This is a genomic window from Vibrio harveyi NBRC 15634 = ATCC 14126 = KCTC 12724, assembly GCF_001591145.1.
Lineage (GTDB): Bacteria > Pseudomonadota > Gammaproteobacteria > Enterobacterales > Vibrionaceae > Vibrio > Vibrio harveyi.
The window spans coordinates 1-40,839 of record NZ_BCUF01000048.1 but is presented as its reverse complement, the minus strand read 5'-3'; the positions used below and the strand labels follow the sequence as shown (position 1 = coordinate 40,839).

General features: G+C 46.1%; 39 protein-coding genes and 1 other RNA gene. 27 read left to right on the top strand and 13 right to left on the bottom strand.

What is annotated here, in order from left to right; all coding sequences use genetic code 11:
* Nucleotides 1-60: 60 nt before the first annotated feature.
* Nucleotides 61-297, bottom strand: a complete 237-nt coding sequence (locus VHA02S_RS20460) for a hypothetical protein (RefSeq protein ID WP_005449753.1) — start codon at nt 295-297, stop codon at nt 61-63.
* 199 nt (nt 298-496) lie between these two features.
* Between VHA02S_RS20460 and epd the strand changes: the two genes are divergently transcribed.
* The 4 genes from epd (at nt 497) to mscS (ending at nt 5,403) form a co-directional block, all read left to right on the top strand.
* A complete protein-coding gene (epd, locus tag VHA02S_RS20455) occupies nt 497-1,534 on the top strand; it encodes an erythrose-4-phosphate dehydrogenase (RefSeq protein WP_009698787.1) in 1,038 nt (345 codons plus the stop codon).
* A gap of 153 nt (nt 1,535-1,687) precedes the next feature.
* On the top strand, nt 1,688-2,848 hold the full coding sequence (locus tag VHA02S_RS20450; protein WP_005436484.1) for a phosphoglycerate kinase: 1,161 nt from the start codon (nt 1,688-1,690) through the stop codon (nt 2,846-2,848).
* A 155-nt stretch (nt 2,849-3,003) separates the two neighbouring features.
* Nucleotides 3,004-4,080: a class II fructose-bisphosphate aldolase gene (fbaA, locus tag VHA02S_RS20445; RefSeq protein WP_005449757.1), complete on the top strand. Its 1,077-nt coding sequence runs from the start codon at nt 3,004-3,006 to the stop codon at nt 4,078-4,080.
* Nucleotides 4,081-4,536: 456 nt separating this feature from the next.
* Nucleotides 4,537-5,403, top strand: coding sequence for a small-conductance mechanosensitive channel MscS (gene mscS / locus VHA02S_RS20440; RefSeq protein ID WP_005436480.1), 867 nt, complete (start codon nt 4,537-4,539; stop codon nt 5,401-5,403).
* Between the two features lie 62 nt (nt 5,404-5,465).
* On the opposite strand, the gene VHA02S_RS20435 is transcribed toward mscS, so the two are convergent.
* Both VHA02S_RS20435 and VHA02S_RS20430 read right to left on the bottom strand, forming a co-directional pair.
* Nucleotides 5,466-5,948, bottom strand: coding sequence for a YbaK/EbsC family protein (locus tag VHA02S_RS20435; protein ID WP_009698786.1), 483 nt, complete (start codon nt 5,946-5,948; stop codon nt 5,466-5,468).
* Between the two features lie 24 nt (nt 5,949-5,972).
* Entirely contained in the window at nt 5,973-6,602 is a 630-nt protein-coding gene (locus VHA02S_RS20430; RefSeq protein WP_017189102.1) for a LysE/ArgO family amino acid transporter, read from the bottom strand.
* Nucleotides 6,603-6,743: 141 nt separating this feature from the next.
* Here VHA02S_RS20430 and VHA02S_RS20425 point away from each other — a divergent pair, with 141 nt between their 5' ends.
* Both VHA02S_RS20425 and VHA02S_RS20420 read left to right on the top strand, forming a co-directional pair.
* Nucleotides 6,744-7,640 (top strand): LysR family transcriptional regulator ArgP, encoded by an 897-nt coding sequence (locus VHA02S_RS20425; RefSeq protein ID WP_005449760.1) that lies wholly within the window; start codon nt 6,744-6,746, stop codon nt 7,638-7,640.
* A 247-nt stretch (nt 7,641-7,887) separates the two neighbouring features.
* Complete coding sequence (locus VHA02S_RS20420) at nt 7,888-8,583, top strand: oxidative stress defense protein (RefSeq protein WP_009698785.1); 696 nt, start codon at nt 7,888-7,890, stop codon at nt 8,581-8,583.
* 73 nt (nt 8,584-8,656) lie between these two features.
* Here the strand turns inward: VHA02S_RS20420 and serA are convergent, their stop codons facing one another.
* The 5 genes from serA to VHA02S_RS20395 form a co-directional block, all read right to left on the bottom strand.
* Complete coding sequence (serA, locus tag VHA02S_RS20415) at nt 8,657-9,886, bottom strand: phosphoglycerate dehydrogenase (RefSeq protein ID WP_005449764.1); 1,230 nt, start codon at nt 9,884-9,886, stop codon at nt 8,657-8,659.
* A gap of 259 nt (nt 9,887-10,145) precedes the next feature.
* On the bottom strand, nt 10,146-10,802 hold the full coding sequence (gene rpiA, locus VHA02S_RS20410) for a ribose-5-phosphate isomerase RpiA (protein WP_038898667.1): 657 nt from the start codon (nt 10,800-10,802) through the stop codon (nt 10,146-10,148).
* 58 nt (nt 10,803-10,860) lie between these two features.
* Entirely contained in the window at nt 10,861-11,454 is a 594-nt protein-coding gene (locus tag VHA02S_RS20405; protein WP_038898666.1) for a 5-formyltetrahydrofolate cyclo-ligase, read from the bottom strand.
* Between the two features lie 5 nt (nt 11,455-11,459).
* Nucleotides 11,460-11,644: non-coding RNA, 6S RNA (gene ssrS, locus VHA02S_RS20400), on the bottom strand.
* A gap of 14 nt (nt 11,645-11,658) precedes the next feature.
* Nucleotides 11,659-11,961, bottom strand: coding sequence for a cell division protein ZapA (locus VHA02S_RS20395; protein ID WP_005449766.1), 303 nt, complete (start codon nt 11,959-11,961; stop codon nt 11,659-11,661).
* 250 nt (nt 11,962-12,211) lie between these two features.
* On the opposite strand from VHA02S_RS20395, the gene VHA02S_RS20390 reads away from it, so the two are divergent.
* Genes VHA02S_RS20390 through VHA02S_RS20380 form a run of 3 tightly spaced genes read left to right on the top strand, consistent with a single transcriptional unit; the run spans nt 12,212 to nt 15,245 of the window.
* Nucleotides 12,212-12,790 (top strand): YecA/YgfB family protein, encoded by a 579-nt coding sequence (locus tag VHA02S_RS20390; protein ID WP_009699857.1) that lies wholly within the window; start codon nt 12,212-12,214, stop codon nt 12,788-12,790.
* A gap of 40 nt (nt 12,791-12,830) precedes the next feature.
* Entirely contained in the window at nt 12,831-14,009 is a 1,179-nt protein-coding gene (gene ubiH / locus VHA02S_RS20385; protein WP_005449769.1) for a 2-octaprenyl-6-methoxyphenyl hydroxylase, read from the top strand.
* A gap of 27 nt (nt 14,010-14,036) precedes the next feature.
* Nucleotides 14,037-15,245 (top strand): FAD-dependent 2-octaprenylphenol hydroxylase, encoded by a 1,209-nt coding sequence (locus VHA02S_RS20380; protein ID WP_009698780.1) that lies wholly within the window; start codon nt 14,037-14,039, stop codon nt 15,243-15,245.
* Nucleotides 15,246-15,323: 78 nt separating this feature from the next.
* Here VHA02S_RS20380 and VHA02S_RS20375 read toward each other — a convergent pair whose 3' ends face one another.
* From VHA02S_RS20375 to ygfZ, 3 genes are all read right to left on the bottom strand, one after another.
* A complete protein-coding gene (locus VHA02S_RS20375; protein ID WP_005449772.1) occupies nt 15,324-15,530 on the bottom strand; it encodes a DUF1107 domain-containing protein in 207 nt (68 codons plus the stop codon).
* 652 nt (nt 15,531-16,182) lie between these two features.
* The gene (locus VHA02S_RS20370) at nt 16,183-16,656 is read right to left on the bottom strand and encodes an aminoacyl-tRNA deacylase (protein WP_038898665.1); all 474 of its coding nucleotides are present in this window, start codon (nt 16,654-16,656) and stop codon (nt 16,183-16,185) included.
* Nucleotides 16,649-17,617 carry a tRNA-modifying protein YgfZ gene (gene ygfZ / locus VHA02S_RS20365; protein ID WP_038898664.1) on the bottom strand — a complete coding sequence of 323 codons (969 nt, stop codon included), beginning with the start codon at nt 17,615-17,617 and terminating at the stop codon, nt 16,649-16,651. The genes VHA02S_RS20370 and ygfZ overlap by 8 nt, the downstream gene beginning before the upstream one ends.
* Before the next feature lie 236 nt (nt 17,618-17,853).
* Between ygfZ and VHA02S_RS20360 the strand changes: the two genes are divergently transcribed.
* Both VHA02S_RS20360 and VHA02S_RS26535 read left to right on the top strand, forming a co-directional pair.
* The gene (locus VHA02S_RS20360) at nt 17,854-18,114 is read left to right on the top strand and encodes an FAD assembly factor SdhE (RefSeq protein WP_009698777.1); all 261 of its coding nucleotides are present in this window, start codon (nt 17,854-17,856) and stop codon (nt 18,112-18,114) included.
* Nucleotides 18,062-18,502, top strand: coding sequence for a protein YgfX (locus tag VHA02S_RS26535; RefSeq protein ID WP_307718074.1), 441 nt, complete (start codon nt 18,062-18,064; stop codon nt 18,500-18,502). The genes VHA02S_RS20360 and VHA02S_RS26535 overlap by 53 nt, the downstream gene beginning before the upstream one ends.
* Before the next feature lie 34 nt (nt 18,503-18,536).
* Here the strand turns inward: VHA02S_RS26535 and nadB are convergent, their stop codons facing one another.
* Nucleotides 18,537-20,144, bottom strand: coding sequence for an L-aspartate oxidase (gene nadB, locus VHA02S_RS20350; protein ID WP_005449783.1), 1,608 nt, complete (start codon nt 20,142-20,144; stop codon nt 18,537-18,539).
* 558 nt (nt 20,145-20,702) lie between these two features.
* Between nadB and rpoE the strand changes: the two genes are divergently transcribed.
* From rpoE to acpS, 11 genes are all read left to right on the top strand, one after another.
* Nucleotides 20,703-21,281, top strand: coding sequence for an RNA polymerase sigma factor RpoE (rpoE, locus tag VHA02S_RS20345; protein WP_005449784.1), 579 nt, complete (start codon nt 20,703-20,705; stop codon nt 21,279-21,281).
* Nucleotides 21,282-21,307: 26 nt separating this feature from the next.
* Complete coding sequence (locus VHA02S_RS20340) at nt 21,308-21,934, top strand: sigma-E factor negative regulatory protein (RefSeq protein ID WP_005449785.1); 627 nt, start codon at nt 21,308-21,310, stop codon at nt 21,932-21,934.
* Nucleotides 21,931-22,896: a sigma-E factor regulatory protein RseB gene (gene rseB / locus VHA02S_RS20335; protein WP_005449786.1), complete on the top strand. Its 966-nt coding sequence runs from the start codon at nt 21,931-21,933 to the stop codon at nt 22,894-22,896. Before VHA02S_RS20340 ends, rseB begins: the two co-directional genes overlap by 4 nt.
* Complete coding sequence (locus VHA02S_RS20330) at nt 22,893-23,363, top strand: SoxR reducing system RseC family protein (protein ID WP_038898663.1); 471 nt, start codon at nt 22,893-22,895, stop codon at nt 23,361-23,363. Before rseB ends, VHA02S_RS20330 begins: the two co-directional genes overlap by 4 nt.
* A 127-nt stretch (nt 23,364-23,490) precedes the next feature.
* Nucleotides 23,491-25,284 carry a translation elongation factor 4 gene (gene lepA / locus VHA02S_RS20325; protein WP_005449790.1) on the top strand — a complete coding sequence of 598 codons (1,794 nt, stop codon included), beginning with the start codon at nt 23,491-23,493 and terminating at the stop codon, nt 25,282-25,284.
* A 104-nt stretch (nt 25,285-25,388) separates the two neighbouring features.
* Complete coding sequence (gene lepB / locus VHA02S_RS20320; RefSeq protein ID WP_005449792.1) at nt 25,389-26,288, top strand: signal peptidase I; 900 nt, start codon at nt 25,389-25,391, stop codon at nt 26,286-26,288.
* A 20-nt stretch (nt 26,289-26,308) separates the two neighbouring features.
* Nucleotides 26,309-26,986, top strand: a complete 678-nt coding sequence (gene rnc, locus VHA02S_RS20315) for a ribonuclease III (RefSeq protein ID WP_005449793.1) — start codon at nt 26,309-26,311, stop codon at nt 26,984-26,986.
* Nucleotides 26,979-27,941: a GTPase Era gene (gene era / locus VHA02S_RS20310; RefSeq protein WP_009698775.1), complete on the top strand. Its 963-nt coding sequence runs from the start codon at nt 26,979-26,981 to the stop codon at nt 27,939-27,941. The genes rnc and era overlap by 8 nt, the downstream gene beginning before the upstream one ends.
* A gap of 128 nt (nt 27,942-28,069) precedes the next feature.
* Nucleotides 28,070-28,801 (top strand): DNA repair protein RecO, encoded by a 732-nt coding sequence (recO, locus tag VHA02S_RS20305; RefSeq protein WP_005426504.1) that lies wholly within the window; start codon nt 28,070-28,072, stop codon nt 28,799-28,801.
* Nucleotides 28,798-29,529 carry a pyridoxine 5'-phosphate synthase gene (gene pdxJ / locus VHA02S_RS20300; protein ID WP_038898662.1) on the top strand — a complete coding sequence of 244 codons (732 nt, stop codon included), beginning with the start codon at nt 28,798-28,800 and terminating at the stop codon, nt 29,527-29,529. The genes recO and pdxJ overlap by 4 nt, the downstream gene beginning before the upstream one ends.
* Nucleotides 29,530-29,541: 12 nt before the next feature.
* Nucleotides 29,542-29,922, top strand: coding sequence for a holo-ACP synthase (gene acpS, locus VHA02S_RS20295; protein WP_017817665.1), 381 nt, complete (start codon nt 29,542-29,544; stop codon nt 29,920-29,922).
* Nucleotides 29,923-30,012: 90 nt separating this feature from the next.
* Here the strand turns inward: acpS and barA are convergent, their stop codons facing one another.
* Nucleotides 30,013-32,811 (bottom strand): two-component sensor histidine kinase BarA, encoded by a 2,799-nt coding sequence (barA, locus tag VHA02S_RS20290; RefSeq protein ID WP_038898661.1) that lies wholly within the window; start codon nt 32,809-32,811, stop codon nt 30,013-30,015.
* A 192-nt stretch (nt 32,812-33,003) separates the two neighbouring features.
* On the opposite strand from barA, the gene rlmD reads away from it, so the two are divergent.
* The 5 genes from rlmD to eno all read left to right on the top strand — a co-directional run.
* Nucleotides 33,004-34,323: a 23S rRNA (uracil(1939)-C(5))-methyltransferase RlmD gene (rlmD, locus tag VHA02S_RS20285; RefSeq protein ID WP_038898660.1), complete on the top strand. Its 1,320-nt coding sequence runs from the start codon at nt 33,004-33,006 to the stop codon at nt 34,321-34,323.
* 127 nt (nt 34,324-34,450) lie between these two features.
* Nucleotides 34,451-36,670, top strand: coding sequence for a GTP diphosphokinase (relA, locus tag VHA02S_RS20280; protein ID WP_038898659.1), 2,220 nt, complete (start codon nt 34,451-34,453; stop codon nt 36,668-36,670).
* Nucleotides 36,671-36,876: 206 nt separating this feature from the next.
* Nucleotides 36,877-37,674 carry a nucleoside triphosphate pyrophosphohydrolase gene (gene mazG, locus VHA02S_RS20275; RefSeq protein WP_005449806.1) on the top strand — a complete coding sequence of 266 codons (798 nt, stop codon included), beginning with the start codon at nt 36,877-36,879 and terminating at the stop codon, nt 37,672-37,674.
* Between the two features lie 151 nt (nt 37,675-37,825).
* On the top strand, nt 37,826-39,466 hold the full coding sequence (pyrG, locus tag VHA02S_RS20270; protein ID WP_005449808.1) for a CTP synthase: 1,641 nt from the start codon (nt 37,826-37,828) through the stop codon (nt 39,464-39,466).
* A gap of 77 nt (nt 39,467-39,543) precedes the next feature.
* Nucleotides 39,544-40,839, top strand: a 1,296-nt coding sequence (gene eno / locus VHA02S_RS20265; protein ID WP_061788476.1) for a phosphopyruvate hydratase, incomplete at its 3' end; no start/stop codon positions are given.

Genomic DNA, 40,839 nt, shown 5'->3' with positions numbered 1-40,839 from the left:
ATTAGCGTAATTTAGCGCTAGAAATGAAAAACCGAGCATTAGTGCTCGGTTTTTTTGTGCCTATTCAAATTCGTTTCCCCAGTTATCCTTCTCTTTGTGTCCACATTCCTTACAAGTGACATAACGATCCATATCGTAATAGTGACCGCCGTTTATCAGGGTATGAGCCCAAAGTTTTAAGGTTCCAAGAATCGATTTATCCGTATCGTAACTGCTTGGTTTACGGACCAGCACCTCTGAGTGTGGTGTTTCTCTATTGCATCGCTTGCAAAAGTGAGCAGTGGGAAAACCTGACATACGCATTTCCTTTTGGTGGTCAAACAAGGAGTTAAAATGCCAAGCGAAACATGCGATGTCAGAAATCAATATATTAGTGAAATGAATATTTCGGGAAGTGAAAAGATAGTTTACCGCGAGGGAGATCACTTACTTAATGCGTTCAGTCTTCGTATCAGGTACTATCTGTGACACGAATTTTTGGTGAGGCGAAGGATAAATGCTAAAAGTTGCGATCAATGGATTTGGACGTATCGGTCGTAATGTACTGCGAGCAGTATACGAGAGCGGTAAGCACCAGCAGATCAAGGTTGTTGCAGTTAATGAACTGGCTCAACCAGAAGCGATGGCACATCTTCTTCAGTATGATACTAGTCATGGTCGCTTCGGAAAGAAAATCTCGCATGACCAAGAACACCTCTACGTTCACCACGACAGTGGCGAATACGATCCAATTAGAATCCTCCACCTTGCTGAAATCGAACTTTTGCCATGGCGTGACTTAGAAGTCGATATCGTACTGGATTGTACTGGCGTCTTCGGCTCACAAGCTGACGGACAAGCCCATATTGAAGCGGGGGCTCATAAAGTTCTGTTCTCACACCCTGGCGCAAGCGATCTCGATAACACCATTATCTATGGTGTGAACCACGAAACTCTCAAAGACGAACACCGCGTGGTGTCGAACGGCTCATGCACCACCAACTGTATTGTCCCTATCATCAAAGTTTTGGATGAGGCGTTCGGCATAGAGTCGGGTACTATCACAACGATTCACTCTTCAATGAACGATCAGCAGGTTATCGACGCTTATCACAATGATTTACGTCGCACTCGTGCTGCCAGCCAATCGATTATTCCGGTGGACACTAAGTTGCATAAAGGAATTGAAAGAATCTTCCCGAAATTTTCTAACAAATTTGAAGCAATTTCGGTTCGAGTTCCAACAGTTAACGTCACTGCGATGGATTTAAGTGTCACAATTAGTACAAATGTGAAAGTTAATGACGTAAATCAAACCATTGTTAACGCATCTCAGTGTACATTACGTGACATTGTTGACTATACTGAATCGCCACTCGTTTCCATCGACTTTAATCACGATCCCCATAGTGCAATTGTGGATGGAACTCAGACAAGAGTGAGTAACGGGCAACTCGTAAAAATGCTCGTTTGGTGCGATAACGAATGGGGCTTTGCTAACCGGATGCTGGATACCGCTTTAGCAATGCAAGCTTCTTCACAGGTGGAGCAATAAGAGTGAATAAGCGATGGAGAAAATTTTTATTTCAAGCCTTGAAATAAATCTGACGTATCTCCATATCAATAACCAGTTTGAAGAATTAACGGGCTTGGCAGGATTGCCGAGTTTTTAAAAACTTTAATTATTTAATATTTGAGAGGACACATCATGTCTGTAATCAAGATGACTGACCTGGATCTTGCAGGTAAACGTGTATTTATCCGTGCTGACCTAAACGTGCCAGTAAAAGACGGTAAAGTAACTTCAGATGCACGTATCATCGCATCTCTTCCAACTATCAAGCACTGTCTAGAAGCTGGTGCTAAAGTTATGGTTACTTCTCACCTAGGTCGCCCAACTGAAGGTGAATACGCAGAAGAGTTCTCTCTACAACCAGTAGTTAACTACCTAAACGACGCACTAGACTGCGAAGTTAAACTAGCGAAAGACTACCTAAACGGTCTAGAACTAAACGCTGGTGAACTAGTCGTTCTTGAAAACGTTCGCTTTAACAAAGGCGAGAAGAAAAACGAAGAAGAACTATCTAAGCAGTACGCTTCTCTATGTGACATCTTCGTAATGGACGCATTCGGTACAGCTCACCGTGCACAAGCATCTACTCACGGTGTTGGTATGCACGCAGACGTAGCATGTGCTGGTCCTCTACTAGCAAATGAACTAGAAGCACTAGGTAAAGCAATGGACAAGCCTGCTCGTCCAATGGTTGCTATCGTAGGTGGTTCAAAAGTTTCTACTAAGCTAACTGTTCTTGAGTCTCTATCTAAAATCGCTGACCAACTAGTTGTTGGCGGTGGTATTGCTAACACATTCATCGCAGCTGCTGGTCACAACGTTGGTAAGTCGCTATACGAAGCAGACCTAGTTGAAACAGCGAAGAAGCTAATGGACGAGTGTGCAATTCCAGTAGCAACTGACGTTGCATGTGCGAAAGCATTCGATGAGAACGCAGAAGCTGAAATCAAGCACGTTTCTGAAGTACAAGACGACGACATGATCTTCGACCTTGGTCCAGATTCAACTGCTGAACTAGCAGAAATCCTTAAGAACGCTAAGACTATCCTTTGGAACGGTCCAGTAGGCGTATTCGAATTCAAGAACTTCGAAGCAGGTACTAAAGGTATCTCTGAAGCTATCGCAGCTTCTGAAGGTTTCTCTGTTGCAGGTGGTGGTGACACGCTAGCAGCTATCGACAAGTTCGGTATCAAAGCTGACGTATCTTACATCTCTACTGGCGGCGGCGCTTTCCTTGAGTTTGTAGAAGGTAAAGTACTTCCAGCAGTTGAAATGCTAGAAGCACGCGCTAAGTAATAATCGCAAAGCGGGGGAGTCATCTCCCGCTTTCTTGTTTGCTGCAACGAGAGTGGAACTCTGCTAGAATAGCCTCAGTTGTGAGCAAACGTTTGCAAGATTTTTCAATTTAACAAGTTTTGTTTAAAAAACGACAGATAAATAGGATTACATCCATGTCTAAGATCTTCGACTTCGTAAAACCAGGTGTTATCTCTGGCGATGACGTTCAGAAAGTATTTGAAGTAGCAAAAGAAAACAAATTTGCTCTTCCTGCAGTAAACGTTGTTGGTACTGATTCTGTAAACGCAGTACTAGAAGCAGCTGCAAAAGTTAAAGCTCCAGTTGTTGTTCAGTTCTCTAACGGCGGTGCTGGTTTCTTCGCTGGTAAAGGCGTGAAACTTGAAGGTCAAGGTGCTCAAATCCTTGGTGCTGTAGCTGGTGCTAAATACGTTCACACTGTAGCTGAAGCTTACGGTGTGCCAGTAATCCTACACACTGACCACGCTGCTAAGAAACTTCTTCCATGGATCGACGGTCTACTAGACGCTGGTGAAGAGTTCTTCGCTCAAACTGGTAAACCTCTATTCTCTTCTCACATGCTAGACCTTTCTGAAGAGTCTCTAGAAGAAAACATCGAAACATGTGCTAAGTACCTAGAGCGCATGGCTAAGATGAACATGACAATCGAGATCGAACTTGGTTGTACTGGTGGTGAAGAAGATGGCGTTGATAACTCTCACATGGACGCATCTGAGCTATACACTTCTCCAGAAGACGTTGCTTACGCATACGAGAAACTAAGCGCTGTTTCACACCGCTTCACTATCGCAGCTTCTTTCGGTAACGTACACGGCGTTTACAAGCCAGGTAACGTTGTTCTAACTCCAACTATCCTACGTGACTCTCAAGCATACTGTGCAGAGAAGTTCGGTATCGCACCAAACGCTCTAAACTTCGTATTCCACGGTGGTTCTGGTTCTACTGAAGCAGAAATCCAAGAGTCTATCGGCTACGGTGTTATCAAAATGAACATCGATACTGATACACAGTGGGCAACTTGGGATGGTATCCGTCAGTACGAAGCTGACAACCACGATTACCTACAAGGTCAAATCGGTAACCCAACTGGCGAAGACGCTCCAAACAAGAAGTACTACGATCCACGCGTATGGCTACGTGCTGGTCAAGCTTCAATGGTAGCTCGCCTAGAGAAAGCATTTGCTGACCTAAACGCAGTAGACGTACTATAATTCGTCTCAACTGAGTTTCTAAAAACCCGCTCTTAGAGCGGGTTTTTTTATGTCTAAACAATGAGACAAATCCTATTCTTCCTCTGCGTGCAATTGATAACTTAGTCAGCTGCTATATGATCGCCTCACTTCATATCCCTTCATGTTGGTACAAATTTCGAAACTCAGCGCATTTCCGCATCAAGTGGCAGAAAACCAAGTAAAAAGTGTGGCGGAATGTAAATCCATTGCGTACTCTGTAACATGCCGGTATCAGAAAATTCTGATAAAGCTTTGTTTTGTAGGTCTTTGCTAAACTCTGACTTTGCAAAATTTCAGTTTTGAGATATTGTGCCAAAAATCTGACACTGTTCAGGAAAACAATAGGGATGTTGTTGTGAATAAGAACCTATAAAAAACAAGGTTCATAAATTAACGGCAATTAGATTTAATATCTTTATTTTGAGGATACGAATTATGGCAGGTGAATCGATGGGTATCGATACCTCTTTAACAGATGGTTTGAGCAAAGCTGAAACATGGCTAAATAACAACTCAGATCTTCTTATTCAATACGGTGTGAACATCATTTCTGCATTGCTGATCCTATTTATCGGTAACATTATCGTTAAAGCGGTAGCAAACAGCGTTTCAAAAGTGCTTGAAAAGAAAAAGATGGACAAAGCTGTTGTTGAATTCGTCAATGGTTTAGTTCGTTACCTTCTATTCGTTATCGTACTTATCGCGGCACTAGGTCGTGTCGGTGTTCAAACTGCATCTGTAGTTGCGGTAATCGGTGCGGCAGGTCTTGCTGTTGGCCTTGCTCTACAAGGTTCACTATCTAACTTCGCTGCGGGCGTACTGATTGTTGCATTCCGTCCATTCAAGTCTGGTGACTACGTAGAAATTGGCGGTGTAGCGGGTAGTGTTGAAGCAATTCAAATCTTCCAAACTGTACTAAAAACACCTGACAACAAAATGGTTGTTGTACCGAACTCATCAGTTATCGGTGGTGCAATCACTAACTACTCTCGCCACGCTACGCGTCGTGTAGACCTAGTTATCGGTGTTTCTTACAGCGCTGACCTTAAACAAACTAAGCAAGTTATCCGTGATGTGCTAGAAAAAGATGAGCGTATCCTTAAAGATCCAGCAATCCAAATTGGTGTGCTGGCTCTAGCTGACTCTTCAGTAAACTTTGTGGTTCGCCCATGGTGTAAAACAGCGGATTACTGGGACGTTTACTTCGATTCTACTCAAGCAATCAAAGAAGCGTTAGACGAAGCAGGCATCGAAATTCCATTCCCACAAATGGATGTTCACTTGAATAAAGTAGAAGCTTAATCACTTCGATTGAGAACATAAAAAGCGAGGCGTTTGCCTCGCTTTTTTTATCTCTAGCGCTTTTATATTTCTAATAAAGTATTACTGCCGGCTAGGAGTAGTCGCTTGAGTTCTTTGCCTGCAAAACCGAAAGTCGATTCGGGTAAACCCGGGGTATAGAGCAATTCTTCATGTTGATAAAGTGCAGTATCCACAATGATAGTGACATGCTCTGGTAACCCTATCGGACAAACCGCACCGGGTACGCAGCCTAGTTGTTCGATCATTTCATCATCACTACAAATTGAAGGTCGTTTGCCGGTAATGGTTTTGATTTGTTTAGAGTCTAAACGCGAGTCTTTGTCGGTCAAGTATATGGCGTAACCTAACCCTTTCAGTTTGAGAAAAAGGCTCTTGGTGTGAGTGCCTGTCCAGCCGAGTTCAGCGGCAACTTTGATATCGGTTTCAAAGTCGAGAATGGCTTCATGCTGCCATTCTCGAAAGGGGATGGAGAGCGCACTAAACCGCTCTCGATTGAGTTGGTAGATTTTCTGCAGTGACTCCATGTCGTATTTCTTTCCTATTTTTCTTTACCAGTATTGGGTGATTAGTTCATTTGCGAGAGCAAAAGCGATAGTAAACATCATAACGGCAACCGCAATATCGATGCCTTTTTTCACTTTTGGTTTTGAGAGCGTCGGGCCTAATTTCGCCGCACCTAATGACAGCGTGTAGAACCACGCAAATGATGCCATGATGGTTCCCATTGCAAATGCGATGCGATCGTTGCCTTCGAACTGACCACCGATGGATCCCAAGATCACTACAGTATCCAAGTATAGGTGTGGGTTCAAAACGGTGACGGCAAGTGCGCCAAGAATTACAGTGCGACGACCGCGTGCGACCACTTCACTTTTTGACTCCGATGCATCAGATGGTTTGAATGCGCTCTTTAGTGACAGTAAACCGTAAACGCTCAAGAAAGCGATACCACCTAATGTCACCGATGTCAGTAGGATTTCATTTTGCGACAGGATCGCACCGCCACCGAAAATACCGAGCGAAATGAAGATCATATCTAGGATGCTACAGATAGTCGCAGTCGTCAGGTGATGTTGACGCTTAATACCTTGGTTAAGGACGTACGCATTCTGCGCACCGATTGGAATGATCATCGTCGCACCTAAACCGAATCCTTGTAATAACACCCAAAAGCTCACAACACACCTCAAAAATTAGCAATAGAACAACAGAGAAATGGAAGATAAAGCTTTTATTGAAATAAGTATAATTAATGATTTTAATATATTATTAGTGTTACTTATCTTGTGTGTTTGGCGTTTGTTAGGGAGGAAAAACACGTGCGAGGATTGGATTATAAATGGATAGAAGCTTTAGATGCCGTCGTGCATCAAGGCAGTTTTGACAGAGCAGCAGAACACTTATTTGTTTCACAATCAGCCATTTCCCAGCGAATTAAACAGCTCGAAAAGTATCTTGCTCAACCTGTGCTTATCCGTGAGCAACCACCAAAGCCGACACCGATTGGTAAGAAGTTACTTGGACTATATCGCCGCGTTAGACTTCTAGAGCATGAAATCCTCCCTGAACTGAAGAACGACACTACCACTCGCCCTGTACAACTCTCCTTGGCGACTAATGCAGATAGCCTCGCAACATGGTTGTTACCTGCGCTGCAGGATGTAATGAAGCATCGCCAAGTGGAGCTTAAGTTAACCATCTACGGTGAATCGCGCTCAATTGAAAAGCTAAGAAGTGGTGAGGTTGCAGGGGCTATCAGTTTGGAATCTCAAGCCATCCCGGGCTGTCGTGCCGACTATCTCGGTCGCATCGATTATGTCTGTGTCGCCAACCCAGAATTTTATCAACGCTATTTCTCTGAAGGGGTTAACAATCAAACACTCGCGAAAGCGCCGGCGGTGTCTTACGACCAATATGATGATCTGCATAAGAAGTTTTTGACTGAACATTTCAACGTAAGACCTGACAGTGTCATTCATCACAACATTAGTAGCTCAGAAGCTTTCCTCAAGATGGCGTTAGCAGGTGTGGCTTATTGTTTGATTCCTCGATTACAGATCACCGATGAATTAGAAAATGGTAAGTTGATTGATATTACGCCGGGTTTTCTGATGTCCTATCGAATTTACTGGCACCACTGGCAGTTAGAAACGGGGGTTCTTCAAGAAATCTCACAAGCGATTATTGGTTACGCTCAACAACATTTACCGCAATAAGTTCCCAGTTGGCTCGCGTTTTAAGTTGAAATCACTGCGAAGTAACACAGTCAAAGTTGTGTTAGAAGTCGCTTAGGGCGCTTGGATAATTGGCAGAAGTTTCTATGATGAGTCTATATACACTCCAGTTCACTCTCCTCGTTGAAGCTAGGATACCAACTCAGTTGCTACAGTGTTCACCGAGTCTCTTGAGATGAGATCTGGCACTGGAGTGACCTTAATCTTTCAAAACGGATGGATTTGTCGAATGAAACTGTCTTCATGTTTATTGGCGTCTGCATTAAGCCTTACCAGTATTTCTGTGTTTGCGAGCGATGTACCAAGTTTTGCCCATGTATCAACCACTGGTTACGGTGAGGTAGTTGCAACACCAGATATGGCTACTTTTTCTGTGAAGGTAGTTGATACGACAATGACAGCAGAGCAAGCGAAGCAATCGGTCGACAATACAGTTGATGCGTTTCTTAAGAGCCTTGCAGATGCAGGTTTATCAAAAGATAACATTACTAGCTCAAACTTATACTTGGCTCCACAATATCACTACCCAAAATCGGGCAAGGCGGAACTTGTGGGTTACCGTGCATCACGTAGCATTGACGTGACGGTCAATGATCTTGCGAACTTGAATGAGTACTTGGACATGGCGCTGAAAGCCGGCATCAACCAAGTCGACAATATTCAGTTAAAAGTGAGCAACCAGTCTGAATATCAGCAAAAGGCACGCATGGCAGCGATTAAAGACGCGCAGAGTAAAGCTGCCTCATTAGCGACCGGATTTGATAAGAAGTTAGGAGACGTTTGGCAGATCAACTATAACCAAATGCATGCTCGCCCGGTATTGATGCGTTCAATGGCAATGGATGCAAGAGAAAGTACAAACAGTTACCAAGACTCTACACTCGTGATTCGTGACCAAGTGGATGTGGTTTACAGGCTGAAATAATGCTTAAGTAAATACGGACGAATAAAACGAAAAAAGGCAGGGAATCCCTGCCTTTTGTGTTTGTTCAAATAGATTAGTGAAGGATACGAGCACGGATTGTGCCTTCGATGCCTTTTAGTTTCACTAGTGCTTCTTCTGCGCGAGAAGTCTCAACGTCGATAACTACGTAACCGATCTCAGCGGCAGTTTGTAGGTACTGACCTGCGATGTTGATGCCGTCTTCAGCAAAGATGGTGTTGATTTGCGTCAGGATACCAGGGCGGTTTTTGTGGATGTGTAATAGACGTGAACATTCACGATGCTCAGGCAATGATACCTCTGGGAAGTTCACACTTGATAAGGTTGAACCGTTGTCAGAGTATTTCGCTAGTTTACCAGCAACTTCAACACCAATGTTTTCTTGCGCTTCTTGCGTTGAACCACCGACGTGCGGAGTTAAGATTACGTTGTCGAACTTCTGCAGTGGAGACTCAAACGCATCGGCGTTAGTTTTCGGCTCTACAGGGAACACGTCAATCGCTGCTCCTGAGATATGACCAGATTCTAAGCTATGACATAGAGCAGGGATGTCTACCACGGTACCGCGCGCGGCGTTGATAAAGATAGCGCCCGGCTTCATGCGAGCAAACTCTTCTTCGCCCATCATGTTCTTGGTTTCTGGTGTTTCTGGTACATGTAGAGAAATCACGTCACACTTGTTCAAAAGCTCACTCATAGTGAACACTTGCGTAGCGTTACCTAGCGACAATTTGTTTTCAATGTCGTAGTAGTAAACGCGCATCCCCAAGTTTTCTGCAATGATACCCAACTGAGTACCGATGTGACCGTAACCGATGATGCCCAGACGCTTACCACGTGCTTCGTAAGAACTGTCTGCACTCTTCTTCCAAATACCACGGTGCGCTAGCGCGTTCTTTTCCGGAATACCACGAAGAAGGAGTAGGATCTGACCTAATACTAGTTCAGCAACACTGCGCGTGTTTGAGAATGGTGCATTAAAAACAGGAATACCACGGCTTGCTGCCGCGCCTAAATCAACTTGGTTGGTACCAATACAAAAACAGCCAATTGCAACTAGCTTGTTCGCTGCATTGATCACTTCTTCCGATAAGTTCGTTCGAGAACGGATACCGATGAAGTGCACGTCTTTTACTGCTTCAATCAGTTCTTCTTCCGGAAGGGAACCTTTGTGATATTCAATGTTGCTGTAGCCAGCTGCTTGAAGAACTTCAACTGAAGAAGGGTGGAGTCCCTCTAGCAAGAGGATCTTAATCTTTTCTTTTTCCAGTGAAACTTTGGCCATTTTTCTCGTCCTTAAAATGGAAAGGTGGGCTAATGTGGCGCACATAAAGCAAAACTATTAAAAAGGGGATAATTAACAGTTTTGTCGGAAGACAAACGTTTCCTTGTGCGTCTTCTGTTCAATAAAGTAACAAAAAATTTTTGCTTTGGGTAAGAAAATTACGGAATAAGGCATGCTTTTCTTAGAAAAAGGAAGAAAAAACGGCGCCCTAGGGCGCCGTCTGTAATGAAATAACAGAAAATTTAAATCATCTAATGATTTATTCTTCTATTTTCGCACCTTCTGGTGTGCCAGTGATAACCACGTCTGCACCGCGGTGAGCGAATAGACCCACAGTTACTACGCCTGCAATGGCGTTGATCTTGTCTTCAAGTTCTTTCGGGTTAGTGATTTGCATGTTGTGTACGTCTAGGATCACGTTGCCGTTGTCCGTTGTTACACCTTCACGGTATGCAGGGTCACCACCTAGTTTTACCAATTCACGAGCCACGTAAGAGCGTGCCATTGGGATAACTTCTACAGGAAGTGGGAACTGGCCAAGTACGTCAACGGCTTTTGTGCCGTCAACGATACATACGAATTTTTCTGAAATAGCCGCAACGATCTTTTCACGAGTCAGTGCAGCACCGCCACCTTTGATCATTTCACGCGCTGCGTTGATTTCATCTGCACCATCAACGTAGATATCTAGCATTGCTACGTCGTTACACTCGTAAACCTCGATACCAAGCTCTTTTAGACGCTCAGTAGAAGCAACAGAGCTAGACACTGCGCCTTTGATATCATCTTTGATACTGCCTAGGGCATCGATGAAGTGATTCACGGTAGAGCCAGTACCAACACCGACAATGCTGCCTTTCTCAACATATTTAAGTGCTGCCCAACCAGCCGCTTTCTTCATTTCATCTTGAGTCATGCCAATCTCCTGAATAGATGTTCGTTAACGTTTGCGGCGTGATTATAGCGGTTAAGCGTTACTTTTCCCATTGCCAGGTTTGGCTTGGAGTCACGATCTTAGGTAATGGAATATCCCAACTTTCGACGGGAAGATGCTCGACATGCTGACAATCATGGGCGATGCCGATAGGTTTTGCGCCTTCTCCAGTACTAAACCAACGTGAAAGCGTCCGGTCGTAGTAGCCTCCGCCCATTCCCAGGCGATGCCCAACACTGTCAAATCCGACTAGTGGCGTGCAAATGACATCAAGCTCACGAACTGGTTTGAGGAAGCGGATATCAAGCGCAGGTTCTAAGATTCCGTATTTGTTGTATATCAACTGTTCATCATCGATGTATTGCAAGAAGAGTAATTGACCTTTAGAGAAAGGATGAATGACGGGCAGGTAAATCGACTTACCTTGCTGCCATAGTGATTCAATCAGAGGTTTGGTGTCTAACTCGCCATCGGCAGACAAATAGATAGCAATGTGCTGTGCGCTTTTGATTTCCGGTAACTGCGAAAACTGGTGAACGAGATCGCGTCCAGCTTGAAACTGAGTATCGCTGCAAAGTGCGTTGCGTTTTTCGCGGATAAGTTTGCGGAATTCTTGTCGAGATAGGTCAGACATAGAGAGGATACCCCAGGGTGCCGTTGAGGATTGTGGCCCTTGAACCAGCTGGTTCAAGGCGGATCAGCAATGATAACCGTAGGCTTCTCGGTGCATGCCAAGCTTGCTCAATAGCTATCAAGTACTAACCCTTTGGTATTGCTTATCGGCTCAGGGACTTAAATCCAACTGACGCACACCCCAGGGTAAATTTGGTATCTACTGCTATCCTTGCTTCACTTTACTAAGCGCGCTTTCTAAAGACGCGGTGAGCTTTTCCATTCGCTCAGTAATTTCTTGTTGCTGACCGTTAGATTCGTATGATTTGGTATGCAATTCATAGCAAATGTTCAATGCAGCAAAGGTCAGTAGCTGAATTTCATTGGTTACCTTAGTACGCTCGCTCATCTCTTTCAATCGACGATCAAGATCTTTAGCCGCTGTAATTAGTGACTCTTCTTGCCCCGCAGGACAATTCACTCGTGTCATTTTGCCAAGGATTTCAACGTCGATCGCTTGATTGCTCATGATGAATAAACTCTATATTCGCGCTATCTAAGGCGTTGCGTTATACAACTACCGAGGAGGAAACTATAGGAAAACCGCTATTAAGATTCAAGCATTTCCCTTCACAGAAAGAAAAATGGTGAAGTGATCACACAGGAATTGGGCAAATTGCTCAAATGGTGTCCAAAATTGAATTTGATAGCCGTTTCAGCCGACTAGGCTTGATGGTAGGATATGTCGATACATTATTACGCAAGAATGAGCCAAGATTATGAGTGAAATCACCCTTCCTGAATACCAATCTATTGCTGCCGAATTGAAATCTGCAAGCCTTGCTGTGACACCAGCAGAGTTGCATGGTCTACTTGTTGGCATGCTCAGTGGTGGATTGGCGATTAACGACCAAACCTGGCAACCAATTCTGTTTGATTACACCAACGAAGGTATGGGCTGGCCATCAAGCGCATTAGCACTGGCACAAAGCGTGTTCCAAGTAACCGTTAACGAGCTAACTGGCACTTCTATGGAGTTGTCTTTGCTGCTTCCTGATGAAGCGGGTGAAGAAGGTTTGTTCGCACTAGCAGATGGTGTGTCTGATTTTGTGAACCACTTTATCTCAGGAATGGGTTTAGCGGGTATTGCGATTGATAAAGCGTCAGACGATGCAAAAGAAGCCTTAGCGGATCTAGAAGAAATTGCCAAACTGGGCATTGATGAAGATGATGATCTAGGCGAGCAAGCACTATTGTTAGAGCAAGTAATCGAACACGTTAAAGCCTGCGTATTAACTATTCATGCAGAGTTTGGTGCTCGTCCTGAAAGCAACGAAAACAAACCAACGATTCATTAATCACTTGTTTCCCATTATCGAATAGCTTCTAGAGGTTAGCATGAGGCAATATGACGTTGTAATTGCTGGTGGAGCCATGGCAGGTGCCACACTTGCGTTGGCAATCGACCGTTTATCTAAAGGCGCGCTGCAAATTGCGGTTGTTGAGCCTTTTAAAGCTCAATCGGATCAACACCCGGGCTTTGATTCGCGCTCGATTGCTCTGTCCTACGGTACGGTCAACATTCTGCGTCACTTGCAGTTGTGGTCTGCTATCGAGCCTTGTGCAACTCCAATTGAACATATTCATGTTTCTGACCGCTCTCATGCGGGCATGACTGAGATTACCAAGCATGAAGTTGGCGTTGAAGCCCTTGGCTACGTAGTGGAACTCGCCGATGTTGGCCGCGTCTACCAAGAACTCTTGGATAAGAGCAAAGCAATCACTCTGTTTTGCCCTGATTCGGTTGCGAACATCGAGCGTGAGCAAGACAAAGCACACATTGAGTTGAGCAGCGGTGAGAAGCTGGAAGCTAAGTTGCTAGTGGCTGCTGATGGCGCTGTGTCGCAATGTTGCCAGCAAATCGGTTTAGAGCTGTCTGAGCATGATTTCGACCAAGTGGCAGTGATCGCGAATATTGTGACGCAAGAGCCTCATCAAGGTCGCGCTTTTGAACGCTTTACAGAGAATGGTCCAGTCGCACTGTTGCCGATGAGTGATAACCGTATGTCGTTAGTATGGTGTCTGCGTCCTGAAGAAGCGCAAAGCGTCGTGAACTTGTCTGACGCAGAGTTTCTTGAGCGCTTGCAGAACGATTTTGGTTGGCGACTAGGTGCGATGCAGAAAGTCGGACAACGCGCGAGCTATCCGCTTCTTCTGCGTCATCGTAAGCAGAACATTTCGCACCGCTTTGCTATTGTCGGCAATGCTGCACAAACGCTTCACCCGATTGCAGGACAAGGCTTCAACCTTGGTATTCGTGATGTGGCATCGTTAGCGGAAGAGGTGGTTAAGCAAGCTGAAGACGCGGGTCGCTACCAAGGCTTAATGCGATTTAGCCAGCGCCGTGAAGATGACCGCAGCGAAACGATTTGGCTAACCAGCTCTCTCGTGCATATTTTCTCAAATGATTTACCGGCGATGCGAATTGGGCGTAACCTTGCTCTCGCAACGATGGATAACCTTTCTACTTTTAAGCAGCCGCTGCTACGCCATACGCTTGGTCTAGTGAAACGATAAACGGCAACGAATTAGGTAACAAAAGCAATGATGCAAAGTGTAGATATCGCCATCATCGGCGGTGGAATGGTAGGTTTAGCATTAGCTGCCGCTTTTAAGGACAGTGACCTGCGAGTAGCCGTTATCGAAGGCGCAGTGCCGAACGACACCCTAAATGAACTGCCAGATGTACGCGTATCGGCGTTGAGCCGTTCAAGTGAAACCATCCTTCGCAAGCTTGGTGCTTGGCAAGGTATCGAGCAGCGTCGCGCTTCACCATACCATGCGATGGAAGTGTGGGAGCAAGACAGCTTCGCGAATATCGCATTTGATGCGCAGAGCATGGCTCAACCGGATCTTGGTCATATCGTTGAAAACCGCGTAATTCAATTGGCGCTGCTAGAGCAAGTTCAAAAGCTCGATAACGTGACGCTGTTTATGCCTGCTCGTTGTGCAACGCTTGCGGTGGGTGAGCAAGAAAGCTGGCTAACGCTCGATAATGGTCAAGCTATGACAGCGAAGTTAGTGGTTGGCGCTGATGGTGCAAATTCTTGGCTGCGTAACCAAATGGATATCCCACTAACGCATTGGGATTACGGTCATAGCGCGCTTGTTGCGAACGTGAAAACCGCTGACCCACACAACAGTGTTGCGCGTCAGATCTTTACACCGCAAGGTCCATTAGCTTTCCTTCCAATGTCTGATCCTCACATGTGTTCGATTGTTTGGTCTACCGATCCAAATCGCGCAGAGCAACTGCTGGCGATGAACGAGCAAGAGTTTAATAAAGCACTGACTAGCGAATTCGATGCACGTTTAGGCTTGTGTGAAGTAGTTGGCGAACGTGCAGCATTCCCACTTAAGATGCGTTATGCGCGTGACTTTGTGGTTGAACGCGTGGCGTTAGTTGGCGATGCTGCCCATACCATTCATCCGCTGGCAGGGCAGGGTGTGAATCTTGGTTTATTAGATGCAGCAAGCTTAGCGCAAGAAGTGTTGGCACTGTGGAAGCAAGGGCAAGACATTGGCACCAAACGTAATCTACGTGGTTACGAGCGTTGGCGTAAAGCCGAAGCGGCGAAGATGATAGCGGCAATGCAAGGCTTCCGTGATCTGTTCTCTGGTGAGAATCCTGCCAAGAAGTTGGTTCGTGGCATTGGTTTGAGCCTAGCAGGACAACTGCCGGGTGCGAAAGATGAAATCATGAAGCGTGCATTAGGTTTGAAAGGCAACCTGCCGGAACTAGCGCGTCAATAAATACGTTCTTCGCTTCGCAAACAAAAGATACAAAAAAGGCTGGTTAATCCAGCCTTTCTTTTTACATCGATGTTTAAGCTAAGCGTATGCGCATCTGAGCTTCATAATCTCTTGGTTAATCTCTTTTACTGCCTGAAAGTGACGTTTCTCAGCTTTCTCTGGCAACATCAATTTTCCGTTATCAAACTCGAACTTACCGACTCCGTAAATATAGATTCTTCCTTTAAAAAGACGACTTATGTGTTTAGCAATCATACCTGGTGTATAGCGCTTAAACAGTCTCATATTTACTCTTCCTTATCTCTTACCTAGCCCAGTTATTCTACGTTTTTCGCGTAAAAATTATTGTGACAGCAATAGTATTAAGTGCAGTTGAGGTACTTGGCTTTAGAGATTTGTGCTGCCTTAGACAAATTGACAGAGTCATATCTCAAATAGCGTGAGGATTACCTCAAAAAATCATTGTCGAAGGAACCAGTCCTTGAGCTCTCCTGTTCTTACGTGGTGCATTAAGCAACAGTTTTGTTACAGAAATAAGAATAGAAGGAAAATGATTGTTTGCTAAATGTTTTTACTCAATGGGTTGCATTTTGTTCGTTTTGACGAGGTTGAAACCTCAAATGCATTGCTTTCATTGAGTTAGAGGAAGGAAAAGGAAAAAAGTTCCACGCAAAAAAAAGCCCGCTTCGGCGGGCGAATAGTCACAGATGCATTACACAAAAGTGGACGACTGACTTAATGAACGCTGTCATACAAGTCAGCAGATTCACTTTACGTTGGCTGAGTCGTTGTTGAAAACTTAACCAACGAATTCAGCATATACGAGTTTTTCATTTGTGACTATTTATGTTTTAAAAATGATTAAAAATTCTTGAATGTAATCGAAGAGATATGAGTGAGATCACGCAGGAGTGAGAATCCTGCGCTTGATTACATGTTAGCGGCAGATATCAGCCACGGTTGGTTGGCACAATTGGATTAGATCATCGATGGATAGCGCTAAGCCTGCCATGCGATCTCCACTGCTTATGGTGATTTCTTTTTCTTCAAGCAAACTTGGGTCAAATACGATCGGCATGTAGCGTTTTAAGAGTAGTGGTGTGACAGTTCCAATCTTGTATCCGGTAATCGCTTCTACGTCTGCTTGATCAACACACGTCATACGACGGCACTGCAGTAATGCGCGCACCTTCTTTGGATCAACACTACGATCACCTGGTGCACAAGCAAGCGCATATTGATTCCCCATATCGCGCAAAAGAATCGTTTTGACCATTTGAGAAGGGCGAATGCCGCGTTGTTGCGCGGCATCCTCAATAGTTGTTGCTGGTCTTTGATGAGGAAGAAGACGGAACTCGATGTTCTGGTCCGCCAAAAACTGCATCAAAGGGGTATGAATGGTATTACTCATCGTCAAGGCTGTACGGCAGTGCTGCGATTTCCCATTCACACTCTGGTTGAGCAACCAAGCGCAGACGAGTGTCATCGTCTAGGTTGTTTGGCAATACAATGAGTCCTATCGCTTGGTTGTCGCTGAATTGGTAATGCGTGAGCAATGCGCCTACTGAACGCCAGTTTTCACCAACGCTACGCTCCAGTTCAATCGTACCTTCACCTAAGGCTTCAGCAGTTGCACCTTTAACAATGTACATTGCACGTTTGTTGGTGCCGCGGTATTTCGCGCGCGCTACGGTTTCTTGACCTGTGTAGCAGCCTTTCGTAAAGCTGATGCCCCCCAGCGCTTGTACGTTTAGTGCTTGTGGAATGTGCTCGTTTTGCGCATCAGCTGCCACGTATGGTAGTGCTGCTTCAATATCGAAACGAGTCCAAAGCTCGTGAGTAGTCAGCGTTGCTTTGCTGTCTTCTAATAACGATTGTGCTGCTTCTGCTGTAAGCGCAAGCAACCAGCGGTTTGGAGTCACTTTGACTGCCGTGCCACCTTCAACTGTACGTACGTCGCCAGAATCAGCATTTAATGTTGAGATGAACGCATCTGCATTCTCACCTGCAACACCCAGCACGATGTCGTTTGATTCTTCGATGGTCACTTTCGAGAACACCGCGTACTTTTTGATTTCTTTCAGTTCTACTTCAATCGCTGATTTCGGCTGAACCATTGCGTAGCCATCGTTATGGTGGAATAGGCGGAAGACGCTCCATACTTTACCTTTTGCATCACAATGGGCACCCAACATTGATTGGTCTTTCTCAAGAGAAACCACATCGCAGGTAACTTGACCGTGTAGGTATGACTTTTTGTCGTCCCCGACCATGGTGATCATGCCCAGATTATCCAATAGCGAGATAGACAGCTCAGGTAGTGCGTCTTGTGTCGATAGGTTCAGCGGTGAAAAGCGAGTTTGCCATTCCATGATTACAATGCCTTTTGAAGATATTTTTCAGCTATGTTAATTGCAGAATTGGCATTTGTCAGCACTCAATATAACCACGCAATTTTAAGGTGTTTGGCTTTGCTGAACGTTTGTTTATTAAATGCGTTCAGGATTTGCAGCGACTTGGCTACATATTGTGACCCGCACACTAGTGACGTTGCACATCCCTTGTTACACTCCGCACTAAGAACAAGACATCTATGAAGGAATACTGAATGTACACTGCGGAAGAAAAGGCGCGTATTAAATGGGCTTGTCGTCGTGGCATGCTTGAGCTTGACGTGGTGATTATGCCGTTTTTTGAAGAGTGCTTTGAAGCACTGAATGAACAAGAGCAGCGTGATTTTGTCTCATTATTAGAATGTGATGACCCAGATCTGTTTACTTGGGTGATGGGACACGGTCGCAGCGAAAACCTAGGTCATGCATCGATGGTTGATAAAATTGTCGCGCACAACCTCAGCAAGGTTCGTTAATCTCAAGGTTAACACTTCTCTGTACGCCCAAATTGCCAACCAACTTCTTCTCCTAGGTTGCGTTTGGGCGCTTATCTGTTCTGCTATCCCACTCGTCTTATCAACTTATCTGTTATTACTGATTCTTCGCTGCCAAATGCAGGGCGGTTTTGTCGTGCCTTCTGCTCGTGGTGGCTGGTATTTACATCGTGATGGCACGGTACGTAATGACAAGCAAACCTCTACATTATCGAGCGTTGATGTGTCGGCGGCGATGTTCAAAGTCACGTTTGAATTAACGTCGGGTGAAAAAGTCACGATTTGGCGAGACAGTTGTGAAGACGTGGCATATCGTCAACTGTGTTTGATATTACGACAATGGAAAATGGGAGCCGAAGCTCCCATTTGATCTTATATCTGACTCTTACTTTTTAGTGTCAGTGCTATTTGTTTGGCGTAAGAATTGTTGGACCACTATTTTCTAGCTGATTTGGATAATCCAAGGTGTAGTGCAGACCACGACTCTCTTTACGCTGCATCGCGCAACGCACCATTAGCTCTGCGACTTGCAGCAGGTTACGTAGCTCTAGCAAGTTGTTTGATACGCGGAAGTGACTGTAGTACTCATGCGTCTCTTGTTGCAGCATCTGAATACGACGCAGAGCGCGTTCAAGACGTTTATCGGTACGAACGATACCCATGTAATCCCACATAAATAGGCGCAGCTCATGCCAGTTATGTTGGATGATCACTTCTTCATCACTGTTGGTCACTTGGCTTTCATCCCAACATGGAACCTGCGATGCTAGTTCTACTTCGCTGTGATGTTTAAGAATGTCTTTGGCTGCCGACCATGCGTAAACCACACACTCAAGTAGTGAGTTCGATGCCATACGGTTCGCGCCGTGCAAGCCTGTATAGCTCACTTCACCAATCGCATAGAGGTTCTTCAGGTCGGTATGACCATTTTGATCGACCATGACGCCGCCGCATGTGTAGTGCGCCGCAGGTACAATTGGGATCGGCTCTTTAGTCATGTCGATACCCAAATCCATCAAACGAGAGTAGATAGTTGGGAAATGCTTAGTAATGAAATCCGCAGGCTTATGGCTGATATCGAGATACATGCAATCAGCACCTAAGCGCTTCATTTCGAAGTCGATCGCGCGAGCCACGACATCACGTGGAGCAAGCTCTTTACGCTCGTCGAAATCCGGCATAAAACGTGAACCGTCTGGACGACGTAAATACGCCCCCTCACCACGCAATGCTTCAGTCAACAAGAAGTTACGTGCTTCTGGGTGGTAAAGACAGGTTGGGTGGAATTGGTTGAACTCTAGGTTCGCAACACGACAACCTGCACGCCACGCGATTGCGATACCATCACCAGATGACACGTCTGGGTTAGAAGTGTATTGGTAAACTTTGGAAGCGCCGCCCGTTGCGAGAACAACAAATTTAGCGCGAACAGTTTCAACTTGTTCTTCGTTGCGGTTCCAAATATAAGCGCCAATGATCTTGTTTTTGTCGCCGCCGATTTTATCTTCGGTGATCAAATCCAGAGCATTATGGCGCTCAAGAACATGAATGTTTGGGTGGCTGTGTGCATTGTCTTGTAGAGAGGTTTGCATTGCCATGCCAGTGGCATCAGCAGCGTGCAAAATACGTCGACGGCTGTGACCGCCTTCGCGAGTTAAGTGATAACGTGGCTCATCGTCAGAATCATCATCTTCACGATCGAATGGTACACCACCATCAATCAACCACTGTACACACTCTTTTGAGTTTTCCGCGATGAACTTAACAGTCTCTTCATCACAGATTCCATCCCCAGCAATTTGCGTATCTTCAACGTGAGACTCAATGGTGTCCGACTCATCAAATACGGCAGCAATACCACCTTGCGCGTAATACGTTGCGCCTTCGCTGCGCGGTCCTTTACTTAGAACCATTACCTTACAGTGGTTTGCGACACGCAAAGCCAACGACAAGCCCGCGGCGCCACTCCCTACCACTAACACATCACATTCATGTTCACGATTTGTGTTCATATTACTTTTACAATCCCAAGCTAAGGTAACAAGGCTACCTTGTGTATATTTTGCACACCATGTGCATTCCATTAACGCGACATCCGTCGCTAAGGGCTAAGTTGGGAGACGTATCGAAATCGGCGTTACCTTGGTGACTTCAGCCACTCTTATTTTGCCATGCCTTGGGCATGCAGATGCTTCCTGAGTTTTGTTTGTAACGCGATGTTCTGATAGCCATTAGCCATGCAAATGAAAAGTAATAGTTTGTCAATGCCATTGCTTTTCTATGCTCTACCCAGCACAATCTGGGACAGAGATCATCCATTATACCCATTTCCCCACCAGTATGCTCGCTTGTCAAAACGAGACTTAAGTCGGACGAGGAGCGGGATTTGGCTAGTGACATCACACTATGAAAAAACAATGACAAAAAATTTGAGAAACCATGGAACTTTCTCATTCACGTCAGGGTCACAATAGTGCTCAAGTAAGCAGTGGTGTCAATACTACGTTTTGCATAATTAGTACCCATATCTGAGAAGAGTAGGGGCATAACAAATAGGAGTATCCGCTCGAATGAACGAGCAGCTGACCGATCAAGTATTGATTGAGCGAGTTCAGAATGGCGATAAGCAAGCATTCAACCTGCTGGTAACAAAGTATCAGAACAAGGTATGTAACCTTATCTCCAGATACGTAAGTAATCCTGGCGATGTTCCAGATGTAGCACAAGAAGCGTTTATCAAGGCTTACCGAGCTATCCCTAGTTTTCGTGGGGAGAGTGCGTTTTACACTTGGCTGTATCGCATTGCAGTGAATACTGCGAAAAATCACATCGTTGCTCAAGGTCGTAGACCACCTGCAACAGACGTTGATGCTGAAGAAGCTGAATTTTACGAAACAGGTAATGCACTTAAAGAAATTTCGAACCCTGAGAACTTAACGTTGTCCAAAGAATTGCAACGGGTAGTGTTCAGTGCAATCGAAGCCTTACCTGAAGATTTAAAAACCGCAATGACTCTGCGCGAGCTTGATGGCTTGAGCTACGAGGAAATTGCTGAAGTAATGGATTGCCCGGTAGGAACGGTACGATCGCGTATCTTCCGTGCTCGTGAGGCGGTGGAAAAGAAAATCAAACCTCTTTTGCAGCGCTAGTACAAGTGATAACTATGGTGAAAATAATGGCTGACAAAGAAAAACTTTCAGCTCTCATGGATGGAGAATTGGTCGATAAGGCTTTAATTCAAGAATTAGAGCAAGACCAAGAGAGCCGTGATGCTTGGCAGAACTATCACCTGATTGGTGATGTGATGCGAGGCGAAGCGCCAGCAAAGCCTGAGTGGAATATTGCTGAAAGCGTAGCGTTAGCGTTAGAAGACGAGCCTGTGCATCGTGCTATCGATTCGCGCAGTGCTAACGTAATTTCAATTAACGACGCGCCAAAAGAGTCGCAACCAGAGCCACAAAAAGCGAAACGCCAGTTGCCTGCATGGTTGACTCAGTTTGGTCAAGTTGCCGTTGCTGCGTGTGTGTCACTTGTTGTGATATTAGGCGTTCAACAGTACGGCGGTAGCGACCCAATGTCGCCACAAGCTGACCAACTTCCTGTGCTTCAGACTGTGCCATTTGCGGGCAGCGCTGAACCAGTAAGCTTGACGCGTGAATCCGTAGAGCGTTCCGTTGGTGAAGCAAATATGCAAGAGCAACGCAAACGCGTTCATGCTATGCTTCGTGACTACGAACTGCAGCTAAGAATTAACAGTGATGCGTCTCAACAAGATGCACATCTGACACCGGATATTGAATGAAAAAATTTCTGATCAGCGCTTGCGCTCTGTTCAGTCTGATGTCTTCGCAAGCCTTTGCTGGTGATAAGCCAGCGGAGGCTTTATTGCATCAAATGAGCGAGGCGAGCAAGAATTTAAGCTACGAACTCTCTTATATCCTTATCAAAAAGAACAGCATTGAACCTTTGCTGTATCGTCACGCGACTCACGACAAAGACCAGTACGCACATCTTGTGTATTTGAGTGGTCCTGTACGTGAAGTGATCCGTCGCGGCACAGAAGTAAGCTATATCGAAACTGGCGCAGAACCGTTTACCATCGAATCGGGTAAAATGGTTGCTCCAATCATGCCGATGCTGAACGCTAACATCGACGAGCTAAACTTGTACTACGACTACGTAAAAGTAGGTCGTGCCCGTGAAGCGGGTGTTCCAACACAAGTGCTGCGCATCGTGCCAAAAGATGGGCTACGTTACTCTTACGTATTGTGGATTGATGAGAAGAGTAAACTGCCACTGCGTGCTGATCTCGTTGATCGTGATGGTGAAATGCTTGAGCAGTACCGTACTATTTCTTACTCAGTGAACCCTAAGATTGGTGAACTGATGAGTGGTTTGGAAGAGGTTCAATTACCCGCGGTTCTGACAATGCCAAAAGGCGATATCGGTACCAGTAACTGGACCGTGGGTTGGACACCGGAAGGGTTCCATCCCAATGAACTGAACCGTTACCGCATGGCAGTGACTGACCAAATGGTAGAAAGCCAACTTTACTCTGATGGACTATTTAGCTTTTCAGTGTATGTAGCTGACAAAGACGAGCACTCGTTGAAAGGTCAACTGGTTCGTCAAGGTCGCCGTACATTGCACAGCTTTGTCAGCGGAAACCATGAAATCTCAGTTGTTGGTGATATTCCGCCGGCAACGGCTCAGCGTATCGCACAATCGGTCACTTTTAATGTAACAAAGAGTGAAGTGCAATGATGACTGCATTGGCTACCGTAACGGGCGTTCACCGTCACGGTCAGCAATATGATGTCGATATCAGCTGCGAGCAACAGACCAGTTGCAGCAGCTGTTCATCGCAAAAAAGCTGCGGCACAGGCGTGGTTACCAAAGCGATCGGTAACAAAACGCTGTCGTGGCATTTGCGTACCCCAAAATCCGTCAAAGTTGGTCAGGTCGTGGAAATTGGTTTCCCCGAAGCAAGCCTGATCAAATCAGCTATGGCGGTCTACCTTCTTCCTTTGTTTGGTTTGATTCTCGGTGCTGTAATTGGCAACTTCCTGCTAGTGCCTTTAACCGCGGGCGGTGAGGTCATCACCATCCTAGCTTCGGTATTGTTCGCAGCTGGTGGTATGTGGCTCGCAAAACGTGTGTCACGCCCACTAGAAGATGAGTCAAAACGCCAAGTCACCCTCATTAGAGTTCTCGGTGAACCTATTCAATAAGTTCTAGACTTTAAATAAGGTGCGCCCGTTAACGAAATTGGGTAGAATCTGCCAACTTGATTGAAATGCCGTCAACAGACGGCTTTCTTACTGTCCCTATTTGTAAAGAGTTAGTCACCCTAAATCTATGAAGCACATTCGTAACTTTTCGATTATCGCCCACATCGACCATGGTAAGTCGACCCTATCTGACCGTCTAATCCAAGTTTGTGGTGGATTAAGCGATCGTGAAATGGCCGCACAGGTTCTGGATTCTATGGATCTTGAACGTGAGCGTGGTATCACCATCAAATCTCAGAGTGTGACGCTGAACTACACCGCTAAAGACGGCGAAACGTACCAGTTGAACTTCATCGATACTCCGGGACACGTTGACTTTGCGTACGAAGTATCACGTTCTCTAGCTGCTTGTGAAGGCGCGCTACTGGTGGTTGACGCAGGTCAGGGTGTAGAGGCTCAAACCCTAGCTAACTGTTACACCGCAATCGAAATGGATCTAGAGGTTGTGCCAATCCTGAACAAGATTGACCTACCAGCTGCCGATCCCGAGCGTGTAGCGGAAGAAATTGAAGAGATCGTTGGTATCGATGCAATGGAAGCAACCCGCTGTTCTGCGAAGACAGGTCTAGGTGTTGACGACGTTCTAGAAAACATCGTATCAGCAATTCCAGCACCAGAAGGTGATCCAGACGCGCCACTTCAAGCGCTGATCATCGACTCATGGTTCGATAACTACCTTGGCGTTGTTTCTTTGGTTCGAATTAAAAACGGTTCACTGAAGAAAAACGACAAGATCAAAGTAATGAGCACAGGTCAAACTTGGGGTGTGGATCGTCTAGGTATCTTCACGCCTAAGCAAGTGGACACTGATGTTCTGCGTACTGGCGAAGTAGGCTGGGTAGTTTGTGGTATCAAAGACATCCTAGGCGCACCAGTAGGTGATACGCTGACACTAGCGAAAAACGGCAGCGAGAAGCCACTTCCAGGCTTTAAGAAAGTAAAACCTCAGGTATACGCGGGTCTGTTCCCAGTATCTTCTGATGATTACGAAAACTTCCGTGACGCACTAGGTAAACTTAGCCTAAACGATGCATCGCTATTCTACGAACCAGAAAACTCAGCAGCACTTGGCTTTGGTTTCCGTTGTGGTTTCCTTGGTATGCTGCACATGGAAATCATCCAAGAGCGTCTAGAGCGTGAATACGATCTTGACCTAATTACAACGGCACCAACGGTAGTTTACGAAGTAGAACAAACTAACGGTGAGACTCTGTACGTTGATAGCCCTGCAAAACTGCCAGCGGTTAACGACATCGAAGAGATCCGTGAGCCTATCGCGCGCTGTAACATCCTAGTACCAGCGGACTACCTAGGTAACGTAATCACACTATGTGTTGAGAAGCGTGGCGTACAGGTGGACATGGTTTACCACGGTAACCAAGTTGCGATCACTTACGACATCCCAATGGCAGAAGTGGTACTGGACTTCTTCGACCGTTTGAAGTCGACATCACGTGGCTACGCGTCTCTGGATTACAACTTCCAACGCTTTGAAGCATCGAACATGGTACGTGTAGACGTACTACTGAACGGCGACAAAGTGGATGCGCTAGCGCTGATTACGCATAAAGATCAGTCTCAGACTCGTGGTCGTCAGCTTGTTGAGAAAATGAAAGAGTTCATTCCTCGTCAGATGTTCGACATCGCGATCCAAGCGGCTATCGGTAACCACATCATCGCACGTTCTACAGTGAAACAGCTACGTAAGAACGTAATCGCGAAATGTTACGGTGGTGACGTGAGCCGTAAGAAGAAACTTCTGAAGAAACAGAAAGAAGGTAAGAAACGTATGAAGCAGATCGGTAACGTAGAGCTGCCTCAAGAAGCGTTCCTAGCAATTCTTCACGTTGGTAAAGACTAGAGTTGAACTATCTCGTGCTCTTGTCTGTCATAAGACGTTAGATAGTAAAATAAGTGAAAGGGTTTCGGCTCTTTCACTTTCGTATTTTTAGATAAGGGAATTTAATGGCGAATACATTCTCACTGATTCTAGTTATCGTGACTTTGGTAACTGGCGTAGTTTGGCTACTAGAAAAGCTGGTGTTTGCGAAAAAACGTCAAGCGAAAGTAGCGGAGATCCAAGCGCAAACAACCAATGGTCTGGATGCGGTGACGCTACAAAAAGTAGAAAGCCAACCGTGGTGGGTAGAGAACAGCGTTTCTATCTTCCCAGTGATTGCATTTGTATTGGTATTACGTTCTTTTATCTATGAACCGTTCCAAATCCCTTCAGGCTCAATGATGCCAACCCTACTAGTAGGTGACTTCATTTTGGTGGAGAAATACGCGTACGGATTGAAAGATCCGGTATGGCGCACGCAGCTAGTGGAAACTGGCAAGCCTGAGCGTGGCGACATCGTGGTATTCAAGTACCCACCACAGCCAAACGTTGACTACATTAAACGTGTGGTAGGTTTGCCTGGTGATACCGTTCGTTACTCTGCGGATAAGCAGGTATGTATTCAATCGAAAGGTGAGTCATCTTGTAAGCCAGTTAAGCTGAACAATGTTGAAGAAAGTCAATTCATCCAAAACGGTATTCCTCTGATTCAGATGAATGAAAAACTGGGTGAAGTTGAGCACCAAATTTTGGTGAACCCATTAACTCGTGACCGCGTGCAGAACTACCAACCACGTCCAGGTGTTAACGAGTGGGTTGTACCACAAGGTCAGTACTTCGTTATGGGTGATAACCGTGACAACAGTGCTGACAGCCGTTACTGGGGCTTTGTTCCAGAAGCAAACTTAGTCGGTAAAGCTGTTGCGATCTGGATCAGCTTCGAGTTTGATCGTGGCGCAGATAGTGTTCTACCTTCATGGATTCCAACTGGTGTGCGTTTTAACCGCGTTGGTGGCATTCACTAACCATTACATATCGAGAGAGTATGAATTCTCCAATTGAGAAACTAGAGAGAAAGCTCGGCTACCAATTTAAGGATGCTGGGCTTATCAACTTGGCGCTGACTCACCGCAGCGCCAATAGTAAGCACAATGAACGTCTTGAGTTTCTGGGCGATTCAATTTTAAGTTTTGTCATCGCTGATGATCTGTACCATCGTTTCCCGAAAGTGAACGAAGGTGACATGAGCCGTATGCGCGCGACCTTGGTTCGTGGGCACACATTGGCGGAACTGGGTCGTGAATTCGATCTAGGAGATTATTTAAAATTAGGTCCAGGTGAATTGAAGAGTGGCGGATTCCGCCGAGACTCTATTCTAGCCGATGCGGTAGAAGCCATTATTGGTGCGATTTACCTTGATAGTGATATTGAACAAGTTCGCGGTATCGTACTGAGCTGGTACAACTCGCGTCTTGAGGCGATTAAGCCTGGTGTATCACAAAAAGATCCAAAAACTCGCCTACAAGAGTTCCTGCAAGGCAGAAGAAAACCGCTGCCTGTCTACACAGTGACTAATATTAAAGGTGAAGCGCACAACCAAGAGTTCACGGTTGAGTGTGACGTAGCAGGTGTGGATAAGCCTGTAATCGGTAAAGGCACCAGCCGCCGCAAGGCAGAACAAGCGGCTGCAGAAACGGCACTTGAGCAATTAACGAATGGCTGATAACGAATTCGACATCGATGCGTTTTTCGCATCACATGGTGAAGTAAGTTCACCAGAGAACCAACACTGTGGCTTCATTGCGATTGTTGGTCGTCCAAACGTAGGTAAATCGACGCTTCTGAACAAAATCTTGGGTCAGAAGATTTCGATCACGTCTCGTAAACCGCAAACGACGCGTCACCGCATCATGGGCGTGGATACCGATGGTGATTACCAAGCGATCTACGTAGATACACCGGGACTTCACATTGAAGAGAAGCGCGCGATTAACCGCTTGATGAACCGTGCAGCCAACTCATCTCTAAGTGATGTGAACCTAGTATTCTTCTTGGTCGACGGTACGCATTGGACCAAAGACGATGAGATGGTGCTGACTAAGCTTCAAAAGTCGAACTTCCCTGTTGTGCTTTGTGTGAACAAGGTAGACAACGTGCAAGATCGTAACGAAGTGATGATGCACATGGCCGAGATGTCGAAGAAGATGGATTTCGTTGACGTTGTGCCAATCTCTGCAAAGCAAGGTAAGAACATCGACGTACTGCGCAAGCACGTTCGCGATCACTTGCCAGAAGCAACGCACCACTTCCCAGAAGAATACGTAACAGACCGTTCTCAGCGTTTCATGGCGTCTGAAATCGTGCGTGAAAAACTGATGCGTTTTACTGGTGAAGAGCTGCCATACTCGGTAACGGTTGAGATTGAGCGCTTCGATTACAACCCAGAAACGGACGGTTTCCATATCAACGCCCTAATTCTTGTTGAACGTAATGGTCAGAAGAAAATGGTGATTGGTAAAGGCGGCGAGAAGATCAAAACGATTGGTCGTGAAGCGCGCCTTGATATGGAAGAGCTATTCGGTCGTAAGGTTTACCTAGAGACTTGGGTAAAAGTGAAATCTGGTTGGGCAGACGACGAACGTGCACTGCGCTCACTAGGTTACATTGACGATCTATAAGCTTGGTTGCTTGTAAGTTTGGTAACGAAGACACTTCGTTCCAACATCGACTAAAATATAATATCGATTAGAATAAGGAGCCGCTTGGCTCCTTATTTTTTATTACCGACTTAGGCACACAGATTGAAATGAGCAACCAGTCTTCAGAAGGCTTCCAACGCTGCTTTGTATTGCACCGACGCCCTTACAGTGAATCGAGCTTGATCCTTGATGTATTCAGCGAGGAGTATGGTCGTATCACGTTGATGGCGAAAGGTGCGCGCAGCAAACGCTCCAATCTTAAAGGGGCATTACAGCCCTTCACGCCACTATTGTTGAAATGGTCCGGCAAAGGCTCAATGAAAACCTTACGTCAGGCTGAGCCAATCAGTTTGGGTTTGCCGTTGTTCGGGATAAACCTTTACTCCGCAATGTACGTAAATGAATTAGTCGGGCGCGTGTTAATGGCGGAGGTGCCGATGCCAGCCCTGTTTCATGATTATCTGCATGCACTAACGGAATTGGCTCAGAGTGATAACCCTGAACCGGGATTGCGTCGTTTTGAATTGGCCTTGCTTTCTTCAATGGGCTATGGCGTCGATTTCTTGCATTGTGCCGGGACGGGGGAGCCTGTCGATCCTGAGATGACTTACCGTTATCGTGAACAAAAGGGATTCATAGCTTCAGTAAGGCGCGACAATCTGACATTTTTAGGTAATGAATTGATTGCGATTAGTGAACGGCGATTCGTCACTAAAGAGCAATTAAAAGCGGCGAAACGCTTTACACGTATGGCATTAAAGCCGTATCTTGGCGGCAAACCTTTAAAAAGTCGCGAATTATTCATTCAGACATATCGAGCACGGAGTAACGGAAAATGAGCTCAATCTACTTAGGCGTTAATATCGACCATATTGCCACTCTACGTAATGCACGTGGTACTAAATACCCAGATCCAGTTCATGCTGCTGAGATCGCAGAGCGTGCCGGTGCTGACGGTATTACCATCCACCTACGTGAAGACCGTCGCCACATTCTAGATCGTGACGTACGTATCCTACGTGAAACCATTCAAACTCGTATGAACCTTGAAATGGCGGTAACGGGCGAGATGGTTGAGATTGCGCTACAAACTAAGCCTGAGTTCGTTTGTCTGGTTCCTGAAAAACGTGAAGAGTTGACAACAGAAGGTGGTCTGGATGTTGTCGGTCAACTTGAGAAAGTGAAAGCGGCAACGCAAAAGCTAACTGAAGCGGGCATTAAAGTCTCTCTATTCATCGATGCTGACCGTCAACAGATCGATGCGGCAAAAGCTTGTGGCGCACCTTACATTGAGCTTCACACAGGTCACTACGCAGATGCGACAACAGAAGAAGATCAGCAAGATGAACTGAAGAAGATTGCAGCAGGCGCAAGCTACGCTGATGACCTAGGTATCATCGTAAACGCAGGTCACGGTCTGACTTACCACAACGTTGCACCAATCGCGGCACTGCCAGAAATCTACGAGCTTAACATCGGTCACTCGATCATTGGTCGTGCGGTTTTCGATGGTTTAGAAAAATCTGTGGCAGAAATGAAAGCCATCATGGTTGCGGCTCGTAAATAATCAGATTTAAGCATGGCAATTTTAGGATTAGGTACTGACATCGCAGAGATTGAGCGCATTGAAAAAGCGCTCGGTCGAACGGGTGAGCCCTTCGCAAAGCGCATTTTGTCGCAAGATGAAATGGTACAGTTTGCTGAATTGAAGCAAAAAGGGCGCTACCTTGCGAAGCGTTTCGCAGTAAAAGAGGCTGCCTCAAAAGCGCTAGGTACAGGCATCGCAAAAGGCGTGACCTTCCATGATTTTACAGTTTCGAATGATGAGTTCGGTAAACCGATATTGACCTTATCCGGTGTGGCGAAGCAAATCGCCGAGTCGATGGGCGTCAATCATGTTCATCTGTCGATTTCGGATGAACGTCATTACGCGGTCGCGACGGTGATTTTTGAATCCTAACTTAGCCTGATTACGGATTAATAACCGAATACGAAAAAGCCAGAGTGGATGCTCTGGCTTTTTTATGTCTCTGATTTACTCCGTTATTTTCTACTGTTCAAGATAGAGTTTCGCCGTCGTGGTGACTTTAATCATTTCATCTTGCAGTTCGAACATTTCCGGTTCGATGTCTTCGATGTCAGCGCCCGAGCGCAGTGCTTGTTCCAAGGTTGCACACAGAGACTTTAATCTCGGCACGCCACAGTAAGAGCTGCTGCCGTGAAGTTTATGTACCACATGGATAAGATCATCACGCGAGAAGTCTTCTTGTTCTAATGCTTGATCGACCACTTCTTCCACCTCAGGAATAAAATCAATCAGCATGCGCAGCATGTCTTTGGCTAAATCTTCTTTGTTGGCACTTTGTTTTAACGCAGCTTGCCAGTCGATGATGACATCTTGCTGTGGCTTTTCTGGCGCTGATGGCGCAGTTTCCACAACTGGTTCGACATACGATGGCGCAATTTTATCGACACTCTCAGTACAGGTATTTGGGTTCCAGTGGACCAAAACCTGTTGCAGTACATGCTCTTCGATTGGTTTGGTTAGGTAGTCATCCATCCCCGCAGCTAATAGTCGGTCACGCTCGCCTGCCATGGCATGCGCGGTCACCGCAATCACAGGGGTGTCTTTGTTCAGCTCTAGCTCTTTAATGTGCTGACAAGCCGTCACGCCGTCCATCAATGGCATTTGAATGTCCATGAAGATCAGATCGTATTTCTTCTCAGTCGCGAGATTCACCGCTTGCTGGCCATTGCTGCACGCTGTTACCGTTTCTACACGCTCTTTCAATAGCGCAGAGATCAGTTTCAAGTTAGCTGGGTTATCGTCGACCGCAAGTACCGTCAGTGGTAAGCGTTCATTCACCACTGGCTCAATTGGTGCAATCACTGCTTGAGGTGTTTCGACGTGATCCGTTATTAGGCTTTGTAGAAGCTTACGGCGTGATAATGGCTTAGTCAGACATTGGATCTGATGATCGTTCATCACTTGATCTGCCAGTGCCAGTTCGGTACTCGGCGTACCCATGATCACACTCGGCGCCATGCGTTTGGCTTGCTCAATCCAAGTTGCTACCGATTGATCATCGTAGGTTTGGTTGGCAGCCAAGTTCAACAATACGTAGTCGTAGTTCTCGTCGTTTTCTGGCAACGAAGAGCGGTAGGTCACCAGAATGCCTTCTTGGCTCAGGATCTGCTGTGTCACTGACGCCGCTTGCATGTTTGGTTCAACCAACAGCAATTGCTTACCAGTTAGTAGTTCGACTTCAATCAGATCGCTCATTGGCATTTCAGTTGAGTGCAAGCGAACCGTAAACCAGAAGGTTGAACCTTGGTGTAGGCGACTGGTTAGGCTGATTTCGCCGCCCATCTGGCTTACTAGTTTCTGAGTGATAACCAGACCAAGACCGGTACCACCATAGCGACGTGAAATACTTGCATCCGCTTGGCTAAACGCTTGGAACAACTGAGCTTGCTGACGCTCAGAGATACCAATACCAGTATCGCGCACCATGAATTGCAGTTCGACCGAATCACCAGATTGTGAGCGCATCTCAACGCTGATGTCGATATTACCGCGCTCAGTAAACTTGATGGAGTTGCCGACTAAGTTGGTGAGGATTTGTTGGATACGAAGCGGGTCACCCACCAAGCCTTGCGGGATCTTCGGATCCACTTTCAAGGTGATTTCCAAACCTTTCTCGTGCGCGCTGGTGGCTTGTAGGTTGATTACTTCTTCTAAGCTTTCACGGAATTCAAATGGAATGTTTTCCAGCGCCAACTTACCGGCTTCTAGTTTCGAGAAGTCGAGGATGTCGTTGATGATGTTCAGTAGGTTGTTGGCGGACTTCTCAATAGTCTGCAAGTAATCCGTTTGGCTGTTCGATAGCTGTGTTTTCAGCATTTGACGGGTAAAGCCAATCACACCATTCAGCGGAGTACGGAGTTCGTGAGACATGTTCGCCAAGAATTCGGATTTCACGCGTGCTGCCTCTTGGGCACGCTTCTTCGCGATGTCCAGCTCCACGTTCTGAATCTCTAGCTGTTCCAGAGTCTCACGCAAGTCTGATGTCGCTTGGTCTATACTGTGCTGCATCTCAACGTGGTATTCCGACAGCGAGACCGCCATGGCGTTGATACCGTTTTTCAACTGGTCCAACTCACCGTGCATTTTACCTTCGATACGCACATCAAGGTGACCACGACGAATGCGGTCAACAACGTTCTTCATGTGAGTGATCGGTTGGGTTACGTCATGCATTAGACGAGAGGCGAACACACTCGCGAGACCAAGACCGAGGATCAACACCAAGAACGCAGAGAACACTTCTTGGTATTGCTGCAATCGAAGTGACGAAAGATCCATTTCCACTGCGATGTAGCCGATGGCTTTTGTGCCCTGATTCTCATTTGAGAGCTCCGAAAGATAGTGACCTTCAGATAGAATCGGCACGCGCAGAATAAGCGAGTTATCGAAGATTTCCGAATTGCCTAATTGAGGGATAGGCTTATCCTTCGGGAACATCAGAGCTTCAAAATTGGGGTGGAAGTTAGAAGTGACGAAAAGCTCATGATTTTCATCGAACACCGCGATACTACGAACTAGTTTCGAGTTTTTGCGGTGGGCGTAACTGATAAGGCGACGAACAGCTTCGCGACTTTCGGAAAGTAGGTGAGTTTCACTGGCAATCGCAAGCGGTTCGATAATGCTATTGCCTGTGGTGATAACTTGTTTCTCGAGGTCTTGGTAGCGGTTAAATGAGAAAAAGCCGCTCAGTAATAAACCAATAATGAGAGTGGGAGCGAGAGTTAGTGTAATTACACGTGCTCTTAAGCCATATCTGGTCATGTTATCTAATTACATCGGAGTCTGGATATGGGAAAATAACGCATTATTTCTCAAGCGCACGATAAAGCCTTGAGCAAAGAAGTGACGTCACCGGATAAACGGTAAGCATAATCAAGTCACTCGAATCACACAACGGCTGCAATCAAGAATAGTGAAGCAGTAGAGCAATTAGACACAAATCAGGCACAGAGCATGGCACGTATCTTTCAACCTAAAAAGAAAACGCAACTGAATACCCGCCACCAAGCGGTACAAGTGGAGCGTTTGGATCACCACGGCGCAGGCATTGCTTACCTTAAGAAGAAACCATTGTTTATTGATGGTGCGCTACCGGGTGAGGAAGTGGTAACCCAATTGGTGGAAGAAAAGAGCAAATTCGCTCGCGGTAAGTTGATTAAAATCCTTAAACCGAGTGACGTTCGCGTGGAGCCATTTTGTCCGCACTACCATGAATGCGGTGGCTGTGACCTGCAGCATCTGAACTATGACCAACAATTGACGCACAAGCAGCAAACGCTTCGTCAGTTGATGAGAAAATTTGCCGGCAGTGATATCGAGTTGGATGCGCCTGTGTTAGGTGAGTCTCTTGGCTACCGTCGCCGTGCTCGTGTGAGCTTGTTCGTGGATAAAAAGACTCGTCAGTTGCACTTTGGTTTCCGCAAGAAACAGAGTAAACAAATCGCGCAAGTGACGGATTGTCCAGTGCTCGCACCTGAGTTGAATGTGCTATTGCCAGAAATCTACTCGACGTTAAAAGCGTTTAAGAAGCCAGAGCAACTTGGTCACGTAGAGTTGGTGCTAGGCGATAATGGTCCATGCATTACATTGCGCCATCTAAGTAAGCTGACTGAAAAAGAAACCAACTCGTTGGTGGAATTGGCGAAGCGTCACAATGCATCGCTCTACTTGATGCCAGAAACCGATCAGCTTGATTTGATTGAAGGTGAAGTGCCTTTCTATCAAGAAGCGAATGTCACCGTACCATTTACGCCAAATAACTTTATTCAAGTGAACCAAGCGGTAAACCAGAAAATGGTCGCTCAGGCAGTAGAGTGGTTAGACCCACAAAATGACGAGCGAGTGTTAGATTTGTTCTGTGGCTTGGGTAACTTCAGTTTGCCTATCGCGAAGCGTGCAAAGCACGTGGTTGGCGTAGAAGGCGTGGCAGAAATGGTGGAAAAGGCGGCAAATAATGCATCTTTGAACCAAATCAATAACGCGCAATTTTATCACGCTAACCTTGAGCAGGATTTTGAAGGGCAAGTTTGGGCGGCTGAACAATTCGACAAAGTGCTGCTTGATCCGGCACGTGCGGGCGCGAGTGGGATCATCGATCAAGTTTCTGCGCTTGGCGCACAGCGTGTAGTTTATGTTTCGTGTAATCCTGCTACCCTTGCAAGGGATAGCCAGAGCTTGCTGGAGCAAGGCTACCAATTGACCAAATTAGGTATGCTGGACATGTTCCCTCATACCAGCCATCTAGAATCGATGGCACTGTTTGAAAAGTCCTGATAATTGGGACTTTGTTGATCACTTACACGTGGTGGGTGGTCAATAAGCCAACGCTTAAAGCTTGGCGAAAGAACTAACCTGGATGGTGTTAGTCAAACCACACAAATATAATAATTAGGATGATGAGATGGTTGCGGTAAGAAGCGCGCATTTAAACCAAGATGAACAGTTTGAACTTGAAAACTGGGTGGCTAGCCTAGGTCAAGAGAAGAACACAGCGAAACGCTTAACCGAAGTGTATCGTGACTGCCAATCTGTGTTGGCGGATAACGAACAGGCGGAGCTTTTGTTGTGGCGTGGACGAGAGATGATCGAAATCTTGATCACCTTGTCGATGGACAAAGCGACACTTGTCGCGGCGCAACTGTTCCCTTTGGTCTCAAGTGGTGCTTTTGATAGAGAGCTCCTTGAGGAAAAATACAGCAAAGAAATCATTAAGCTGATCGATGGTGTCGACGAAATGGCGGCAATTGGTCAACTAAATGTAACAATGGATGGTGGTGCTGCCTCGTCTCAAGTAGATAACGTTCGTCGCATGCTGTTGGCAATGGTGGATGATTTCCGCTGCGTGGTCATCAAGCTGGCGGAACGTATCTGCAACCTGATTGAAGTAAAAAAAGCGCCGGACGAAGTTCGTCGTGCTGCGGCAAAAGAGTGTGCAAATATCTATGCGCCTCTGGCAAACCGCCTTGGTATTGGTCAGTTGAAGTGGGAAATCGAAGATTACGCCTTCCGCTACCAACAACCAGAAACCTACAAGCAAATCGCGAAGCAATTGGCTGAGCGTCGTATTGTCCGTGAACAATACATCAAAGACTTTGTCGACGATCTTACCCAAGAAATGACCGTATGCGGCATCAACGCAGAAGTCAGTGGTCGTCCAAAGCACATCTACAGTATCTGGCGCAAAATGCAGAAGAAGAGTCTGGCGTTTGATGAATTATTTGACGTACGTGCAGTACGTATCATCGCTGACAAACTTCAAGACTGTTATGCCGCTCTAGGTGTGGTTCACACCAAATACAAACACCTACCAAGCGAGTTCGACGATTACGTAGCGAACCCGAAACCAAACGGCTACCAGTCTATCCATACCGTGATTCTTGGTCCTGAAGGCAAGACCATTGAGATCCAGATTCGTACTAAAGAGATGCACGAAGATTCTGAGCTAGGTGTTGCTGCGCACTGGAAATACAAAGAAGGTGCAAGCAGCCGCAGCGGTTACGATGAGAAGATCACATGGCTACGTAAGCTACTCGATTGGCAAGAAGAGATGTCTGACTCTGGCGAGATGTTGGACGAGCTACGTAGTCAGGTATTTGATGACCGCGTGTATGCCTTTACCCCACGTGGCGATGTTGTCGACCTACCAATGGGCGCAACACCGCTCGATTTCGCTTACCACATTCACTCCGAAGTGGGTCACCGTTGTATCGGCGCTAAAGTTGCGGGTCGTATTGTACCGTTCACCCATAAACTGCAAATGGGTGATCAGGTTGAAATCATCACCCAGAAAGAACCAAACCCTTCACGTGACTGGTTGAACCCGACTCTGGGCTTTGTGACGTCGAGCCGAGCACGTGCGAAAATCAACGCATGGTTCCGCAAACAAAGTCGTGAGAAGAACCTAGAAGCGGGTCGTGAAATCCTAGAGCACGAATTGGCGAAAATCGGCGCGACACTGAAAGACGCAGATCACTACGCACTAAAACGCTTTAACGTTAATAGCGCCGGTGAATTGTATGTTGGTATTGGTAGTGGTGACTTGCGCATTAACCAGATCATCAACCACATCAACGCGTTAGTGAACAAGCCAACCGCGGAAGAGGAAGACCAGCAAGCGCTGGAAAAACTGCAAGAAGCAGAAAATCGCGCGCCAGCGCAAAGCCGTCCGAAGAAAGATGCGGTTGTGGTAGAAGGTGTCGATAACTTAATGACGCACCTAGCGCGCTGTTGTCAGCCGATCCCAGGTGATGAGATCTCAGGTTACATCACTCAAGGTCGTGGTATTTCGGTGCACCGTAGTGACTGTGAGCAACTAGAAGAACTTCGTCATCACGCACCAGAACGTATCATTGATACCGTCTGGGGGAGCGGCTTTGTCGGCTCTTACATCTTGACGGTTCGTGTTGAAGCGATGGAGCGTGGTGGTCTACTAAAAGACATTACAACGCTATTTGCGAACGAGAAAATCAAAGTCACCAGCATGAAGAGTCGCGTCGATTACCGCACGCAAATGTCGATCATGGACTTTGACCTTGAAGTGACCAACCTTGAGGTGTTCTCACGCGTTTCGAAACGTGTTGAGCAGATCAAGGATGTTATGTCGGTGAAGCGCTTAGGCTAAAATTCTCGTCATACTTGAAGCTGATAGCGTTGTTGCCTACGCTCACTCGCTCCATCACATAGGCAGGCTATGCTCAGGAGTCTCGCTCGCTTGCCGCCTAGCTACAGCTTCAATTATTTAGAGAATTGATCAACATATAACAAAGGTGAGTGGTTTTGGCTGCTCACCTTTTTCTTTAGATAGAAAGGTTTAAAGGAACAGAGAAAATGAGTCATCCAATTGAACAGTTAGAACAAATCATGGCGAAGTTGCGTGACCCAGAAAGCGGTTGTCCTTGGGACTTAAAGCAGACCTTCGACACCATTGTTCCTCACACCATTGAAGAAACCTACGAAGTGGTGGATGCGATTCAAAACCGCGATTGGTCGAACTTGCAAGAAGAGTTGGGGGACTTATTGTTCCAAGTGATTTTCTACAGCCAAATGGCGAAAGAGCAGGGATTGTTCGAGTTTTCTGATGTGGTGGAAACCGTTAACGAGAAGCTGACGCGTCGTCACCCGCATGTTTTTTCAGAAGTAGAATTCGATTCTGAAGAAGCGATTAACGCCAACTGGGAAGCGGAAAAAGCCAAAGAGAAAGCACAATTAGGCAAAGCTGAAGAAAGTATCCTAGACTCAATACCAAACTCTCTACCTGCGCTTTCGCGTGCTACAAAGATTCAGAAAAAGTGCGCAAAATTCGGCTTTGATTGGGACTCGCTTGGTCCCGTTGTCGGAAAAGTGCAGGAAGAAATTGAAGAGGTAATGGAAGAAGTGCTTCAAATTACTCCGGATGAGGAGAAAGTTGAACTCGAATTAGGCGATCTTTTATTTGCTACCGTGAACCTGTCTCGTCACCTAGGGAAAGACCCTGAAGTGGCACTGGCAAAAGCCAACTTAAAGTTCTCGAAACGCTTTAAAGGCGTGGAAACTAAAGTTGCAGCGCACGGTAAACAGCTGACAGACTTTACTCTAGATGAACTCGATTCCATGTGGGATGAAGTGAAACGAGAAGAGCGAAGCTGAAATTGCATGAATACTCGACTTTGATTTGAAGCAAAAAATAAAAAATTACGGTGTGATAGATTTCACGTTGTGGCGGTTAGGAGCTTCTGGTATATTTACGTCCCGTCCAGAAGCACTCCATTTCCCTCATTCAACCAATTTCAGGTTAAACATGACGACAAATTACATTTTTGTTACTGGCGGGGTTGTATCCTCTCTAGGTAAAGGTATTGCAGCAGCATCTCTTGCAGCTATTCTAGAAGCTCGTGGTCTTAAAGTGACTATGATGAAGCTTGACCCTTACATCAACGTTGATCCAGGCACAATGAGCCCAACTCAACACGGTGAAGTGTTCGTTACGGAAGATGGCGCAGAGACTGACCTTGACCTTGGTCACTACGAGCGTTTCATCCGCACCAAGATGACTAAGCGTAACAACTTCACTGCTGGTCGTGTTTATGCAGACGTACTACGTAAAGAACGTCGCGGCGATTACCTAGGTGCAACCATTCAGGTTATCCCTCACATCACTAACGCTATCAAAGACCGCGTAATCGCAGGTTCTGAAGGCCATGATGTTGCTATCGTTGAAGTCGGTGGTACGGTAGGTGATATCGAATCACTACCATTTATGGAAGCTATCCGTCAGCTTGCTGTAGAACTAGGTCGTGAGCGCGCAATGTTCATGCACCTAACGCTAGTTCCTTACCTAGCCGCTGCTGGTGAAGTGAAAACTAAGCCAACTCAGCACTCTGTTAAAGAGCTGCTATCTATCGGTATCCAACCAGATATTCTTGTTTGCCGCTCTGATCGTATGATCCCAGCGAACGAGCGTAAGAAAATTGCGCTATTCTGTAACGTTCCTGAGAAAGCAGTAATCTCAATGAAGGACGTAGATTCAATCTACAAGATCCCTCAACTTGTTAAGTCTCAAGGTCTAGATGACCTAGTTTGTGCTCGCTTTGGTATCAACGCACCAGAAGCTGACCTGTCTGAATGGGAACAGGTTATCTATGAAGAAGCGAACCCAACTGGCGAAGTAACTATCGGTATGGTCGGTAAATACATCGAACTACCAGATGCTTACAAGTCAGTAAACGAAGCACTTAAACACGCAGGCTTGAAAAACCGTCTAAACGTCACAATTAAATACGTAGACTCTCAAGATGTTGAGACGAAAGGCGTAGAAGTACTTGAAGGTCTAGATGCAATCCTAGTACCTGGTGGCTTCGGTGACCGTGGTATCGAAGGTAAGATTCGCGCAGCACAATACGCTCGTGAAAACAAAGTACCTTACCTAGGTATCTGTCTAGGCATGCAAGTAGCACTGATCGAATACGCGCGCAACGTAGCGGGTATGGAAGGTGCACATTCAACAGAATTTAACAAAGACACTAAGTACCCTGTGGTAGGTTTGATCACTGAATGGGTAGACGGCGAAGGTAAAGTTGAAGAACGTACTGAAACGTCTGACCTAGGTGGTACGATGCGTCTTGGTTCACAGCTATGTCACCTAGAGAAAGGGACGAAAGCTCGTGAACTATACGGTAGCGCGACAGTTCACGAACGTCACCGTCACCGTTACGAAGTAAACAACGTTCTTCGTCCGCAAATCGAAAAAGCAGGTCTGAAAGTATCTGGTCTATCAGCGGACAAGAAACTAGTGGAAATGATTGAGAACCCAGCTCACCCATGGTTTGTAGCGGCTCAATTCCACCCAGAATTCACCTCGACTCCTCGCGATGGTCACCCACTATTCGCAGGTTTCGTTAAAGCTGCTGGTCAAAACGCTCGCGGCGAATTCGAGAAGTAAAAGGATACGGGCGGCGGCGAAGGTTGTGCTGCTGCCCTTTAAAATTGACATTTATATTTGAACGAGAGGAAACATTAATGTCTAAGATCGTTAAAGTTCTAGGTCGTGAAATCATCGACTCACGTGGTAACCCAACTGTAGAAGCTGAAGTACACCTAGAAGGCGGTTTCGTAGGTATGGCGGCAGCTCCATCTGGCGCATCTACTGGTTCTCGCGAAGCTCTTGAGCTACGTGACGGTGACAAAGCACGTTTCCTAGGTAAAGGTGTTCTTAAAGCTGTTGAAGCTGTAAACGGCGCAATCGCTGAAGCTCTAGTTGGCAAAGACGCTAAAGACCAAGCTGCAATCGACGCAGTAATGATCGAACTAGACGGCACTGAAAACAAATCTAAGTTCGGTGCGAACGCTATCCTAGCTGTTTCTCTAGCAAACGCTAAAGCTGCTGCAGCGGCTAAAGGCATGCCTCTATACGAGCACATCGCTGAGCTAAACGGTACAGCTGGTCAGTTCTCTATGCCTCTACCAATGATGAACATCATCAACGGTGGTGAGCACGCAGACAACAACGTTGACATCCAAGAGTTCATGATCCAACCAGTTGGTGCTAAGACTCTTAAAGAAGGTCTACGTATCGGTGCAGAAGTATTCCACAACCTAGCTAAAGTTCTTAAGTCTAAAGGCTACAGCACTGCAGTTGGTGACGAAGGTGGTTTCGCTCCTAACCTTAAGTCTAACGCTGAAGCTCTAGAAGTTATCGCAGAAGCTGTTGCAGCTGCTGGTTACGAACTAGGTAAAGACGTTACTCTAGCTATGGACTGTGCTGCATCTGAGTTCTTCGACAAAGAAGCTGGCATCTACAACATGAAAGGCGAAGGTAAAACTTTCACTTCTGAAGAGTTCAACCACTACCTAGCTGAGCTAGCTAACCAATTCCCAATCGTTTCTATCGAAGACGGTCTAGACGAGTCTGATTGGGCTGGCTTCAAGCACCAAACTGAACTACTAGGTGACAAGCTTCAACTAGTAGGTGACGACCTATTCGTTACTAACACTAAGATCCTTGCTGAAGGTATCGAGAAAGGCGTAGCTAACTCTATCCTTATCAAGTTCAACCAAATCGGTTCTCTAACTGAGACTCTAGCTGCAATCAAGATGGCTAAAGACGCAGGTTACACAGCAGTAATCTCTCACCGTTCTGGCGAAACTGAAGATGCAACTATCGCTGACCTAGCGGTAGGTACAGCTGCAGGTCAAATCAAAACTGGTTCTATGAGCCGTTCTGACCGTGTTGCTAAGTACAACCAACTAATCCGTATCGAGGAAGCTCTAGGTGAGCGCGCTCCTTTCAACGGTCTTAAAGAAGTTAAAGGTCAA

Bases quoted from the DNA above. Each gene is read 5' to 3' on its own strand.
- barA (WP_038898661.1), bottom strand. From the start codon at position 32,811: ATGACCAGATATGGCTTAAGAGCACGTGTAATTACACTAACTCTCGCT.
- relA (WP_038898659.1), top strand. From the start codon at position 34,451: ATGGTTGCGGTAAGAAGCGCGCATTTAAACCAAGATGAACAGTTTGAA.
- serA (WP_005449764.1), bottom strand. From the start codon at position 9,886: ATGGCCAAAGTTTCACTGGAAAAAGAAAAGATTAAGATCCTCTTGCTA.
- mscS (WP_005436480.1), top strand. From the start codon at position 4,537: ATGGCAGGTGAATCGATGGGTATCGATACCTCTTTAACAGATGGTTTG.
- VHA02S_RS20370 (WP_038898665.1), bottom strand. From the start codon at position 16,656: ATGAGTAATACCATTCATACCCCTTTGATGCAGTTTTTGGCGGACCAG.
- VHA02S_RS20395 (WP_005449766.1), bottom strand. From the start codon at position 11,961: ATGAGCAATCAAGCGATCGACGTTGAAATCCTTGGCAAAATGACACGA.
- VHA02S_RS20330 (WP_038898663.1), top strand. From the start codon at position 22,893: ATGATGACTGCATTGGCTACCGTAACGGGCGTTCACCGTCACGGTCAG.
- rnc (WP_005449793.1), top strand. From the start codon at position 26,309: ATGAATTCTCCAATTGAGAAACTAGAGAGAAAGCTCGGCTACCAATTT.
- era (WP_009698775.1), top strand. From the start codon at position 26,979: ATGGCTGATAACGAATTCGACATCGATGCGTTTTTCGCATCACATGGT.
- VHA02S_RS20380 (WP_009698780.1), top strand. From the start codon at position 14,037: ATGATGCAAAGTGTAGATATCGCCATCATCGGCGGTGGAATGGTAGGT.
- VHA02S_RS20450 (WP_005436484.1), top strand. From the start codon at position 1,688: ATGTCTGTAATCAAGATGACTGACCTGGATCTTGCAGGTAAACGTGTA.
- recO (WP_005426504.1), top strand. From the start codon at position 28,070: ATGAGCAACCAGTCTTCAGAAGGCTTCCAACGCTGCTTTGTATTGCAC.
- VHA02S_RS20460 (WP_005449753.1), bottom strand. From the start codon at position 297: ATGTCAGGTTTTCCCACTGCTCACTTTTGCAAGCGATGCAATAGAGAA.
- fbaA (WP_005449757.1), top strand. From the start codon at position 3,004: ATGTCTAAGATCTTCGACTTCGTAAAACCAGGTGTTATCTCTGGCGAT.
- VHA02S_RS20340 (WP_005449785.1), top strand. From the start codon at position 21,308: ATGGCTGACAAAGAAAAACTTTCAGCTCTCATGGATGGAGAATTGGTC.
- nadB (WP_005449783.1), bottom strand. From the start codon at position 20,144: ATGAACACAAATCGTGAACATGAATGTGATGTGTTAGTGGTAGGGAGT.
- mazG (WP_005449806.1), top strand. From the start codon at position 36,877: ATGAGTCATCCAATTGAACAGTTAGAACAAATCATGGCGAAGTTGCGT.
- rpoE (WP_005449784.1), top strand. From the start codon at position 20,703: ATGAACGAGCAGCTGACCGATCAAGTATTGATTGAGCGAGTTCAGAAT.
- pyrG (WP_005449808.1), top strand. From the start codon at position 37,826: ATGACGACAAATTACATTTTTGTTACTGGCGGGGTTGTATCCTCTCTA.
- rseB (WP_005449786.1), top strand. From the start codon at position 21,931: ATGAAAAAATTTCTGATCAGCGCTTGCGCTCTGTTCAGTCTGATGTCT.
- lepB (WP_005449792.1), top strand. From the start codon at position 25,389: ATGGCGAATACATTCTCACTGATTCTAGTTATCGTGACTTTGGTAACT.
- VHA02S_RS20375 (WP_005449772.1), bottom strand. From the start codon at position 15,530: ATGAGACTGTTTAAGCGCTATACACCAGGTATGATTGCTAAACACATA.
- pdxJ (WP_038898662.1), top strand. From the start codon at position 28,798: ATGAGCTCAATCTACTTAGGCGTTAATATCGACCATATTGCCACTCTA.
- ubiH (WP_005449769.1), top strand. From the start codon at position 12,831: ATGAGGCAATATGACGTTGTAATTGCTGGTGGAGCCATGGCAGGTGCC.
- VHA02S_RS20405 (WP_038898666.1), bottom strand. From the start codon at position 11,454: ATGTCTGACCTATCTCGACAAGAATTCCGCAAACTTATCCGCGAAAAA.
- VHA02S_RS26535 (WP_307718074.1), top strand. From the start codon at position 18,062: ATGCATCGATGGTTGATAAAATTGTCGCGCACAACCTCAGCAAGGTTC.
- VHA02S_RS20390 (WP_009699857.1), top strand. From the start codon at position 12,212: ATGAGTGAAATCACCCTTCCTGAATACCAATCTATTGCTGCCGAATTG.
- ygfZ (WP_038898664.1), bottom strand. From the start codon at position 17,617: ATGGAATGGCAAACTCGCTTTTCACCGCTGAACCTATCGACACAAGAC.
- lepA (WP_005449790.1), top strand. From the start codon at position 23,491: ATGAAGCACATTCGTAACTTTTCGATTATCGCCCACATCGACCATGGT.
- VHA02S_RS20435 (WP_009698786.1), bottom strand. From the start codon at position 5,948: ATGGAGTCACTGCAGAAAATCTACCAACTCAATCGAGAGCGGTTTAGT.
- rlmD (WP_038898660.1), top strand. From the start codon at position 33,004: ATGGCACGTATCTTTCAACCTAAAAAGAAAACGCAACTGAATACCCGC.
- rpiA (WP_038898667.1), bottom strand. From the start codon at position 10,802: ATGACTCAAGATGAAATGAAGAAAGCGGCTGGTTGGGCAGCACTTAAA.
- VHA02S_RS20360 (WP_009698777.1), top strand. From the start codon at position 17,854: ATGTACACTGCGGAAGAAAAGGCGCGTATTAAATGGGCTTGTCGTCGT.
- epd (WP_009698787.1), top strand. From the start codon at position 497: ATGCTAAAAGTTGCGATCAATGGATTTGGACGTATCGGTCGTAATGTA.
- acpS (WP_017817665.1), top strand. From the start codon at position 29,542: ATGGCAATTTTAGGATTAGGTACTGACATCGCAGAGATTGAGCGCATT.
- VHA02S_RS20420 (WP_009698785.1), top strand. From the start codon at position 7,888: ATGAAACTGTCTTCATGTTTATTGGCGTCTGCATTAAGCCTTACCAGT.